The 56,436-nt window shown below is 67.4% G+C and carries 53 protein-coding genes, 1 tRNA gene and 1 pseudogene (2 of these 55 only partly in view); 39 read left to right on the forward strand and 16 right to left on the reverse strand.

The window, feature by feature from the left end:
- Window positions 1-275, reverse strand: partial view of a DEAD/DEAH box helicase gene (locus PVZ72_RS12280; RefSeq protein ID WP_133860657.1) — the 5' portion only. The gene continues 1,420 nt to the left of window position 1, outside the view; 275 of the gene's 1,695 nt are visible here — the first part of the coding sequence; it begins with the start codon at window positions 273-275; the stop codon falls past the left edge of the window.
- 281 nt (window positions 276-556) lie between these two features.
- Complete coding sequence (locus PVZ72_RS12285; protein WP_208691347.1) at window positions 557-1,306, reverse strand: spermidine synthase; 750 nt, start codon at window positions 1,304-1,306, stop codon at window positions 557-559.
- A gap of 112 nt (window positions 1,307-1,418) precedes the next feature.
- Between PVZ72_RS12285 and PVZ72_RS12290 the strand changes: the two genes are divergently transcribed.
- A complete protein-coding gene (locus tag PVZ72_RS12290) occupies window positions 1,419-2,765 on the forward strand; it encodes a class II 3-deoxy-7-phosphoheptulonate synthase (RefSeq protein WP_273862038.1) in 1,347 nt (448 codons plus the stop codon).
- A 19-nt stretch (window positions 2,766-2,784) separates the two neighbouring features.
- Here PVZ72_RS12290 and PVZ72_RS12295 read toward each other — a convergent pair whose 3' ends face one another.
- On the reverse strand, window positions 2,785-3,984 hold the full coding sequence (locus PVZ72_RS12295) for a winged helix-turn-helix domain-containing protein (protein WP_273862039.1): 1,200 nt from the start codon (window positions 3,982-3,984) through the stop codon (window positions 2,785-2,787).
- Window positions 3,985-4,018: 34 nt separating this feature from the next.
- Entirely contained in the window at window positions 4,019-4,270 is a 252-nt protein-coding gene (locus tag PVZ72_RS12300; RefSeq protein WP_187979382.1) for a DUF1127 domain-containing protein, read from the reverse strand.
- 101 nt (window positions 4,271-4,371) lie between these two features.
- Between PVZ72_RS12300 and PVZ72_RS12305 the strand changes: the two genes are divergently transcribed.
- Complete coding sequence (locus PVZ72_RS12305; protein WP_273862333.1) at window positions 4,372-5,223, forward strand: LysR substrate-binding domain-containing protein; 852 nt, start codon at window positions 4,372-4,374, stop codon at window positions 5,221-5,223.
- Here the strand turns inward: PVZ72_RS12305 and PVZ72_RS12310 are convergent, their stop codons facing one another.
- From PVZ72_RS12310 to earP, 3 genes and pseudogenes are all read right to left on the reverse strand, one after another.
- On the reverse strand, window positions 5,224-5,964 hold the full coding sequence (locus tag PVZ72_RS12310) for a sulfite exporter TauE/SafE family protein (protein ID WP_187981359.1): 741 nt from the start codon (window positions 5,962-5,964) through the stop codon (window positions 5,224-5,226).
- Window positions 5,965-6,085: 121 nt separating this feature from the next.
- Complete coding sequence (efp, locus tag PVZ72_RS12315; protein ID WP_166655901.1) at window positions 6,086-6,652, reverse strand: elongation factor P; 567 nt, start codon at window positions 6,650-6,652, stop codon at window positions 6,086-6,088.
- Window positions 6,653-6,700: 48 nt separating this feature from the next.
- Window positions 6,701-7,828: pseudogene (gene earP, locus PVZ72_RS12320) on the reverse strand (elongation factor P maturation arginine rhamnosyltransferase EarP); the annotation flags it as partial.
- Between the two features lie 138 nt (window positions 7,829-7,966).
- Between earP and PVZ72_RS12325 the strand changes: the two are divergent.
- On the forward strand, window positions 7,967-8,668 hold the full coding sequence (locus PVZ72_RS12325) for an endonuclease (RefSeq protein ID WP_133860664.1): 702 nt from the start codon (window positions 7,967-7,969) through the stop codon (window positions 8,666-8,668).
- 6 nt (window positions 8,669-8,674) lie between these two features.
- On the opposite strand, the gene PVZ72_RS12330 is transcribed toward PVZ72_RS12325, so the two are convergent.
- From PVZ72_RS12330 to PVZ72_RS12340, 3 genes are all read right to left on the reverse strand, one after another.
- Complete coding sequence (locus PVZ72_RS12330; protein ID WP_166655902.1) at window positions 8,675-9,286, reverse strand: tRNA-(ms[2]io[6]A)-hydroxylase; 612 nt, start codon at window positions 9,284-9,286, stop codon at window positions 8,675-8,677.
- Window positions 9,287-9,359: 73 nt separating this feature from the next.
- Window positions 9,360-9,836 carry a DUF1289 domain-containing protein gene (locus tag PVZ72_RS12335; protein WP_133860666.1) on the reverse strand — a complete coding sequence of 159 codons (477 nt, stop codon included), beginning with the start codon at window positions 9,834-9,836 and terminating at the stop codon, window positions 9,360-9,362.
- A 109-nt stretch (window positions 9,837-9,945) separates the two neighbouring features.
- Complete coding sequence (locus PVZ72_RS12340; protein ID WP_273862040.1) at window positions 9,946-11,391, reverse strand: NCS1 family nucleobase:cation symporter-1; 1,446 nt, start codon at window positions 11,389-11,391, stop codon at window positions 9,946-9,948.
- A gap of 298 nt (window positions 11,392-11,689) precedes the next feature.
- Here PVZ72_RS12340 and PVZ72_RS12345 point away from each other — a divergent pair, with 298 nt between their 5' ends.
- The 12 genes from PVZ72_RS12345 to PVZ72_RS12400 all read left to right on the forward strand — a co-directional run bounded on the left by PVZ72_RS12345 (window position 11,690) and on the right by PVZ72_RS12400 (window position 26,034).
- Window positions 11,690-12,394: a GntR family transcriptional regulator gene (locus tag PVZ72_RS12345; RefSeq protein WP_187979384.1), complete on the forward strand. Its 705-nt coding sequence runs from the start codon at window positions 11,690-11,692 to the stop codon at window positions 12,392-12,394.
- An 8-nt stretch (window positions 12,395-12,402) separates the two neighbouring features.
- Window positions 12,403-13,134 carry an aspartate/glutamate racemase family protein gene (locus PVZ72_RS12350; protein ID WP_187979385.1) on the forward strand — a complete coding sequence of 244 codons (732 nt, stop codon included), beginning with the start codon at window positions 12,403-12,405 and terminating at the stop codon, window positions 13,132-13,134.
- Between the two features lie 350 nt (window positions 13,135-13,484).
- Window positions 13,485-16,085, forward strand: a complete 2,601-nt coding sequence (gene acnB, locus PVZ72_RS12355; protein ID WP_187979386.1) for a bifunctional aconitate hydratase 2/2-methylisocitrate dehydratase — start codon at window positions 13,485-13,487, stop codon at window positions 16,083-16,085.
- A 220-nt stretch (window positions 16,086-16,305) separates the two neighbouring features.
- Window positions 16,306-16,518 carry a hypothetical protein gene (locus tag PVZ72_RS12360; protein ID WP_082900463.1) on the forward strand — a complete coding sequence of 71 codons (213 nt, stop codon included), beginning with the start codon at window positions 16,306-16,308 and terminating at the stop codon, window positions 16,516-16,518.
- Window positions 16,519-16,561: 43 nt separating this feature from the next.
- A complete protein-coding gene (locus PVZ72_RS12365) occupies window positions 16,562-17,629 on the forward strand; it encodes an endo-1,4-beta-xylanase (RefSeq protein WP_273862041.1) in 1,068 nt (355 codons plus the stop codon).
- A gap of 280 nt (window positions 17,630-17,909) precedes the next feature.
- Window positions 17,910-18,128: a hypothetical protein gene (locus tag PVZ72_RS12370; RefSeq protein WP_158897040.1), complete on the forward strand. Its 219-nt coding sequence runs from the start codon at window positions 17,910-17,912 to the stop codon at window positions 18,126-18,128.
- A gap of 142 nt (window positions 18,129-18,270) precedes the next feature.
- Window positions 18,271-18,360, forward strand: a complete 90-nt coding sequence (locus tag PVZ72_RS12375; RefSeq protein WP_017640468.1) for a potassium-transporting ATPase subunit F — start codon at window positions 18,271-18,273, stop codon at window positions 18,358-18,360.
- 9 nt (window positions 18,361-18,369) lie between these two features.
- Window positions 18,370-20,067, forward strand: a complete 1,698-nt coding sequence (gene kdpA / locus PVZ72_RS12380; protein ID WP_273862042.1) for a potassium-transporting ATPase subunit KdpA — start codon at window positions 18,370-18,372, stop codon at window positions 20,065-20,067.
- 1 nt (window position 20,068) lies between these two features.
- Entirely contained in the window at window positions 20,069-22,099 is a 2,031-nt protein-coding gene (gene kdpB / locus PVZ72_RS12385; RefSeq protein ID WP_273862043.1) for a potassium-transporting ATPase subunit KdpB, read from the forward strand.
- Between the two features lie 10 nt (window positions 22,100-22,109).
- Window positions 22,110-22,661, forward strand: coding sequence for a potassium-transporting ATPase subunit KdpC (gene kdpC, locus PVZ72_RS12390; RefSeq protein WP_273862044.1), 552 nt, complete (start codon window positions 22,110-22,112; stop codon window positions 22,659-22,661).
- Window positions 22,658-25,282: a sensor histidine kinase gene (locus tag PVZ72_RS12395; RefSeq protein WP_273862045.1), complete on the forward strand. Its 2,625-nt coding sequence runs from the start codon at window positions 22,658-22,660 to the stop codon at window positions 25,280-25,282. Before kdpC ends, PVZ72_RS12395 begins: the two co-directional genes overlap by 4 nt.
- Window positions 25,283-25,344: 62 nt before the next feature.
- The gene (locus PVZ72_RS12400) at window positions 25,345-26,034 is read left to right on the forward strand and encodes a response regulator (RefSeq protein WP_273862046.1); all 690 of its coding nucleotides are present in this window, start codon (window positions 25,345-25,347) and stop codon (window positions 26,032-26,034) included.
- 303 nt (window positions 26,035-26,337) lie between these two features.
- Here PVZ72_RS12400 and PVZ72_RS12405 read toward each other — a convergent pair whose 3' ends face one another.
- From PVZ72_RS12405 to PVZ72_RS12420, 4 genes are all read right to left on the reverse strand, one after another.
- A complete protein-coding gene (locus PVZ72_RS12405; protein WP_007158514.1) occupies window positions 26,338-26,712 on the reverse strand; it encodes a histone-like nucleoid-structuring protein, MvaT/MvaU family in 375 nt (124 codons plus the stop codon).
- Between the two features lie 350 nt (window positions 26,713-27,062).
- Window positions 27,063-27,638, reverse strand: a complete 576-nt coding sequence (locus PVZ72_RS12410; protein ID WP_273862047.1) for a hypothetical protein — start codon at window positions 27,636-27,638, stop codon at window positions 27,063-27,065.
- 155 nt (window positions 27,639-27,793) lie between these two features.
- Window positions 27,794-27,870: transfer RNA gene (locus PVZ72_RS12415), tRNA-Asp, on the reverse strand.
- Between the two features lie 164 nt (window positions 27,871-28,034).
- Window positions 28,035-28,982, reverse strand: coding sequence for a LysR family transcriptional regulator (locus PVZ72_RS12420; RefSeq protein ID WP_133860679.1), 948 nt, complete (start codon window positions 28,980-28,982; stop codon window positions 28,035-28,037).
- Between the two features lie 178 nt (window positions 28,983-29,160).
- Between PVZ72_RS12420 and PVZ72_RS12425 the strand changes: the two genes are divergently transcribed.
- From PVZ72_RS12425 to PVZ72_RS12450, 6 genes are all read left to right on the forward strand, one after another.
- On the forward strand, window positions 29,161-30,459 hold the full coding sequence (locus PVZ72_RS12425) for an MFS transporter (RefSeq protein WP_187979392.1): 1,299 nt from the start codon (window positions 29,161-29,163) through the stop codon (window positions 30,457-30,459).
- A gap of 12 nt (window positions 30,460-30,471) precedes the next feature.
- Complete coding sequence (gene rhmD, locus PVZ72_RS12430; protein WP_133860681.1) at window positions 30,472-31,656, forward strand: L-rhamnonate dehydratase; 1,185 nt, start codon at window positions 30,472-30,474, stop codon at window positions 31,654-31,656.
- A 21-nt stretch (window positions 31,657-31,677) separates the two neighbouring features.
- Window positions 31,678-33,012, forward strand: a complete 1,335-nt coding sequence (locus tag PVZ72_RS12435; RefSeq protein WP_187979394.1) for an MFS transporter — start codon at window positions 31,678-31,680, stop codon at window positions 33,010-33,012.
- A gap of 20 nt (window positions 33,013-33,032) precedes the next feature.
- Window positions 33,033-33,833: an HpcH/HpaI aldolase/citrate lyase family protein gene (locus PVZ72_RS12440; RefSeq protein ID WP_273862048.1), complete on the forward strand. Its 801-nt coding sequence runs from the start codon at window positions 33,033-33,035 to the stop codon at window positions 33,831-33,833.
- Between the two features lie 13 nt (window positions 33,834-33,846).
- Window positions 33,847-35,280 carry an aldehyde dehydrogenase gene (gene aldA / locus PVZ72_RS12445; protein ID WP_273862049.1) on the forward strand — a complete coding sequence of 478 codons (1,434 nt, stop codon included), beginning with the start codon at window positions 33,847-33,849 and terminating at the stop codon, window positions 35,278-35,280.
- Window positions 35,281-35,388: 108 nt separating this feature from the next.
- Complete coding sequence (locus PVZ72_RS12450) at window positions 35,389-35,613, forward strand: DUF2188 domain-containing protein (protein WP_273862050.1); 225 nt, start codon at window positions 35,389-35,391, stop codon at window positions 35,611-35,613.
- Between the two features lie 20 nt (window positions 35,614-35,633).
- On the opposite strand, the gene PVZ72_RS12455 is transcribed toward PVZ72_RS12450, so the two are convergent.
- Entirely contained in the window at window positions 35,634-36,542 is a 909-nt protein-coding gene (locus tag PVZ72_RS12455; protein WP_273862051.1) for a LysR family transcriptional regulator, read from the reverse strand.
- A gap of 367 nt (window positions 36,543-36,909) precedes the next feature.
- Here PVZ72_RS12455 and PVZ72_RS12460 point away from each other — a divergent pair, with 367 nt between their 5' ends.
- From PVZ72_RS12460 to madM, 18 genes are all read left to right on the forward strand, one after another.
- Complete coding sequence (locus PVZ72_RS12460) at window positions 36,910-38,073, forward strand: isovaleryl-CoA dehydrogenase (protein WP_187979419.1); 1,164 nt, start codon at window positions 36,910-36,912, stop codon at window positions 38,071-38,073.
- Window positions 38,074-38,083: 10 nt separating this feature from the next.
- Window positions 38,084-39,691: a carboxyl transferase domain-containing protein gene (locus PVZ72_RS12465; RefSeq protein ID WP_273862052.1), complete on the forward strand. Its 1,608-nt coding sequence runs from the start codon at window positions 38,084-38,086 to the stop codon at window positions 39,689-39,691.
- Window positions 39,692-39,694: 3 nt separating this feature from the next.
- Window positions 39,695-40,495, forward strand: a complete 801-nt coding sequence (locus PVZ72_RS12470) for an enoyl-CoA hydratase-related protein (RefSeq protein WP_187979421.1) — start codon at window positions 39,695-39,697, stop codon at window positions 40,493-40,495.
- Entirely contained in the window at window positions 40,492-42,426 is a 1,935-nt protein-coding gene (locus PVZ72_RS12475) for an acetyl-CoA carboxylase biotin carboxylase subunit (protein WP_273862053.1), read from the forward strand. The genes PVZ72_RS12470 and PVZ72_RS12475 overlap by 4 nt, the downstream gene beginning before the upstream one ends.
- Window positions 42,423-43,337 (forward strand): hydroxymethylglutaryl-CoA lyase, encoded by a 915-nt coding sequence (locus PVZ72_RS12480; RefSeq protein ID WP_187979423.1) that lies wholly within the window; start codon window positions 42,423-42,425, stop codon window positions 43,335-43,337. The genes PVZ72_RS12475 and PVZ72_RS12480 overlap by 4 nt, the downstream gene beginning before the upstream one ends.
- Window positions 43,338-43,416: 79 nt before the next feature.
- Complete coding sequence (locus PVZ72_RS12485; RefSeq protein WP_273862054.1) at window positions 43,417-44,451, forward strand: LacI family DNA-binding transcriptional regulator; 1,035 nt, start codon at window positions 43,417-43,419, stop codon at window positions 44,449-44,451.
- A gap of 148 nt (window positions 44,452-44,599) precedes the next feature.
- On the forward strand, window positions 44,600-45,955 hold the full coding sequence (locus PVZ72_RS12490; RefSeq protein ID WP_133860710.1) for an MFS transporter: 1,356 nt from the start codon (window positions 44,600-44,602) through the stop codon (window positions 45,953-45,955).
- Between the two features lie 18 nt (window positions 45,956-45,973).
- A complete protein-coding gene (gene gudD / locus PVZ72_RS12495; RefSeq protein WP_273862055.1) occupies window positions 45,974-47,332 on the forward strand; it encodes a glucarate dehydratase in 1,359 nt (452 codons plus the stop codon).
- Window positions 47,333-47,537: 205 nt separating this feature from the next.
- Complete coding sequence (locus PVZ72_RS12500) at window positions 47,538-48,248, forward strand: YfdX family protein (protein WP_273862056.1); 711 nt, start codon at window positions 47,538-47,540, stop codon at window positions 48,246-48,248.
- A gap of 129 nt (window positions 48,249-48,377) precedes the next feature.
- The gene (gene mdcA / locus PVZ72_RS12505) at window positions 48,378-50,054 is read left to right on the forward strand and encodes a malonate decarboxylase subunit alpha (protein ID WP_158896446.1); all 1,677 of its coding nucleotides are present in this window, start codon (window positions 48,378-48,380) and stop codon (window positions 50,052-50,054) included.
- Entirely contained in the window at window positions 50,054-50,911 is an 858-nt protein-coding gene (locus PVZ72_RS12510; RefSeq protein ID WP_273862057.1) for a triphosphoribosyl-dephospho-CoA synthase, read from the forward strand. The genes mdcA and PVZ72_RS12510 overlap by 1 nt, the downstream gene beginning before the upstream one ends.
- The gene (locus PVZ72_RS12515; RefSeq protein WP_133860715.1) at window positions 50,911-51,225 is read left to right on the forward strand and encodes a malonate decarboxylase subunit delta; all 315 of its coding nucleotides are present in this window, start codon (window positions 50,911-50,913) and stop codon (window positions 51,223-51,225) included. Before PVZ72_RS12510 ends, PVZ72_RS12515 begins: the two co-directional genes overlap by 1 nt.
- Complete coding sequence (locus PVZ72_RS12520; protein ID WP_273862058.1) at window positions 51,218-52,084, forward strand: biotin-independent malonate decarboxylase subunit beta; 867 nt, start codon at window positions 51,218-51,220, stop codon at window positions 52,082-52,084. Before PVZ72_RS12515 ends, PVZ72_RS12520 begins: the two co-directional genes overlap by 8 nt.
- Entirely contained in the window at window positions 52,081-52,896 is an 816-nt protein-coding gene (mdcE, locus tag PVZ72_RS12525; protein WP_273862059.1) for a biotin-independent malonate decarboxylase subunit gamma, read from the forward strand. The genes PVZ72_RS12520 and mdcE overlap by 4 nt, the downstream gene beginning before the upstream one ends.
- A 33-nt stretch (window positions 52,897-52,929) precedes the next feature.
- The gene (locus PVZ72_RS12530; protein WP_273862334.1) at window positions 52,930-53,577 is read left to right on the forward strand and encodes a malonate decarboxylase holo-ACP synthase; all 648 of its coding nucleotides are present in this window, start codon (window positions 52,930-52,932) and stop codon (window positions 53,575-53,577) included.
- Complete coding sequence (mdcH, locus tag PVZ72_RS12535; RefSeq protein WP_273862060.1) at window positions 53,574-54,509, forward strand: malonate decarboxylase subunit epsilon; 936 nt, start codon at window positions 53,574-53,576, stop codon at window positions 54,507-54,509. Before PVZ72_RS12530 ends, mdcH begins: the two co-directional genes overlap by 4 nt.
- Window positions 54,510-54,626: 117 nt before the next feature.
- The gene (madL, locus tag PVZ72_RS12540) at window positions 54,627-55,031 is read left to right on the forward strand and encodes a malonate transporter subunit MadL (RefSeq protein ID WP_187979432.1); all 405 of its coding nucleotides are present in this window, start codon (window positions 54,627-54,629) and stop codon (window positions 55,029-55,031) included.
- A gap of 8 nt (window positions 55,032-55,039) precedes the next feature.
- Window positions 55,040-55,807 (forward strand): malonate transporter subunit MadM, encoded by a 768-nt coding sequence (gene madM, locus PVZ72_RS12545; protein WP_187981361.1) that lies wholly within the window; start codon window positions 55,040-55,042, stop codon window positions 55,805-55,807.
- Window positions 55,808-55,816: 9 nt separating this feature from the next.
- Here madM and PVZ72_RS12550 read toward each other — a convergent pair whose 3' ends face one another.
- A protein-coding gene (locus PVZ72_RS12550) for a LysR family transcriptional regulator (protein WP_158891024.1) crosses the window boundary here: on the reverse strand, window positions 55,817-56,436 show its 3' portion. It continues 289 nt past the right edge of the window; the window shows 620 of its 909 coding nt (coding positions 290-909); its start codon lies off the right edge, out of view — the gene reads right to left on this strand; the stop codon is at window positions 55,817-55,819.

Raw genomic sequence — 56,436 nt, forward strand, 5'->3', positions numbered from 1 at the left:
GTTGCGACCTGCAGGGCCAGTTCACGGGTAGGAACCAGCACCAGAATCTGGGGTTCACGACGGGACGGGTCGAGCTGCGAGAGCAGCGGCAGAGCAAAGGCTGCGGTCTTGCCGGTACCGGTCTGCGCCTGGCCGATCATGTCGTGGCCGGCGAGGATCACCGGAATGGACTGCGACTGGATGGGCGACGGCTCTTCGTAACCGACGGCCTTGATGGCGGCGAGGATGGCGGGATTGAGATTGAGCGCAGCGAAATTGCTGATGTCCTGGGTCATTGTCTTGCCTCGTGTGCTTCGCAAAGACCCCAAAGCCAAGAGCTGCGCTTATCCGAATGACCGAAGTCGCCCAGGCAGCCAAGGTGTGAGCTTTTTGCGAAATAGCGGATGAAAGGGGGTGAAGCGTCTAGGATTGTTCGCCGTTGGGCGAACGCACGACCGGGGTGGCCATGGTGGCGGACCGGGAGAATGCAGTTCCTGAACGGAAGGTCAAAAAGACCGGGGCGAATAATACCCGAACCCTGGACATTTCTCCAGAGAACCTTGGTCTACTTTTGAGGTCAGGTTGCCGCACGCAAGTTGTCCAGATAGGACTCCAGATCGAAGCCGATGCGCAGGCTCAGTTCCCGAACGCGCTGCCGCGTAGCCGCCTCGTCCAGCTCCTGTTCCAGACTCGCCGGTACCAGCAGGATCACGTTGCCCTCCACCACCGGGCACTCCCAATAGTGATGACGGAACAGCCCGCGCAGCAGCGCGGCGCCCAGCGGCTTGCCGTCGGTGGCACTCCACTGGTTGATCATCAGCCAGCCGCCGGGATTGAGCTTGGCCTGGCAGTTTTCCAGAAAGCGCCAGGCCAGATGGGCGCTGGAGGGGCCGACGTCGGTGTAGAGATCGACAAAGATCAGATCGGCAGGCGCTGCGCTGTCGAGCAGGTCCAGGGCATCGCCGATGCGGATCGCCAGGCGTGGATCCTCGGCCAGGCCCAGATGCTGGCGGGCCAGGCGCGGCACTGCGGGGCGCAGCTCCAGCGCCTCCACCGCCTCCAGGGGCAACCACTTGAGGCAGGCCTGAGTCAGGGTACCGGCGCCCAGCCCGAGAAACAGCGCACGGCGTGGCTGCGGGTGGCAGAGTGCGCCCAGCAGCATGGCGCGGTTGTAGTCATATTCCAGCCAGGCCGGGTCCTGGGTGAAGACGCAGCTCTGCTCCACTTCCTCGCCGAACTCCAGAAAGCGATAAGGCCCCACCTCGACCACCCGGATCCGGCCATGGTCGTCGACGACCTCTTCCAGCAACACTTCCGTCTCGACCATCACTACCCTCCTCTATAGCCGCCCATGGTAGCCGCGATGGGCACTGTCTATCGAGCGTTGCGCCCGTCATCGGTTACCATGGACGGCTTCGTCGCACCACTCAGAGAAAATCATGTCCGCGCCCTGGAGCCCCACCAGCTGGAGAAGCCTGCCCATCCAGCAACAGCCCGAATACCCCGATCAAGCCCGCCTCGCCGATGTCGAGCGCACCCTGGCCGGCTATCCGCCCCTGGTGTTTGCTGGCGAAGCCCGTGAATTGCGCCGGCAGTTCGCCGAGGTGACCCAGGGTCGGGCCTTCCTGTTGCAGGGCGGTGATTGCGCGGAAAGCTTCTTCGAATTCTCCGCGGGCAAGATTCGCGACACCTTCAAGGTGCTCCTGCAGATGGCGGTGGTCATGACCTTCGCCGCGGGCTGCCCGGTGGTCAAGGTCGGCCGCATGGCCGGCCAGTTCGCCAAGCCGCGCTCCTCTGGCGACGAAATCCAGGACGGCGTCTCCCTGCCGGCCTACCGCGGCGACATCGTCAACGGCATCGACTTCACCGAAGGCAGCCGCATCCCGGACCCGCAGCGGCTGATCCAGGCCTACAACCAGTCCACCGCAACGCTCAACCTGCTGCGGGCCTTTGCCCAGGGCGGCTTCGCCGACCTGCACCAGGTGCATCGCTGGAACCTGGATTTCATCGCCAACTCGGCCCTGGCCGACCGCTACCACCAGTTGGCGGATCGCATCGACGAGACCCTGGCCTTCATGCGCGCCTGCGGCCTGGACACCGCGCCGCAGGTCAAGGAAACCAACTTCTTCACCGCCCATGAGGCGCTGCTGCTCAACTACGAAGAAGCCTTCGTCCGCCGCGACAGCCTGACCGGCGACTGGTACGACTGCTCCGCGCACATGCTCTGGATCGGCGATCGCACCCGCCAGCCCGACGGTGCCCACGTCGAATTCCTGCGCGGGGTGAACAACCCCATCGGCGTCAAGGTCGGTCCTTCCACCACCAGCGAAGACCTGATCCGCCTGATCGATACCCTTAACCCGGAGAACGATCCGGGGCGCCTCAATCTCATCGTGCGCATGGGCGTGGGCAAGGTCGCCGATCACCTGCCGCGCCTGATCCATACCGTGGAGCGCGAAGGCCGCCAGGTGCTGTGGAGTTCCGACCCCATGCACGGCAACACCATCAAGGCCTCCACCGGCTACAAGACCCGGGACTTCGCCAGCGTGCTGGGCGAGGTCAAGGAGTTCTTCGGCGTGCACCAGGCCGAGGGCACCTACGCGGGCGGCATCCATATCGAGATGACCGGCCAGAACGTCACCGAGTGCATCGGCGGCGCCCGCCCGGTCACCGAAGACGCCCTGTCCGACCGCTACCACACCCATTGCGACCCGCGTCTGAACGCCGACCAGTCCCTGGAACTGGCCTTCATGATCGCCGAGACGCTCAAGGGCATCCGCCGCTAGGCAGAGGGCGCGGCACGATCTAGTGCCGCGCAACAGCCTCACGCAAGACGTCCGCCGGCCCGTGCAACTGCAGGTCGGCGAGACCCAGCCAAGCAGCCAGGGAGCGTAACTGCGCCGCCAGGGCATCCAGTCCTTCGTCATCCAGGCCTGCCGCCTCCAGATGCACCGCATGCACTGCCAGGCGCGACTGCGCCCGCTCGGCGCGCAGATCCACCCGTGCCGCCAGCCGCTCCCGATAGAGAAAGGGCAATACGTAGTAGCCATAGACCCGTTTGGGCGCCGGGGTATAGATCTCCAGTCGATAGCGGAATCCGAACAGCTGCTCGGTGCGCTCGCGCTCCCAGACCAGGGAGTCGAAGGGCGACAGCAGCGCCGCCGCCTGCACCGGACGCCCGGGATTCGGCGCCTCGGCCACATAGGCCGGCTTCGACCAGCCCTGCACCTGAACGAGCTGCATACTGCCCTCCTCCTGCAATTCGGCGATGCCCTGCCGCGCTTCGGCGGGACTCAGGCGAAAGTAGTCGCGCAGCTGGACTTCGCTCGCCACGCCCAGGGCACGGGCACTGCGCAGCAGCAAGGCCCGGCGCGCGGCTTCCGGCGTAGGAGCAGGCGCCGCGAGGATCTCCGCCGGGAGCACCCGCTCGGGCAGGTCATAGAGGCGCTCGAAGCCGCGCCGTCCGGCCACCGTCACCTCACCCGCGGCGAACAGCCACTCCAGCGCCAGCTTGCCCGGACTCCAGTCCCACCAGGGACCGGCCTGCTCGACCCGCTTCGCCAGGCTGCCAGCGCCCAGGGCGCCCCGTTGCACCACCGCCTCCAGGGTCTGGGCAACGACCTGCGGCTGCTCGACGGCGAACCGCGCCAATTGCCGATAGATGCCAATGCCCTGGCGCGCCTGATCGCGTCGCCAGCGCAGTTCGGCCCAAACCTCGGCCGGCACCAGCGAGGCTTCATGGGCCCAGCATTCATAGAGCTGCCGCTTGCGCCCCTGACCCCAGGCCAGGGCATCGAAGTCGGCGAAGGCATAGCGGCCGAGACGACTGAACAGCGGTAGATAATGCGAGCGCACCAAGGCATTGACCGAATCGATCTGCAGCACATTCAGGCGTGCGGCCTGCCGATACAAAGCGGCCAGGCCCGCACCGCCCTTGGGTTGACTCCCGAAACCCTGGGCACGCAAGGCCAGGCGCCGGGCTTCGCGCAGGGAAAGGCTATCCATCCGAGCTCCTGACAGAGAGAGGTGATCTTCCACCCTAGCAGGATCGGCGGCGGCCCTCCTCTGCGGGTTGCCGCCAGAACGGCTTGTCGGCTTCCTGCCAGGCATCGGCGCGACTCAGGCCGAGGTCGTGCAGCGCGCCCTCATCCAGGCGATAGAGGGCCCGGCGTTGGCGAGATAGCTCGACCGCCCGGCGCAACCACGCCCAGACCTGCCGCAGACGGAAGATGACGCCCGGAACACCCGGGGTACGCGCAGACGAATCTTGGTGAGCGATGAGCTGAGCCATGGTGAATCTCCTGCTCCAGGGGGTATGGCTCAAGTCTGAAAGCTGGCATAACATCAATCCAACGAATCTTTCTGATGCGATCCATTCGCCTGGTTGATGCCATGAGTTATCCGAGCATAGAGACCGATCTGTTGCGCACCTTCGTCGCCATCGCCGATCAAGGCGGCTTTACCCGCGCGGCCGAGGTGGTCAATCGCACCCAGTCGGCGGTGAGCATGCAGATGCGCAAGCTCGAAGAGAACGTACTGCAGCGGCGGCTGTTCGAACGGGAGGGCCGCCAGGTGCGCCTGACGGCGGAGGGTCAGATCCTGCTGGGCTTCGCCCGGCGCATCCTCAAGCTGCATGGGGAGGTGATGACCACCCTGCGCGAACCGCACATGGTGGGTACGGTGCGTATCGGCACCCCCGATGATTACGTGATGAGGTTCATTCCCGGCATCCTGGCGGGCTTCGCCAAGGCCTATCCGCTGGTGCAGGTGGACGTCAATTGCGAGACCACCGCCGGCCTGCTGCAACGCCAGGACCTGGACCTGACCATCGTCACCCGTGAACCGGGCAACGAGATCGGCCTGCCCCTGCGTCGCGAGCGCTTCATCTGGGCGGAGGCGCCGGGTTTCGATATCCACCAGCGCGATCCGCTGCCGCTGGCGATGTTCAACACCTCGTGCTTTCTCAGCGAATGGGCGCGCCGGGCGCTGGACAATCGCGGCCGCGGCTATCGCCTGGCCTACAGCAGCCCGAGCCTTGCCGCCCTGCTCGGCATCGTCAAGGCCGGCCTCGCCGTCACCGCGCAGCTGGAAAGCCTGCTGCCGAGCGAGCTGCGCCGGCTGGGAGAGGCCGACGGCATGCCCGACCTGCCGGCCTGCTCCATCGAACTGCTGCGCAATCCGCGCAGCGCCTCGCCGATCATCGACACCCTCGCCGAGCACATCGCCGAGGGCTTTCGGCAGTAGTCAGCGCAGCGCCAGCAGCACCGCACACAGCAGCAGGAAACCGCAGAACAGCAGACGCAGCAGCCGCTCCGGCAACTGGTGCGCCAACTTCACGCCCCAGCTCACGCTGAGCAGTCCACCCAGGGCGAGCGGAATACCCACGCTCCAGTCGACTTCCCCATGCCAGGCATAGCTGGCCAGGGTGACCCCAGTGGTCGGCAGCGCCATGGCCAGGGACATGCCCTGGGCCGCCACCTGGGTCATGCCCATCACCCCGGCGAGAATGGGGGTGGCGATCACCGCGCCACCGACGCCGAACAGCCCGCCGACCAGCCCCGCCACCAGCCCCAGCACCCCGAGCCCCAGGCGACTCGGCGTCGTCAGCGGCGGCTGGCCACGGCGATAGAGTTGCCAGAGGTTGTAGAGCACCAGCACGAGCAGGAAGCCGACGAAGCCGTGGCGCATGGAGCGGGCGTCCAGGGACACCGCCAGCGCCGTACCCGCCAGGGCCGAGAGCATGCCGGCGGCGGCCAGCAGACCGGCGCGCTGCCAGTCGATGCGATTGCGCTGGTTGTACTTGTAGACCGACAGCAGCACGTTGGGCACCACCATCACCAGGGCGGTGCCCTGGGCCAGTTGCTGGTCGAGGCCGAACAGCAGGGCCAGCACCGGAATGGCGATCAAGCCACCGCCGATGCCGAACAACCCACCCACCACACCCAGCACCGCCCCGAGGGCGATATCGATCAAGAGCTGAGACAGCAATTCCACGGCGCACTACCCAGAAGCGAACAGATTCGGAAACCGTTGTCCGGCGCACCGCCAGCGGAGCGCCAGACAGCAAAAAGCCCGGCGAGCCGGGCTTTCTAGCGAGACGCCGGGTTTAGACCTTGGCGCGCGACTTGTACTCGTTGGTACGGGTGTCGATCTCGATGTGGTCACCGATGTCGCAGAACTCGGAGACCTTCAGCTCGTAGCCGTTGTTCAGGCGAGCGGTCTTCATGACCTTGCCCGAGGTGTCGCCGCGAACGGCCGGCTCGGTGTAGGAGATCTGGCGCACGATGGTGGTGGGCAGTTCGATGGAGATGACGCGGTCGTTGTAGAACACCGCTTCGCAGACGTCGGTCATGCCGTCTTCGATGAAGGCGATGGCATCGCCCAGGTCGTCTTTCTCGACTTCGTACTGGTTGTAGTCGTTGTCGACGAACACGTACAGGGGATCGGCAAAGTAGGAATAGGTCACTTCCTTGCGATCCAGAATCACCGGCTCGAGCTTGTCGTCGGCGCGGAAGACGGTCTCGGTCGCGCTGCCGGAGAGCAGGCTCTTCAGCTTCATCTTGACCACTGCAGCGTTACGGCCGGACTTGTTGTATTCAGCTTTCTGGATGACCCAGGGAGCGTTGTCGATCATGGCCACTTGGCCGGCACGGAACTCTTGTGCGGTTTTCATGCGGTTATCCGTATGGATGGAAGAACGGGATTTCGAGGCGCCATATGATAGCCAATCTGTATGGAAATGCACCAGGCTGGCGGCAAGATCGCTGTGAGAAGCCATCCGATCGCTCCAGTCACGCGCCAACAGACGCCATTCCCCGACCTGTGTGTCCAGCGCCGACCAGGCGGCTGCCAGGTCGCCGCGACCGTTCCAGGCCAGCCACAGGGCACTGACCGCGGAGCCCAGTTCAGGAGTGCCAGACGCAACATAGCGCGCCAGGAAGGCCTCGAGCTTGACGAAGTGGGCGTCCTCTTCCTGCGGGTAGATGTGCCAGACGAAGGGATGCGCCGCCCACTGCGCGCGGACGAAGGAGTCCTCCCCGCGGATGGCATTGAAGTCGCAGCACCACAGCAGCCGGTCGTACTCCTGCTGGGAGACGAAGGGCAGCACCTGCACCCGCAGGGCGCCGCGACGGTGGCCGTCGCCGGCCTTGAGCCAGTCCACGCCGAGCCAGGCGGCGACGTTCGCCAGCACCCGTCCTTCCGGCACCAGCAGGCAGGTAGGCTGGGCGCCGGCGCTGAGGGCGTCGAGCCAGTCGATCAACGCCGGGTTCTCGTAGGCGAACAGCGAGAACAGCCGCTCCCCGGGCTGGCGCCGCACGCCCAGCCCAGCGAGAAAGTCGTCCCGGACCGCGGCCGCCTGGAGGAAGCCGTCACGCTGATCGAGCAGATCGTGCTCACGCAGCAGCCCGCCCACCTTGGCGGTAAAGCCGGGAAAGAAGAAGTACTTGTTCAGCCCGGTGGGCTGCAGCGATGGCAGCGCGTGACAGCCTTCGATCCACTCCTCGGCGCTCAGGTATTCCAGGTTGAGCCAGAGCGGGCGCTCGGCGCGACGCGCCATGGCGGTGACGAAACCTTCCGGCAACTGACAGGCGAAGGCTTCCACCACCACGTCGCCGGGCTCGGCCGCCGTCCAGTCGGCGTGCCAAAGACGCACCTCGACGCCACGGTGCCATTGCTGCTCGGCCTTGCCATCGACGCCTGGCTGGATCCGCGCCAGGGGATAGAGGTCGTCGATCCAGAGGCGGACCTGCTGTCCATGCTCGGCGACCAACTGATGGGCCAGACGCCAGGTGATACCCGCGTCGCCATAGTTGTCCACCACCGTGCAAAAGATGTCCCAGGCTGCCATGCCATACCTCTAAGTCATTGATATCGAATCGTGTTCCGCCTGATTGGCGGGCGGACGCGGGACGGCTTCCAGTGAACCCAGTCACACCGCGACCAAGAGCGGGTCGGTAGTATCCGCGCTTTTTCGGACGGATTCTAAATGTCGTTGCGCCCTGCCCTGCTGTTCTGCCTGAGCCTGGCTTCCCTGAGCGCCCTGGCGACGCCCCAGCCGCCGCAGCCGCCGCGTACCTTCGGCGAAGCCAAGGTAGTGGCGGCCAAGGTCTATGCCAAGCAAGGCGTGGACTTCTATTGCGGCTGCCACTACAGCGGCAAGACCGTGGACCTCAAGAGCTGCGGCTACGTCCCGCGCAAGAGCGCCCAGCGCGCCAGCCGCATCGAGTGGGAACACATCGTCCCCGCCTGGGTGATCGGCCACCAGCGCCAGTGCTGGCAGAAAGGCGGTCGCCAGAACTGCACGGCCAACGACCCGGTGTACCAGAAGGCCGAGGCCGACCTCTTCAACCTGGTACCGGTGGTCGGCGAGGTCAATGGCGACCGCAGCAACTTCGCCTTCGGCTGGCTGCCGCAGAAGCCCAACCAGTATGGCGCCTGCCAGATGGTGGTGGACTTCAAGGCCAAGACCGCCATGCCCCGCCCGGAAATCCGCGGCATGGTCGCCCGTACCTACTTCTACATGAGCGATCGCTACGACCTGCGCCTATCCAAGCAGGATCGCCAGCTCTACACCGCCTGGACCAAGCAGTATCCGCCGGAGGCCTGGGAGCGTCAGCGCAACCAGCGCCTGGCCTGCATCATGGGGCGCGGCAATCCCTATGTCGGCGAGACCAAGGCCTGCAAATAATGCGCTTCAAGCAGCGGTTGGAATCCCGCTGTGGAATCTCAACTCGCGATCGCTGGAGGTGATCAATTCCACCTCCAGGGCGCGGACCTCGGCGATCTTGGCGTCGACGTCGTCGCGCTCGCCATAGAGATAGGCGAGCTTGAGATAGTCCTGGAAATGCCGGGCCTCGGAGGCCAGCAGACCGCTGTAGAACTTGCCCAGCTCCGCGTCCAGGTGGGGCGCCACCGCACCGAAGCGCTCGCAGGAGCGACATTCGATGAAGGCACCGATCACCAGGCTGTCGGTCAGCTTCAGCGGCTCATGGTTGCGGCAGAGCTTGCGCAGGGCGCCGGCATAGCGGGCCGAACTGACGTTGCGGTGCTCGATGCCGCGACGCTTCATGATCTGCAGCACCTGTTCGAAATGGCGCAGCTCTTCGCGGGCGATGCGCGACATCTTCCAGGACAGCTCGGCGCGATTGGAATAGGTGAACAGATAGTGGAAGGCGGCGCCGGCGGCCTTCTTCTCGTTGTTGGCGTGGTCCTGCAGCAGCGTCGGCAGGTCCTGCAGCGCGGCCTCGACCCAGGCATCCGGCGTGCGGCAACCGAGGAATTCGTTCATCTCGGGCAAGGACATCAGCGTGCTCCCGTGCAAAAGCCGCGCATTATAGAGAAAGGCAGGCGCCTGGGCAGCGCCGCCTGCCTGCTGGCGTTCAGACGCGGCTGTCGATGCCTTCGAGCAGGAAGCGCGGAGCGATGTAGCGGTCGTAGTGGGCTTCGGAGAGCAGGAAGAATTCCCGGTCGATGGCGTCGCGCAACTCGGCCAGGGGGCGATCGCGAAACTCCGGCAGCAGGCGCAGCCCATAGGCATCCAGTTGCTGGATGTGGCGCGCGCCCCGGGCCAGCAACTGATAGGCCCAGCAATACTCCGACTGATCGGGCCGGAAGCGGATGCTGCGTTGCTGCAACTGCTGGCGCAACAGTGCCGGATCGAAGACATCGACCTTGGCCGACACCACCTGCACCAGCAGCAGCTCCAGACGTGCCCACACGGCGCGCCGCTCCTCTTCGCTGTAGAGATTCCAGTTCACCACCTCGTGGTGGAATCTCTTGCAGCCACGACAGACGTGGTCGCCGAACATCGTCGAGCACAGGCCGACACAGGGCGTCTTGATGACAGGAGCGGGCATGGGCGGCAAGCCTTGGAGCAAAACGCCTAGTCTAGCCGGAAACGTCAACGACCGGCGCGGGTGGCCCGCGCCGGTCGTGCAGAATCCCATCCTGATCACAGGATGCGGATCACACCGCGGCGACACCCCGGCTCGCCAGCGGACTGGCGCTGCGGCGGCTCAACCCGTAGAAGAACAGTCCACCGAGGAAGCAGCCGGTGAACCAGGCGAAGTTGGCGATCGGCTTGAACCAGGGCACGAAGGTGAAGCACAACCCGATCAGCGCCGCGGCAACCAACGCCTGCACCGCCACCCAGTTGACGCCGCCGCTGTACCAGTAGGCGCCATTCGGGGTGTCGTCGAACAGCGCATCGACCTCGATCCGGCCTTTGCGCAGCAGGTAGTAGTCCACCAGCAGGATGCCGAACAGCGGGCCGATGCAGGCAGCCAGGACGTCCAGGGTGTAGTGGATCACCTCGGGGTTGTTGAACAGGTTCCAGGGGGTGAGGAAGATCGAGGCCACCGCGGCGATCATGCCGCCCGCGCGCCAGCTGATCTTGCTGGGCGCCACGTTGGCGAAGTCGAAGGCCGGCGAAACGAAGTTGGCGACGATGTTGATGCCGATGGTGGCGGTGACGAAGGTGAAGGCGCCGAGCAGCACCGCGGTGGTGTTGTCGATGCGGGCCACGGTGGCGATAGGATCGTGGATCATCTCGCCGAACACCGGGAGGGTGCCGGACACGATCACCACAGTGACCAGGGAAAACGCCAGGAAGTTGATCGGCAGGCCCCAGAAATTCCCGCGCCGCACATCCTGCATGGAGCGGCAGTAGCGGCTGAAGTCACCGAAGTTGAGCGTGGGCCCGGAGAAATAGGACACCACCAGGGCGATGGCGACGATCACCTGGCCAAAAGCGGCCCAGCCGGTCAGCTGCTTTTCCGCCAGGGTGAAGCTGATGTTGCTCCAGCCAGCGCGCCAGACGATCCAGGCGGCGAGCAGGAACATCACCGCATAGACGGCGGGACCGGCCCAGTCGATGAAGCGGCGGATGGATTCCATGCCGGCCCAGAACACGCAGCCCTGCAGCACCCAGAGGGTGAGGAAACCCATCCAGCCGAGAGAGGACAGGCCCAGGAAGCTGCTGTCGCCATAGACCGCCAGCGCGGGAAAGAAGCGCAGCACCACGATGACCAGGGCACTGGAGGCCAGATAGGTCTGGATGCCGTACCAGGCCACCGCGATCAGGCCGCGGATCACCGCCGGGATGTTTGCGCCGAAGACGCCGAAGGCCAGGCGACAGATCACCGGATAGGGCACGCCAGCCTGCTGGCTGGGCCGGGCGACCAGATTGGCGATCACCTGAACGATGCAGATCCCTACCAGCAGGGCGATCAGCACCTGCCAGCTGGCCAGGCCCAGGGCGAACAGGCTGGCGGCGAAGACATAGCCGCCGACGCTGTGCACGTCGCTCATCCAGAAGGCGAAGATGTTGTACCAATTCCATTTCTGCTCGACCGGGCCGAGGTCTTCGTTGTACAGACGTGGGCTGTAGCCCGGGGGAATCTGCTGGTTCATGGATCGCCTCCTCCGTGGTGGCGGGCACCTGCATACGGCGCCTGCCTTGTTTTGTATACAATCCCTCCAGGCAGAGTCCGTGCCAGGTGCTCCGAAATGGTCTTAACTCGCTGGCTCCATAGGAAATTTCCAGGAAAGGAGGCTCTAAGTCAGACGCCGGAGCGTTACCGGGGATGCACTCCCCTGGGGCGTTAGGTGGCAATGAGGCGCTACCTTGGCGCACAGATCCCGACGCATTCGCGCATCGTCAGCGCCCCAGACTTTGTATACAATTCAGGCAAATCGCCGGAGTCAGCCCATGAGTGCAGTACCCGCGTCACTCGCCGTTGCCGCCTCTCCCCGGGACGAGCGGATCTACCAGGACATCCTCGAGGCCATCGTCGAGCATCGCCTGGCGCCGGGTACCCGGCTGCCGGAAGACACCCTGGCGGAGACCTTCGGCATCAGCCGCACGGGCATCCGCAAGGTGCTGCAGCGACTGGCGCTGGAACGCCTGGTGACCCTGCGCGCCAATCGCGGCGCCCAGGTCGCCCAGCCCCGCGCCAAGGAAGCCCAGGACATCCTCGCCGCGCGCCAGCTGATCGAGCCGGCGCTGATGCCCCTGGTGGCCGCCCGGGTCGACAGCGCGCAGCTGGCGTCCCTGCGCCAGCTCTGCCTTGAGGAGCACGAGGCCCAGCACGGCGGGCGCCACAGCCTGGCGATCCAGCTGTCCGCGCGCTTTCACGTCGAACTCGCCGCGCTGGCCGACAATCAGGTGCTGACCGAACAGGTCGCCCAATTGGCCAGCCGCTCTTCGCTACTGATCGCCATCTACGGCTCGCGGCACAGCCTGGGCTGCGATTGCGGCCAGCACGAAGACCTGCTGGACCTGCTCGCCCGGGGCGAGGGTGCGGCCGCCAGCGACTGGATGGCGCGCCACCTGCGCCTGATCCGCGAATCCCTCCGGATCGACCGGCCCACGGCCGCCGAGCCCGATTTCCGCAGCATCTTCAAACGCAGTTGAGGCCCCTCATGCAGATCCAGGTCATCAATCCCAATACCAGTGCCAGCATGACCGCCAAGATCGGTCGCGCGGCCCAGGCCATCGCCCGTCCGGGCACCACCATCCTCGCCAGCAATCCCGAAGCCGGCCCCGTGTCCATCGAGAGTCACTACGACGAGGCCGTGGCCGCGGTCGGCGTGATCGAAGAGATGCGCAAGGGCGTCGAGGCGGGCTGCGCGGCCCATGTCATCGCCTGCTTTGGCGATCCGGGCCTGCTCGCCGCGCGGGAAATGGCCAGGGGGCCGGTGCTGGGCATCGCCGAGGCCGGCTTCCATCTGGCCAGTCTGCTGGCCACCCGTTTCGCCGTGGTGACCACCCTCACCCGCACCCGCATCATCGCCGAGCACCTGCTGCAGCGGTACGGCTTCGCCGAACTGTGCACCTCGGTACGCTGTATCGACCTGCCGGTACTGGCCCTGGAAGCCGCCGACGACAGCCTGATCGAACTGATCGCCGCCGAGGGTCGCCGTGCCCGCGACGAGGAAGGTGCCGGCGCCATCGTGCTCGGCTGCGGCGGCATGGCCGATCTGCGCGAGGCCCTGAGCGAAGCCATCGGCATCCCGGTGATCGAAGGCGTCAGCGCCGCGGTCAAGCTGGCCGAGTCCCTGGTGGACCTGGGGCTGGGCACCAGCAAGCATGGCGACCTGGCCTACCCCATCGCCAAGCCCTTCAGTGGACGCTTCGCCCATCTGGGCCGCTAGCCTGCCGCCGGGGTCCAACGACCGGGAGCAGATGCGACAACGCAGCGCTTAACTTCGCCCGAGGCTTGGCGTAGAATTAGGCAGCCTTATAGGCGCAATGTCCGATACGAAGCTGTTTTCAAAGCGTCACGAGCAAAGTATCCGGTGATCCGGCAGCGGCGGCCTCATCAACCGCCCTGCCGCCGATCAGCTCTTCAGCAGCCGGCGTAAAACTTTGAAAACAGCTTCCGGCGGAATGCGTCCGGCGCGACGGCGGTCCTGCCCGCAGCCTCCCCCGTCATACCCTGCCGGATACATTCCGGGGCGCCAGCCCCCGGACGCAATATTGGACCACTGATGAGGGTCAACCTGTGCTTGAAGCCTATCGTAACCACGTAGAAGAGCGTGCCGCCCAGGGCATCGTGCCCCAGCCGCTGAACGCCGAGCAAACGGCCGGTCTGGTCGAACTGCTGAAGAATCCCCCGGCCGGCGAAGAAGAATTTCTCGTCGACCTCATTACCAACCGCGTACCGCCGGGCGTCGACGAAGCCGCCTACGTGAAGGCCGGTTTCCTCTCCGCGGTCGCCAAGGGCGAAACCCAGTCCCCGCTGATCTCCCGCCAGCGCGCCACCGAATTGCTGGGCACCATGCAGGGCGGCTACAACATCGCCACCCTGGTCGAGCTGCTGGACGACGCCGAACTGGGCGCCGTGGCCGCCGAACAGCTCAAGCACACCCTGCTGATGTTCGATGCCTTCCACGACGTGGCCGAGAAAGCCAAGGGTGGCAACGCCCACGCCAAGGCCGTCCTGCAGTCCTGGGCCGAAGGCGAGTGGTACAAGAAGCGTCCGGAAATCGCCGAGAAGTACACCCTGACCGTGTTCAAGGTGCCGGGCGAAACCAACACCGACGACCTCTCTCCCGCCCCTGACGCCTGGTCGCGTCCGGACATCCCGCTGCACGCCCTGGCCATGCTGAAGATGGCGCGCGACGGCATCGTGCCCGAGCAGCAAGGCAGCATCGGTCCGCTGAAGCAGATCGAGGAAGTGCGCGCCAAGGGCTTCCCGGTCGCCTACGTCGGTGATGTGGTCGGTACTGGTTCTTCCCGCAAGTCCGCCACCAACTCGGTGCTGTGGTTCTTCGGCGACGACATCCCCTACGTGCCGAACAAGCGCGCTGGCGGTTTCTGCTTCGGCTCCAAGATCGCCCCGATCTTCTACAACACCATGGAAGACGCCGGCGCCCTGCCGATTGAATTCGACGTGTCGGAGCTGGAAATGGGCGACGTCATCGACGTCTATCCCAAGGCCGGCAAGGTCACCCGCCATGGCAGCGACGAGGTGCTCGCCACCTTCGAACTCAAGACCCCCGTGCTGCTGGACGAAGTCCGCGCCGGCGGCCGTATCCCGCTGATCGTCGGCCGCGGCCTGACCGAGAAGGCACGCGCCGAACTGGGCATGGGTCCGACCGACCTGTTCAACAAGCCGGACCAGCCGGCCGAGAGCAGCAAGGGCTACACCCTGGCGCAGAAGATGGTCGGCAAGGCCTGCGGCGTCGAGGGCGTACGCCCCGGCACCTACTGCGAGCCGAAGATGACCACCGTCGGCTCCCAGGACACCACCGGCCCGATGACCCGCGACGAGCTGAAGGACCTGGCCTGCCTGGGCTTCTCCGCCGACCTGGTGATGCAGTCCTTCTGCCACACCGCGGCCTATCCTAAGCCCATCGACGTCAAGACCCACCACACCCTGCCGGACTTCATCCGCACCCGTGGCGGTGTCTCCCTGCGTCCGGGCGACGGCATCATCCACAGCTGGCTGAACCGCATGCTGCTGCCCGACACCGTCGGCACCGGTGGCGATTCCCACACTCGCTTCCCGATCGGCATCTCCTTCCCGGCCGGTTCCGGCCTGGTGGCCTTCGCCGCTGCCACCGGCGTCATGCCGCTGGACATGCCGGAGTCGGTACTGGTGCGCTTCAAGGGCAAGATGCAGCCCGGGATCACCCTGCGTGACCTGGTGCATGCCATTCCCTACTACGCCATCCAGAAGGGCCTGCTGACCGTCGAGAAGAAGGGCAAGAAGAACATCTTCTCCGGCCGCATCCTCGAAATCGAAGGCCTGGAAGACCTGACCGTGGAGCAGGCGTTCGAGCTGTCCGATGCCTCCGCCGAGCGTTCCGCCGCCGGTTGCACCATCAAGCTGTCGCCCGAGTCCATCACCGAGTACCTGCAGTCCAACATCACCCTGCTGCGCTGGATGATCGAGGAAGGCTACGGTGATCCCCGCACCCTGGAGCGCCGTGCGCGCGCCATGGAAGCCTGGATCGCCAACCCGGAACTGCTCGCCGCCGATGCCGACGCCGAATACAGCGAAGTCATCGAGATCGACCTGGCCGAGGTCAACGAGCCGGTGCTGTGCGCCCCGAACGATCCGGACGACGCCCGCCTGCTGTCCCAGGTGGCCGGCGACAAGATCGATGAGGTGTTCATCGGTTCCTGCATGACCAACATCGGTCACTTCCGCGCCGCCGGCAAGCTGCTGGACAAGGTCAAGGGTTCGATCCCGACCCGTCTGTGGTTGTCGCCGCCGACCAAGATGGACCAGCACCAGTTGACCGAGGAAGGCTACTACGGCATCTACGGCAAGGCCGGCGCGCGCATGGAAATGCCGGGTTGCTCGCTGTGCATGGGCAACCAGGCCCGCGTGGCCGCCAACGCCACCGTGGTGTCCACCTCCACCCGTAACTTCCCCAACCGCCTGGGCGACGGTGCCAACGTCTACCTGGCGTCGGCGGAACTGGCCGCGGTGGCCTCGATCCTGGGCAAGCTGCCCAGCGTCGAGGAATACATGGAATACGCGAAGAGCATCGACAGCATGGCCGCGGACGTCTACCGCTACCTGAGCTTCGACCAGATCGCCGAATTCCGTGAAAGCGCCGAGAAAGCCCGTATCGCCGCCGTCGAAGTCTGACGCTAGCGTTCGGTACTGAAAAACCGCCCCTCGGGGCGGTTTTTTTATGGGGGGTTCGCCGTGGGGTGGACAAGGCGAAGCCTGTCCACGGAGCAAGCCGGGAACGGCCTTGGTGGCTGTCGGTAAAACAGGCTGCGCCGTTTTCCACGCTACGAAAGCCTTAAGCGGCACTTAACCCGGACGTTCTAGGCTCCGGGTTCCCTTATGCCGAGGTCTGCCCATGAAACGTCTTGCGGTCGTCATCCTGTCGGTCTCCCTGCTGGGCCTCAGCCAAGCGAGCCTGGCGGCGGGTTGCATCAAGGGTGCAGTGGTCGGCGGAATGGCCGGGCATGTCGCCGGTCACCATGCCATCGCCGGCGCCGTAGCCGGTTGTGCCATCGGCCACCACCTGGCGGCGAAGGCCAAGGAAGACGCGCAGCACGCTCACGGCTGATTGGCCGTCCGCCATCACGACCGACTGCTGGAGGATCATCCGGATGCCGCGTCCACTGCTTGCGCTGCTGTTGTCGCTGGGTCTCTGGAATGCCGCTGCCCTGGCCGCGGAGCCGACTGCCACGCGCGCCCTGGCCACGGCCTATGGCGCCCGGCTGAAAATCGGCGCGGCGGTCGAGCCCGAACAACTCGCGGACGCCGACGGGGTGCTGCTGGCCCGGCAATTCAGCAGTCTGGTGGCGGAAAATGCCATGAAGCCCCTGCGCATTCATCCCCAGGAAGACCGCTATGTCTTCGGACCGGCCGATGCCCTCGTCGCCTTCGCTAAACAGCACGGCTTGGCGGTGCGGGGTCATACCCTGCTCTGGGGCAGCCACACCCCGGACTGGTTCTGGCAGGCTGCCGATGGCCAGCCGGCCACGCGCGAGCAGGTGCTGCAGCGCCTGAAGCAGCATATCGCCACGGTAGTCGGCCATTACCGCGGGCGGGTCTATGCCTGGGATGTGGTCAACGAGGCCATAGACCCCAATCAGTCCAGTTGCCTGCGCGACGATCGCTGGATGCAGGTGGTCGGTCCTGACTATCTCGCCGTGGCCTTTCGCGCCGCCCATGCCGCCGATCCCAAGGCACGCCTGTTCATCAACGACTTCAACACCCAGGAACCGGCCAAGCGCGACTGCCTGGCGCGGGTGGTGAAGGGCCTGCTGGCCGAGGGCGTGCCGGTGCAGGGCATCGGCCACCAGACCCATATCAGTCTCTACTGGCCATCCCTGGCGGCCATCGACCAGTCGCTCACCACCTTCGCCCGCCTCGGACTGGAAAATCAGATCACCGAGCTGGACATGAGTCTCTACCAGCATCACGACTACCAGCCGCCGCAGCCACTGGCGCAGCGCCTGAACCTGCAGGCCGAGCGCTATCGCGACCTCATGGCCCTGGTGCTGGCCCATCCCGAGGTCACCGCGGTGACCTGGTGGGGCGTGGCCGATGATCACAGCTGGCTGAACCACCAGCCCGGGACGCCCGGGGACGATCAGCCGCTGCTGTTCGATCGCCAGCAGCGGCCAAAGCCGGCCTATTGGGCGGTGCTGCACCTGCGACCGCATCAGTGAGCACGCCTTGCCAACGGCTCTGACGCAGCCTCTCAACTCTCGCCCAGGCCGAGCCTTGTTGCGGCTGGCACCTGGATCGCGGCCTTGGACCGCTCCTACAGTCATACCTGAGGCGGTAGGAGCGGCCCATGGCCGCGATATCGATGGCCCTCTGACGCTGCCGGTGATTGGTGGCGCCCACGGCACGCTGGTGGCCGAGAGGGAGAGCCGGAGAACTGATACGGATCGGCCTGGTCAATTGTTACAGGACATTACTTCGCACCCACGAGAGGTCGCCACCATGAAGCTCCTGCCTACCCTTGCCCTGTCTGTTCTGCTGCTCGGCGCCAGCCAAGCCACCTTCGCCGCCGGTTGCGTCAAGGGCGCCGTGGTCGGCGGCGCCGCGGGCCACGTTGCCGGTGGTCATGGCGTTGCCGGTGCCGCAGCGGGCTGCGCCATCGGTCACCACGAGGCCAACAAGAAGGCCAAGGAAGAACAGCAGGCCGCGCCCAAGCAATAGTCGCAAGGCCCCGCCCGCACTGGCGGGCGGGGCCGATTTAACGCTTTCTTTACGCCCCGCCACCACTCCCCGCCTCGCTTCTTTACGCCCCTCCTCCCGACAATTTCTCTACGCGGCAACGGCCGTCTCTGGAGAACTCGTGATGACCCCCTGGAATCTTCTGGCCCTGCTCCTGGCACTGGGTCTGTTCGTCTATCTGCTGGCGGCGCTGCTACGCGCCGGCCGGTCCTAGGGAGGCGGCATGGACAGCCAAGCCGCGTTCCTGATCCTGGCCTTTCTGGCCCTGACCTTTCTTCCCGCGCCCTTCCTGGGGCGCTACTTCTACCGCGCGCTGGAAGGCGAGCGAACCTGGCTGACCTTTGTCGGCGGGCCCCTGGAGCGCCTGACCCTCAGGGTGGTGGGCACCGATGGCCGCGGCCAGGACTGGCGCACCTATGCCATCGCCCTGGTGCTGTTCAATGGGCTGGGCATCGGGCTGCTGTTCGCCATCCTCGTGCTGCAGGGCAGTCTGCCGTTGAACCCGCAGCATCTGCCCGGGCTGGAATGGACCCTGGCGCTGAACACCGCCATCAGTTTCGTCACCAACACCAACTGGCAGGCCTACAGCGGCGAAGCCTCGCTGAGCTATTTCAGCCAGATGGTCGGCCTGGGCGTGCAGAATTTCGTCAGCGCCGCAGTGGGCGTAGCCGTGCTCGCCGCCCTGGCCCGCGGCATCACCCGCCGCAGCGCCCAGGAGATCGGCAACTTCTGGGTCGACCTGTTCCGCGCCACCTTCTATGTGCTGCTGCCGCTGTGCGTGCCCCTGGCACTGCTGCTGATCTGGCAGGGCGTGCCCCAGACCTTCGCGAGCTATGTCGATGCCACCACCCTGCAGGGCGCGACCCAGACCCTGCCGCTGGGCCCGGCCGCCAGCCAGATCGCCATCAAGCAGCTGGGCACCAACGGGGGCGGCTTCTTTGGCGTCAACTCCGCGCATCCGTTCGAGAACCCCACGGCGCTGAGCGATCTGCTGGAGCTGTCGGCCATCCTCATGATTCCGGCGGCCCTGGTGTTCAGCTTCGGTTACTACGTCAAGGATCGGCGGCAGAGCTGGGCGATCTTCGCTGCCATGTTCGGCCTGCTGGTGGTTGGAGGCACTGTCGCCATCGTTGCCCAGAACCACGCCAACCCCGCCTTGGCCGGCCTGGCGATCACCCAGGGGGCGTCCCTGGAAGGCCTGGAGACGCGCTTCGGCGGTACTGCGTCAGCGCTCTGGGCGACGGTCACCACGGCCGCCTCGAACGGTTCGGTGAACTCCATGCATGACAGCCTGGCGCCGCTGACCGGCCTGATCGCGCTGTTCAACATGATGCTTGGCGAGGTGATCTTCGGCGGCGTCGGCGCCGGTCTCTACGGCATGCTGCTCAATGTGCTGATCGCCGTCTTCATCGCCGGCCTGATGGTGGGCCGCACCCCGGAATACCTGGGCAAGAAGCTGGAAGCCCCCGAGGTGCGGCTGCTGGTGGCGACTCTGCTGGTGATGCCGCTGGGCGTCCTGGTGCTGGGCGCCATCGCCGCCAGCGTCCCGGCCGGCGTCGCCGGGATCGCCGCCACGGGTCCCCATGGCTTCAGCCAGCTGCTCTATGCCTATACCTCGGCCACGGCCAACAACGGCTCGGCCTTTGGCGGCTTCGGTGCCAATACGCCCTTCCACAACCTGATGCTGAGCCTGGCCCTGCTGATCGGTCGCTTCGGCTACATCCTGCCGGTCCTGGCCATCGCCGGCAGCCTGGCGGCCAAGCGCCCCGTGCCGCTCGGCCCCAACAGCTTTCCCACCCACGGGCCGCTGTTCGTCACCCTGCTGGTGATCACCCTGCTGCTGGTGGGTGGCCTGACCTTCCTGCCGACGCTCGCCCTGGGGCCGATCGCCGACCATCTGCAACTGTTCGGAGTCCGTTGAAATGGATGCCCAGACCCACACCCTGCCCACTCCTACCCCTGGCACCCTGTGGCGCCAGGCGCTGCGGCAGGCCTTCGTCAAGCTCGACCCGCGCCAGCAGATCCGCTCGCCGGTGATGTTCGTGGTGGAGATCACCGCGCTGTTCTCCACCCTGCTGTGCCTGGCGCCCAACAATGGCGTGAGCACCGGGGTGGCGGTGCAGATCACCCTCTGGCTGTGGTTCACCCTGCTGTTCGCCAACTTCGCCGAAGCCCTCGCCGAGGGGCGTGGCAAGGCGCGCGCCGACAGCCTCAAGGGCATCGGCCAGAACCTCGCCGCGCGCCTGGAGGAAAACGGCGAGCAGCGCATGGTGCCGGCCAGCTCGTTGCGCAAGGGCCAGATCGTGCAGGTGGAAGCCGGCGAGCTGATCCCCGGTGACGGCGAGATCATCGAAGGCGTGGCCGCGGTCAACGAAGCGGCCATCACCGGGGAATCGGCCCCGGTGATCCGCGAATCCGGCGGCGATCGCTCGGCGGTCACCGGCAACACCCGGGTGGTGTCGGACTGGATCCGGGTGCGCATCACCGCCAACCCCGGCGAATCGACCCTGGACCGCATGATCGCCCTGGTGGAAGGCGCCAAGCGCCAGAAGACCCCCAACGAGGTCGCCCTGGACATCCTGCTGATCGGCCTGACGCTGATCTTCCTGCTGGTGGTGGTGACCCTGCAGCCCTTCGCCGCCCTGGCCGGTGGCGAGCTGCCGCTGCTGTTCCTGGTGGCGCTGCTGGTAACCCTGATCCCCACCACCATCGGCGGCCTGCTCTCGGCCATTGGCATCGCCGGCATGGATCGCCTGGTGCGGCTGAACGTGATCGCCACCTCGGGGCGCGCCGTGGAAGCCGCCGGTGACGTCCATACCCTGCTGCTGGACAAGACCGGGACCATCACCTTCGGCAACCGCCGCTGCAGCGCCCTGTACGCGGCCCAGGGCATTACCCCCAAGGCCCTGGCCGAGGGCGCCCTCTATGCCTCGCTGGCCGACGAGACCCCGGAAGGCCGTTCGGTGGTGGAATACCTGCGCAACCTGCACCCGCTGGAAGAGCCGCCGCGGGCCCAGGTCGCGGCCATTCCCTTCAGCGCCGAGACGCGCCTGTCAGGTATCGACTGGCAGGGCCGCGCGTATCGCAAGGGTGCGGTGGACGCCGTGCTGATGTTTCTCGGCCAGACCCGCGCCGACCTGCCGGAGGTGCTGGCCCGGGAGATCGAGACCATCGCCAAGAGCGGCGGCACCCCGCTGCTGGTCTGCGGCGAAGGCCGGCTGCTGGGCGCCATCCACCTCAAGGACGTGGTCAAGCCGGGCATCCGCGAGCGCTTCGCCGAGTTGCGCACCCTGGGCATCCGCACCGTGATGGTGACCGGCGACAATCCCCTGACCGCCACCGCCATCGCCGCCGAGGCCGGGGTGGACGATGTCATCGCCGAAGCCACCCCGGAGAAGAAGCTGGAGCGCATCCGCAGCGAACAGGCCGAGGGCAAGCTGGTGGCCATGTGCGGCGACGGCGCCAACGACGCCCCGGCCCTGGCCCAGGCCGATGTGGGCATGGCGATGAACGACGGCACCCAGGCCGCCCGCGAGGCCGCCAACTTGGTGGATCTGGATTCGGACCCCACCAAGCTGCTCGACGTGGTGCAGGTGGGCAAGGAACTGCTGGTGACCCGCGGCGCCCTGACCACCTTCTCGGTGGCCAACGACGTGGCCAAGTACTTCGCCATCCTGCCCGCGCTGTTCGCCGGCATCTATCCGCAGCTGAACGTGCTCAACGTGATGCACCTGGCCAGCCCGCAGAGCGCCATCCTCTCGGCCATCGTGTTCAACGCCTTGATCATCGTCGCGCTGATTCCCCTGGCGCTGCGCGGGGTGCGGGTCAAGGCCGCCAGCGCCGCCGCCCTGTTGCGCCGCAACCTGCTGATCTATGGCCTGGGCGGCATCGTCGTGCCCTTCGTCGGCATCAAAGCTATCGACCTGGCGCTCGGCGCCCTGGGTCTGGTCTGAGGAAACCGCCATGCTCATACAATTGCGTTCCGCCGTGTTGATGCTGCTGCTGCTCGGCGCCCTGACCGGGGGCGCCTACCCGCTGCTGGTGACGGTGCTCGGCCAGGCGCTGTTCGCCGACCAGGCGGGCGGCAGCCTGCTCCACCGCGCCAACGGCAGCGTGGTCGGCTCACGCCTGATCGCCCAGAAATTCACCGGCCCCGAGTGGTTCCAGCCGCGCCCCTCGGCAGGCGACTACGCCACCGTCTCCAGCAGCGCCAGCAACCTGGCCCAATCGGCGCCGGGGCTGCGCGAACGGATCGAGAAGGCGCTGCCCGACGTGCAGGTGGCCGACCAGGGCCCGGTGCCCCAGGAACTGGTGACCACCTCCGCCAGCGGCCTCGATCCGGACCTCACCCCGGCCGGCGCCCGCTATCAGATCGCCCGTATCGCCGCCGCGCGAGGTCTCCCACCGGAGCGGCTGGACGCCCTGGTGAGCGAGCAGACGCACACCTCGCGCTTCGGCCCGGCAACGGTTAATGTCCTGCTTCTCAATCTGGCCCTGGCGGAACTGGCTCCATGACCGACAGCACCGGGCGCGCCGAGGCGCTGCTCGCCGAACACCGCGAAGGCCGTGGACGCCTCAAGGTCTTCCTGGGGGCGGCGCCTGGCGTAGGCAAGACCTACGCCATGCTGCAGGCGGCACAGACCGCCCTGCGCCAGGGCCGCCGGGTGCGCGCCGGGATCGTCGAAACCCATGGGCGGAGGGAGACCGCTGCCCTCCTCGCCGGCTTGCCACAGCAGCCGTTGCGGCGGGTCGAGCACCGCGGCCTCAAGCTTACCGAACTGGATCTGGAAGGCCTGCTGGCCGACCCGCCGGAACTGGTGCTGGTCGACGAACTCGCCCACAGCAACGCCCCCGGCAGTCGCCATGCCAAGCGCTGGCAGGATGTCGAAGACCTGCTTGCCGCCGGCATCCACGTCTATACCACGGTCAACGTCCAGCACCTGGAAAGTCTCAACGACGAGGTACGCGACATCACCGGCGTCCAGGTGCGCGAGACGGTGCCCGACCAGGTGCTGCTCGACGCCGATGACCTGGTGCTCATCGACCTGCCACCCCGGGAGTTGCTGGAGCGGCTGCGCGAGGGCAAGGTCTATGTGCCCGAGCAGGCGCGCGCGGCCATCGATGCCTTTTTCAGCCAGACCAATCTGACCGCCCTGCGCGAACTGGCCATGCGCACCGCCGCGGCCCAGGTGGACTCGGCGCTCGCCCTGAGATACCGCCAGCAGGGCCAGGCCGCGCCACCACTGCTGGGGCGCCTCATCGTCGGCGCCGGCACCGCGCCTTCGGCGGAGCGCCTAGTGCGCCATGCCAGCCGCCTCGCCGACCAGCGCCACCTGCCCTGGACCCTGGTCCATGTCGATACCGGCCAGCCGCTGGACGATACCGCCCGCGCCAACCTCCAGGCCAGTCAACGCCTGGCCGAACGCCTGGGGGGTGAGGTGCTGACCCTGAGAGACAGCGATCCGGCCCGCGCCCTGGTCCGCCATGCCCGCGACCAGCGCGCCAGCGTGCTGCTGATCGGTCGCGGCCGCCCGCGCGGCTTCAGCCTGCGACGCCGTCTGGCCAGTCGCCTGCTGCGCCTGGCCCAGGGGCTGGAGATCGCCATCCTTGATCTGGATCGCGACGCGCCGCCCGCCGCCCGGCCACGCCGGGCGCTCAGGCCCGGTCCCTATGGCGCCGCCGTCCTGGCCACCGCCGTGGCCGCGGTCATCGCCGAGGGCCTGTCCGGGCTGCTGGAACTGCCCAATATCTCGCTGATCTTTCTTGCCGCCGTCCTGCTGGTGGCGGTACGCAGCAGCCGCGGTCCGGCGCTGTTCTGTGCCCTGCTGGGCTTTCTCGCCTACGATTTCCTGTTTATCCCGCCGGCCTTCTCGCTGACCATCAACCGCGAGCAGGACGTTCTCACCCTGGCCTTCTTCCTGCTGATGGCCCTGCTCACCGGTGACTTGGCCGCCCGCCAGCGGCGCCAGCTGCAGGCACTGCGCCGCACCCAGCGCGAGACCCTGGCGCTGCTGGACTTCACCCGCCAGCTGAGCGCCGCCAGCGATCGCCAGGCGGTGGTCAGCGTCACCCTCAAGCAATTAGGGGATGCGACGCGCCACATCTGCCTGCTGCTGCCGGAAAAGGCGGGGCAACTGGTGCCCCAACCGGGCGACCTGCTCCTGGCCGACCACGAACGCATCGCCGCCGAATGGGCCTGGAAGCAGGAAAAGCCGGCCGGCTGCGGCACCGACACCCTGCCCTCCGGTGGCTGGTGGTGGTGGCCGCTGCTCGGCGAGGGCGGCAGCCTGGCCGTATTGGGCGTACGGCGTGACGATGCCCAGCCCCTGGACCACGCCGAGCGGCGCCAGCTGGCCAGCCTGGCGCAGCCGCTGGCCCAGGCCCTGGCACGGGTGCGCCTCAGCGAGGATCTCGAAGCCGCGCGCCTGCATGGCGAGACCGAACAGCTGCGCAGCGCCCTGCTCGCCTCGGTGTCCCATGACCTGCGCACGCCGCTGACGGTGATGCGCGGCTCCATCGATGCCCTGGCGACCCTGGGCGACGCGATTCCGGCCAGCGATCGCCAGGAGTTGCTGGACGCCACCCGCCAGGAGGCCGAACGCCTCGATCGCTATATCCAGAATCTGCTCGACATGACCCGCCTGGGCCATGGCAGCCTGCAGCTGGCGCGGGACTGGGTCGACCCCGGCGACATCCTCGCCAGCGCCATGCAGCGCCTGCAGCCGCTGCTGAGCGGACTGCAGGTAGCCACCCGGATCGAGCCGGGCCTGCCGCTGCTCTGGGTTCATCCGGCGCTGATCGAACAGGCGCTGGTCAATGTGCTGGAGAACGCCATCCGCTTCTCCGTACCCGGCGGCCGGCTGGAAATCAGCGTGCTGCGCCAGGGCAATGAACTGCAGCTGGCCGTGGCCGACGAAGGCCCGGGCATTCCGCCCGAGGATCGCACGCGGATCTTCGACATGTTCTATACCGCCGCCCGCGGCGACCGGGGTGGGCAGGGAACCGGTCTGGGGCTGGCGATCTGCCAGGGCATGGTCGGCGCCCATGGCGGACGAGTCAGCGTGGAAGACGGCCTCGATGGTCGCGGCACCACGCTGCGCATGCACCTGCCACTGCCCGCTCCTCCGGCCGAATAAGGCCAGGCCACCCGGCAATCGCAGCGGCTATGATGACGCCTTCTCGTGTGGAACCCGCTCAGATGCCCGCTCACGTCCTCGTCATCGACGACGAACCCCAGATCCGCAAATTCCTGCGCATCAGCCTCGCGGCCCAGGGCTACCAGGTCAGCGAAGCCGCCACCGGCACCGAGGGCCTGGCCCAGGCGGCGCTGAGCCAGCCGGACCTGGTCATCCTCGACCTGGGCCTGCCCGATCGCGATGGCCAGGAGGTGCTGGTCGACCTGCGCGAATGGTCCGCGGTGCCGGTGCTGGTGCTGTCGGTGCGGGCGGACGAGCGCGAGAAGGTGCGCGCCCTGGATGCCGGCGCCAACGACTACGTGACCAAGCCCTTCGGTATCCAGGAATTCCTGGCCCGCAGTCGCGCCCTGCTGCGGCAGACCCCGACCACGGCGACCCAGCAGGTCGCGGCGCTGGAGGTGGGCGATCTGAAAGTTGATTTCGCCTATCGGCGGGTCGTTCTGGGTGGCAGCGAAGTGGCTTTGACGCGCAAGGAGTACGCCGTGCTGGCCGCCCTCGCCCACCATCCGGGACGGGTGGTGACCCAGCGGCAATTGCTGATCGATATCTGGGGCCCGACCCATGCGCAAGACAGTCATTATCTGCGCATCGTAATTGGCCATCTCCGGCAGAAGTTGGCGGATGATCCGCTGGCGCCGCGCTATATTGTCACGGAACCGGGCGTGGGTTATCGCCTGCGGGTCGCAGGTTAGCCGGCCTGGGCTGAATGCCGCTCGCCCAGTGCGGAAATAAGCCACCTCCCCCATCATTACCCGGTCCTTCACCGTCCGCATAAAGCGGCTTGCCTTGGCCTCGCTTGAAAATGCGCAGGGAATTAAAAGATATGATGAATGCAATGGTAGCTGCAGTTAGAGCTACACCAGGAAGACCATCGTCCCTGGTATGGGCTTGAACGTGGCGGAATTGCGGGACGCGCCGAGATTGCAGCGGCGGAAAAAGGATTCCGGTCGATAGGTCTGCCTTGCGCAGCTACCGACCGAAATCCAGGCAAGACGTTACTGTAGCCAGCCTTCCACGGTATCGGCGCCGTGTTCGGCTTTCCAGGCTTTGAGCAACTTGTGGTTGCCGCCCTTGGTTTCGATGATTTCGCCAGTCTTGGGATGCTGATAACGCTTGGTGCTGCGCGGACGACGCTTGCCAGCCGGCTTTTCCGGATGCGGCGTCTGCGCCTTGTGCTTGGGGGCAGCGTTGGGATCCAGAATGCCGATGATATCACCCAGATTCATGTGATATTCATCCATCAGCGCCTGGAGCTTACTTTCGAATTCGATTTCTTTCTGCAGGGAACTGTCTTGCTTGAGATCTTCGAGCAGTTGAAGTTGGGCACGAAGTTGCTCTTCGGCAGCACGGAATTCGGCGAGACGGGACATGGGCACTCCTGGCAACAATCTGAAAAAGGCTAATGGAAACTTCGCCCGCGAGCGAAAGTTGCAGGCGAAGATAAAGGATTGACGCCTCGGATGCCAGCGACACGTAATCCTTTTAAAAAAATAGCGGCCACTTCTTGCGACGGCAAGTTTGAATATTAAGAAAACCTTAAGCCAAGCCGGAGAATTGGCGCCAACAAGGTCTTGATAGGCATTTTCGCAAGTAATCTGGCAGTAACCGAATCCATCGAAGCGTTGCCAACTGAAAACAAACCCTCAGTTCAACTGCATAATCATCCAGAAGTTGGTGAAACTTGCAGGTTTTGACTTCGCAAAGCGCTCTGGCATGCCCCTCAGGCGGATGCATCCAGATCGGGTTGCGCCTCGATCATGGGCGGCCAGTTGAACGTCCGGGCTATTACTCGCCGGTATTCGGTGTCTATGGCTACCGGCGTCCGGCGGATATAGTCGCGCGCATGCGCCTGCCGCTCGTGGTCGAGTTTGCGCAGGTAGTCCAGCGCCTGCTCCACCGTGGGCATGCGCTGATTGAGGCCGCCGCTGCGCGGCGGCAAAGCGGTCCAGACCACGGCGTCGACACCCTGCCCCGCCGCCCAGGCGGCGATGCGCTGCTGGAACGGCGAGTGCGGGCCGCTTGGCCAGCTGCCGATACACTCGGGTTGCTCCCGCGGTACCCCTTCGCGCTCGCGCAAGGCGTCGCGTGCCTTATCCAGAGTGTCGACCGCCAGATAGGACCAGAGCACCTGGACCTCGGCCACGCCCTCGCAGATGACCGTGGCCAACTCGCCGCTGTCGCCCTCCCGGGCGAATTCGATGGGCAACCAGGGTCCGTCGGCGAACCAATCCGAGGCGACCGGCAACTCCGCCGCCTTCCAGATCAATGAACCCCAACCCAGACAGGCGATCTTCATGGCCACTCCCGCGCATCGATGATAGCCATTGGAGGCTACCGAAGCGTTGGGGTTTCCCGGCGGCAAGACGTGGCGACAAAAATGCAGGACGAAAAAAAGCGGCCTCGAGGGCCGCTTCTTTCGTTACCCGCGAGGCAGAGCTCGCGAGAGGTATGTGGCGCAGCGGACGGGACTCGAACCCGCGACCCCCGGCGTGACAGGCCGGTATTCTAACCGACTGAACTACCGCTGCGCATGGAAGCCTTGCGGCATCCCGCTGGTACCTAGCGAGAACCTGTTCAGCGGGGTTCTCTGCACCAGCGGCCGCTAAGATACTGATTTATCAGGGAAGAAACAACAGGGCCAGCGAAAATATTTCTCGCCATGCAAGGGCGGCGGCGCACGTCAGGGCGGCGCTCAGACAGGGGTGCCCGCGGCCTGGCGTCTGAGCAGGCCGAGAAAGCCCTCCAGCGCCGCGCTGGGTACCTGGCCGGTGCGCAACAGGATCCCGAAGGGTGTCAGGGGTTCGGTGATTTCCAGGTCGAGCGAGACCAGCAGTCCGGTACGCAGGTGATCGCGCACCACCGCCTCGGTCAGCACCAGGATGGCGTCGGTGATCTGTACCAGCTGCAGCATGGCGAACACCGAGCCGCATTCGATGACATCGGCCGGGGGTGGCAACTGGCGCCGGGCGAAGGCCGCCTCCAGCGCCACCCGGGCCGGACTGGCTTCGGGTTGCAGGATCCAGGGCCAGTCCGCCACCAGCTCGGCCAGATCGGGTGGCGCGCGATCGGTCAGGGGATGTCCGGTGCGCACCACCACCGCCAGGTGCTCGTTGCCCAGCGGCTCGAAGGTGAAGCGACCGAGGTCGGCCGGCTGGGTGAAACGGGCGATGGCCACATCGATCCGCTCCTGTTCGAGCAGTTCGGTGAGCTGGTCGCTGGTGTCGCCGAGGATACGCAACTGCAGGCCGGGTTGGCGCGCCTTGCTCGCGGCGATGGCGCGCACCACCAGATCGGGCAAGGCACCCATGATGGCCCCCACCGCCAGATGCCCATAACCGCCGGAGCGACGTGCATCGAGGTCTTCGGCGCAGCGATCCAGGCCATTGAGGGCGCGGCGGGCGAATTCGATGATCTCCACGCCCAGCGCCGTGGGCGTCAGGCCCCGCGCCTGACGCTCGAACAGCACGCAGCCAAAGGCCTCCTCCACGTCCTGCAGCATGCGCGTGGTGGCCGGCTGCGACATGTGCAGGGCTTCGGCAGCACGGTGCAGATTGCGGGTCCCGGCCAGGGTCACCAGCATCAGCAGGTGCTTGTAGCGCAGCCGGCCGAACAGCGCACGGGCATGGGGGGAAGCGTTCATCGGCAGCATCCTGGAGGCGCGAGCGGAGGCGTCCAGCCGGGCTCGACGGCTCTGGCCAGGCGGGTGAGGCATACCGATACCTTAAGGGTATCGGTCCTAAACAAAAAGCGATTATCCAGGCATTGCAACTGCGACTACCTTGAGCCGTGGCCGAATCACAACAACAAGAGAGATCGCCATGCACACCACCCTGTCACCGGGGCTGGTCGCCAAGGTCACCCGGCGCCTGCTGCCCTTCCTGCTGCTGATGTACGTCATGGCCTTTCTCGACCGGGCCAACGTGGGTTTCGCCAAGGTCGCCTTTCAGGCCGATACCGGCATCTCAGACGCGGCCTTCGCCTTTGGCGCCGGGGTCTTCTTCGTCGGCTACGCCTTTCTCGAGATTCCCAGCAATCTGATCATGCACCGCGTCGGTGCCCGGCTGTGGATGTGCCGGATCATGGTGAGCTGGGGCCTGATCTCCGCCGCCATGATGTTCGCCCACACGGCGACGGCCTTCTATGTGCTGCGCTTCCTGCTCGGGGTGGCCGAAGCCGGCTTCTTCCCCGGCGTCATCCTCTACCTCACCTACTGGTTCCCCTCGCGCTATCGCGCCCGGGCACTGGGCTTCTTCTACTTCGGCGCGCCCCTGGCCTTCATCTTCGGCAGTCCGCTATCGGGCCTGCTGCTGGAATTCGACGGGCTCGGTGGTCTGCGGGGCTGGCAGTGGATGTTCCTGGTCGAAGGGGTGCTGGCCAGCCTGGTCGGTGTCTGGGCCTGGTTCTACCTGGACAATCGGCCGCGCGATGCCCGCTGGCTGAGCGACGCGGAAAAGCAGGCGCTGCAACAGGCGCTGGACGCCGAGGACGCCGCCAAGCCGCATCAGGGCGGACTGCTGCGCCTGCTCGGTCAGCCGCGCATCCTCCTGCTGTGCAGCATCTACCTGCTGATCCAGGCCAGCGTCTATGGCGTGGTCTTCTACCTGCCGACCCAGGTGGCCGGGCTGCTCGGGCAGAAGGTCGGGCTGCTGGTCGGCCTAGTCTCGGCGATTCCCTGGGTCTGCGCCCTGCTCGCCGCCTGGCTAATCCCCAGCTGGTCGGATCGCACCGGCGAACGCCGTCGCACCGCCGCCGCCACCCTGGCCATTTCCGGCCTGGGCATCGCCGCCTCGGTGACCTTCTCGCCGCTCTATGCGCTGCTCGCCCTGTGCTTCGCCGCCGCCGGCTTCATCGCGGTGCAGCCGCTGTTCTGGACCTTTCCGTCCGACCAGTTGCGCGGCAGCGCCGCCGCGGGCGGCATCGCCCTGATCAATACCTGTGGCGCCATCGGCGGCTTCATCGCGCCCCTGGCCAAGCGCTGGGCCGAGGTGACCTTCGCCCATCCCGGCGCCGGCCTCTATCTGCTCGCCGGCACCACCCTGGTGGCCGCCGCCCTGATCCTCGGCCTGCGCCGCCGCGACCACGCCGATCCCCAACCCCAGCTCACGCCCAGTCATTAAGGGAGCTTCGCCATGACCCTACCCACCATCAAGCAGGTGCGCGCCTACACCCTTCGCGGCGGTGGCGCCGACTATCACGACCAGGGCGACGGCCACTGGATCGACGACCACATCGCCACGCCCATGGCCAAGTACCCGGAATACCGGCAGAGCCGCCGCAGCTTCGGCATCAATGTGCTGGGCACCCTGGTGGTGGAAGTCGAGGCCAGCGACGGCACCGTGGGCTTCGCCGTCACCACCGGTGGCGAGCTGGGTGCCTTCATCGTCGAGCGGCACCTGGCACGCTTCCTGGAGGGCGCCAAGGTCACCGACCTGGAAAAAATCTGGGACCAGATGTACCTCTCCACCCTCTATTACGGGCGCAAGGGCATCGTGCTCAACACCATCTCCGGGGTGGATCTCGCGCTCTGGGACCTGCTCGGCAAGCTGCGCCAGGAACCGGTGCACCAGTTGCTCGGCGGCGCCGTGCGCGACGAATTGCAGTTCTACGCCACCGGCGCCCGTCCGGATCTGGCCAAGGAGATGGGCTTCATCGGCGGCAAGCTGCCGCTGCAGCATGGCCCGGCCGAGGGCGAGGAAGGCCTGCGCAAGAATCTCGAGGCCCTGGCGACCATGCGCGAGCGGGTCGGCGACGACTTCTGGCTGATGCTCGACTGCTGGATGAGCCTGGACCTCAACTACGCCACCCGCCTGGCCCAGGGCGCCCAGCAGTACGGCCTCAAGTGGATCGAGGAGGCGCTGCCGCCGGATGACTACTGGGGCTATGCCGAACTCAGGCGCAACGTGCCGAAGGGCATGCTGGTCACCACCGGCGAGCACGAGGCCACCCGCTGGGGCTTCCGCCTGCTGCTGGAGATGGGTTGCTGCGACATCCTCCAGCCGGACGTCGGCTGGTGCGGCGGCCTCACCGAGCTGATCCGCATCTCGGCGCTGGCCGATGCCCACAACGCCCTGGTGGTGCCCCATGGCTCCTCCGTCTACAGCTACCACTTCGTCATCACCCGCACCAACAGTCCCTTCGCCGAGTTCCTGATGATGGCGCCCAAGGCCGACGAGGTGGTGCCCATGTTCCATCCGCAGTTGCTCGACGAACCGGTCCCGGTGCGGGGCCGCATGCGCGCCTCGGCGCTGGATCGGCCCGGCTTCGGCGTGCGCCTCAATCCGGAGTGCGCCCTGGAACGTCCCTATCGCCACTGAGGCGTTGCCCAGGAGGGCTGGATGAAAGCGACCCAAGACACCCTGGCGGCACCCGTGGCGGATGCACGTCCCGCGGCGACGCCGCTGCCACCCAAGAGCGCTCGTCTCAAGCGGATCCAGGTGATCGCCCTGGCGCTGCTGGTACTGGCCGGCTTCGTCAACTACCTCGACCGCAGCACCCTGGCCATCGCCAACCAGACCATCAGCGGCGAGCTGGGCTATACGCCGACCGAGATGGGCCTGCTGCTGTCGGCCTTCGCCTGGGCCTATGCCTTCGCCCAGTTGCCCATCGGCGGTCTGCTGGATCGCTTCGGTGCGCGCCTGACCCTGGGCCTGGGCATCTGCCTCTGGTCGCTCGCCCAGGGCGTGCTCGGGCTGCTCAGCAGCCTGCACCTGATGATCCTCGCCCGCATCGGCCTGGGCATCGGCGAGGCGCCGCAATTCCCGGCCGGCGCCAAGGTGGTCAGCGAGTGGTTCAACGTGCGCGAGCGCGGCCTGCCCTCCGGCATCTTCAACCTGTCGTCCTCGCTGGGGCCGGCGATCTCCCAGCCGATCCTCACTGCGCTACTGCTGTGGCTGGGCTGGCGGCAGATGTTCATCGCCATGGGGGTGCTCGGCGTTGCCGTCGCGGCGCTCTGGTACCTGAGCTATCGCGACCGGGTGCAGGTGGTGCTGGACGCCGCGGAGCGGGCGCACCTGGATGCCGGCCTGCCACCCCAGGACGCCGGCCAGCGGCTGACCTTCGCCGACTGGCTGGGGTTGTTCCGCCGCCGCCTGACCTGGGGCGTGGTGATCGGCTACGTCGGCATCATCTACATGCTGTCGCTGTTCCTGACCTGGCTGCCGGCCTACCTGGAGCGGGTTCACCACCTGTCCCTGTCCCAGGCCGGCTGGGTCGCCAGCCTGCCGTTCCTGGCCGGTGCCTGTGGCGTGATCGGTGGTGGCCTGCTGGTGGATCGCCTGACCCGCAGCGGGCGCAGCCTGGCCTTCAGCCGCAAGCTGCCGATCTGCGGCGGTCTGGCGGCGGCCGGATTATTCGCCCTGTGCAGCGCCGGGGTGACCGGCATCGGCAGCGTCATCCTCTGCTTCAGCCTGGCACTGTTCAGCCTCAACGTGGCGGTAGCCGGCACCTGGTCGCTGGTGAGCGTCGCGGTACCCTCGCACCAGGTGGCCTCGCTGGCCAGCATCCAGAACTTCGGTGGCTACTTCGGCGGCGCCTTCGCCCCGGTCATCACCGGCATGATCGTCCAGCAGACCGGCTCCTTCGGCCTCGCGCTCGGCATCGCCGCCGCGGTCGCGGTGGCCGGTGCCCTGAGCTATGGGCTGCTGGTGCGCCTGCCCGACACCCCTTCCTGATTCCCCTGGAGACGACCGTCATGGATCTGCCTCGCAATCCCTTCAAGGCCCGCCTCACGGGCAGCGACACCCTCTACGGCCTCTGGGCCGGCTTCGCCACCGGCTATGCCGCCGAGATCGCCGCCGGCACCGGCTACGACTGGCTGCTGATCGACGGCGAGCACGCCCCCAACACGGTGCCAAGCATCCTCGCCCAGTTGCAGGCGGTGGCGCCCTACCCCACGGCGCCGGTGGTGCGTTGCGTGACCGGCGATGCGGTGCTGATCAAGCAGTTGCTGGACATCGGCGTGCAGACGCTGATGGTGCCCATGGTGGAGACCGCCGACCAAGCCCGCGCCCTGGTGCGCGCCATGCGCTATCCCCCCCACGGCATCCGCGGCGTTGGCGGCGGGCTGGCCCGCGCCACCCGCTGGGACGCGGTACCCGACTACCTGCACACCGCCCATACCGAGTTGTGCCTGATCGTCCAGGTGGAATCGCGGCTGGGCAGCGACAACGTCGCCGAGATCGCCGCAGTGGAGGGCGTGGACGCCGTCTTCGTCGGCCCCGCCGACCTCTCCAGCGGCCTCGGCCATGCCGGCAATCCGGGCCATCCCGAGGTGCAGGCACGTATCCGCGCCGCCATCGATGCCACCCGCGCGGCCGGCAAGGTGGCCGGGATCCTGGCGCCCCAGGAAGACGATGCCCGGCGCTATCGCGACTGGGGTTGCCAGTTCGTCGCCGTCGGCATCGACATCAGCCTGTTCCGCCAGGCGGCGCTGGCCAACCTGGCCCGCTATCGCCCCCTCGAAGCGCCCCAGGCGCCCTCTCGCACCTATTGACCCGGAGTCCGCCATGGCCGATCTGCCTCTTTACCAGAACTACATCGATGGCCGCTTCCTGCCGGCCGCCGAGGACTTTCTCGTCCATAACCCGGCCACCGGCGAGGCCCTGGCCCGGGTACCGGCGTCCAGTCGCGAGGACGTCGACCAGGCCATCGCCGCCGCCCGCCGTGCCCAGAAGGCCTGGGCGCGCAAACCAGCCATCGAGCGCGCCGGCTACCTGCGGCGCATCGCGGCAAAGCTGCGTGAGCACGCACCGCGGCTGGCCCGGACCATTGTCGCCGAACAGGGCAAGGTCCATGGCCTGGCCGAGGTGGAGGTCAATTTTACCGCCGACTATCTCGACTACATGGCCGAGTGGGCAAGGCGCATCGAAGGCGAAATCATCACCAGCGACCGACCCGACGAGCAGATCTTTCTGCTGCGCAAGCCGCTGGGCGTGGTGGCCGGCATCCTGCCCTGGAACTTCCCCTTCTTCCTGATCGCGCGCAAGCTGGCGCCGGCGCTGCTCACCGGCAACACCATCGTCATCAAGCCCAGCGAAGAAACCCCGATCAATGCCCATGAATTCGCCCGCCTGGTGGCCGAGACCGACCTGCCGCCCGGGGTCTTCAACCTGGTCAGCGGTGCCGGCGCCGTGGGGGGCCAGCTTAGTGCCCATGCCGGCATCGACATGGTCAGCTTTACCGGCAGCGTCGGCACCGGCTCGCGGATCATGGCCGCTGCCTCGCCGAATCTGACCAAGCTCAACCTGGAGCTGGGCGGCAAGGCGCCGGCCATCGTCCTGGCCGATGCCGACCTGGACCTGGCGGTCCGGGCGATCCGTGACTCGCGCATCATCAACACCGGCCAGGTGTGCAACTGCGCCGAGCGGGTCTATGTGGAACGCGCGGTGGCCGAGGACTTCATCGAGCGCATCGGCCGCGCCATGGCCGCCACCCGCTATGGCGACCCCCAGGCCGACACCAGCGTGGAGATGGGACCGCTGATCAACGCCGCCGGCCTGGACAAGGTGGCGGCCAAGGTCGACGTCGCCCTCGGTCAGGGCGCCCGCCTGGTCACCGGTGGCAGTCGCGCCGACCTGGGTCGCGGCTTCCACTTCCAGCCCACGGTGCTGACGGACTGTCGCGCGGACATGCCGATCATGCGCGAAGAAATCTTCGGCCCGGTGCTGCCGATCCAGGTGGTGGACGATCTCGACGAGGCCATCGCCCTGGCCAACGACTGCGAATACGGCCTCACCTCCTCCGTCTATACCCGCAGCCTGGGCAAGGCCATGCACGCCATGCGCGAGATCGACTTCGGCGAGACCTACATCAACCGGGAAAACTTCGAGGCCATGCAGGGCTACCACGCCGGGGTGCGCAAGTCCGGCATCGGTGGCGCGGACGGCAAGCACGGGCTCTATGAGTACACCCATACCCAGGTGGTCTATCTGCAGGGCTGAGACTGGCTACCCGGTCCAACCGCTTCGCTCGAATGTTCTCGGGCGAACGCGGGTCGAAACAGGCGCAACCCAAGACCAGGCGCGGGCCAGCGGCCCCAGGGAGACCAGATGCAGAACTACCACATCCTACCCACCGACACCGGCTGGGAATTCAAAGAGGAACATGGCGATCGTGCCCTGCTCAAGGCGTCGACCAAGGACGCCCTCGTTCACCAGGCAGCGCAATACCTGGATGGCAAGACTGGCAGCGTCAAGATCCACACCGCGGATGGCCGCATCGAGGAAGAGCGCACCTATCCACGCAGTGCGGATCCGGCACGCTCCAAGGGCTGAGGCCGGCGCGCCTCGCCCCACTACCCCGCCGCCGACACCAGGAACTGGCGAAACGCCTGGGCACCGGCCCCAAGGCGGTCTTCGGGACTCCAGATCAGCCCCAGCTCCATGGGCGGGATGGCATCGGCCACCGGCCGGGCTTCCAGCTTGCGGCCTTCCAGCGACCAGCCGCGATAGAGCATGTCGGAGAGGATGGTCACGCCGAAGCCATGGGCGACCAGGCCGCGCAGGGACTCCATGGACGAAGTCTTGAACACCACGTTGGGCGCAAGACCCGCCGCGTGCCAGTAGCGCAGGGTCGAGGTCTCCCCTTCGTCCACCGTGGCGAGGATGTAGGGATAGAGAGCGATGTCGGCCAGGGTGACGCGCTCCGCTGCCAGCAGCGGATGGGCGCTGGGCAGCCAGAGCTGGCGCGGCGAGCGCATCAGCAGGTGGCGCTCGAAGGGCTGGGTGGCGTCGACGTTGGAGATGACGGTGAGGCCCAGCTCCAGGGTGCCATCGGTGATGCCGGCCTCGATGCTGGGCCGGTCCATGTCGCGCAGGTCGATGTCGATCTGCGGATAGCTGCGCTTGAAGCGCGCCAGCAGGGTCGGCAGGTAGTAGCCGAGCACCGCATAGGAGGCGCCGACGCGCGCCTGGCCGGTCAGGGCATGGCTCTGGAACAGCGGCTGGCTGACGGCGTCCTGCAGGGTATCGAGGATGTGCCGGGCATGGTGATAGAACTGATGCCCCTCGGCCGTGAGCTTGACGCCGTGGGGCAGGCGCTCGAATAGCCGCACGGCGAGCAGCGCCTCCAGCTGGCTGACCGCCGTGGTGACCGCCGACTGGCTGACGTTGACCGCGCTGGCGGCCAGGGAAAACTGGCTGTTCTCGGCGGCGGCGACGAAGTAGCGCAGCTGCCGCATCGAAATGTCCTTGAGCACTGCCATCTGATTTTCCAATACCTGGATTCTATTTTTATCGTTTCACGATAGCGCATTTCCTCTCCTAGACTCAGAGGCACAGGCGCGCCGCCTTCCTCTCGCGGTCGCCATGACAAGAATAATGAACAGGAGGACGGACCATGCGCGCCCTCGCGCCCACGTTCCGCAGCCGCGCTCCGTGCGCACCCTTGTCCTGCCGTCGGCCGCCCTGCCCGACGGTTTTCCAGCGTCCACCTGCGCGCCACGCCCGCGCCTGGCCATCAGCGCTGCCCCGTCCTGTTTCTTTCAGCTCCGCGCCGTACCGGGTGGCCGCCCCATGCGCGCCCGATCGGCCGACCGCTCTCACCCGACAATCCCAACAACAGGTGACCCCATGAGCTACCCGAGTCTCAACTTCGCCCTGGGCGAGACCCTCGATCTGCTGCGCGATCAGGTGCGCACCCTGGTCGCCCGCGAGGTAGCGCCTCGCGCGGGCGAGATCGATGCCAGCAACAGCTTTCCCATGGACCTGTGGCGCACCTTTGGTGACCTGGGCTTGCTCGGCATCACCGTGGGCGAGGAATACGGCGGCGCAGGGCTCGGCTATCTGGCCCATGCGGTGGCCATGGAGGAGATCAGCCGCGGCTCCGCCTCGGTCGCCCTGTCCTATGGCGCTCACTCCAATCTCTGTGTCAACCAGATCCACCGCAACGGCAGCGCCGAGCAGAAGGCGCGCTACCTGCCCCGGCTGGTCAGCGGCGAGCACATTGGCGCCCTGGCCATGAGCGAACCCAATGCCGGCTCGGACGTGGTCTCCATGAAGCTGCGCGCCGACCGCCGCGGCGATCGCTTCGTGCTCAACGGCAGCAAGACCTGGATCACCAACGGGCCCGATGCCCACACCTATGTCATCTATGCCAAGACCGAGCCGGAGAAGGCTGCCCATGGCATCACCGCCTTCATCGTCGAGCGTGACTGGACCGGTTTCAGCCGCGGCAGCAAGTTCGACAAGCTGGGCATGCGCGGCTCCAACACCTGCGAGCTGTTCTTCGACGACGTGGAGGTGCCGGAGGAAAACGTGCTGGGCCAGGTCAATGGCGGGGTCAGGGTGCTGATGAGCGGCCTGGACTACGAGCGCGTGGTCCTCGCCGGCGGCCCGGTGGGCATCATGCAGGCCTGCCTGGACGTGGTCCTGCCCTACGTCCATGACCGCAAGCAATTCGGCCAGAGCATCGGCGAATTCCAGCTGATCCAGGGCAAGGTGGCCGACCTCTACACCGGCCTCGCCGCCAGCCGCGCCTATCTCTATGCGGTGGCTCAGGCCTGCGACCGCGGCGAGACCACCCGCAAGGACGCTGCCGGGGTGATCCTCTATACCGCCGAGAAGGCTACCCAGATGGCGCTGGAAGCCATCCAGATCCTGGGTGGCAACGGCTATATCAACGAATACCCCACCGGCCGCCTGCTGCGCGACGCCAAGCTCTACGAGATCGGCGCCGGCACCAGCGAGATTCGCCGCATGCTGATCGGCCGCGAGCTGTTCAACGAAACCCGGTGAGGACGCCTTAATGACCGTGCTGACCTCCACGCTGAACCGGCGCACCCCGGACTACCAGCGCAACGCCGCCGCCATGGCCGCGCAGCTGGCCCGGCTCGACCAATTGCTGGCGCGCATCCGCGAAGGCGGCGGTGCCAAGGCCCAGGCGCGCCATACCGCGCGCGGCAAGCTGCTGCCCCGCCAGCGCATCGATCTCCTGCTGGACCCGGGCTCGCCCTTCCTGGAGATCGGCGCCCTGGCCGCCCTCGACGTCTACGAGGAAGAGGTACCGGCCGCCGGGGTGGTGGCCGGCATCGGCCGCATCGAGGGCGTCGAGTGCATGATCATCGCCAACGACGCCACCGTGAAAGGCGGCTCCTACTATCCGCTGACGGTGAAGAAGCACCTGCGCGCCCAGGCCATCGCCCTGCAGAATCGCCTGCCCTGCCTTTATCTGGTGGATTCCGGCGGCGCCAACCTGCCCCGCCAGGAAGACGTCTTCCCCGACCGGGAGCACTTCGGGCGGATCTTCTTCAACCAGGCGACCATGAGCGCCCAGGGTATCCCGCAGATCGCCGTGGTCATGGGCTCCTGCACCGCCGGCGGCGCCTATGTGCCGGCCATGAGCGACGAGACCATCATGGTGCGCCAGCAGGCCACCATCTTTCTCGCCGGCCCGCCACTGGTGAAGGCCGCCACCGGCGAGGTGGTCAGCGCCGAGGAACTGGGCGGCGCCGATGTCCACTGCCGTACCTCCGGCGTGGCCGATCACTACGCCGAGAACGACGGCCATGCCCTGGCCCTGGCGCGGCGCTGCATCGCCAACCTCAACTGGCGCAAGCTGGGCGAGCTGCAACTGAAGACGCCCAGCGCACCGCTGTATCCGGCCGAGGAGCTGCAAGGCCTGGTCCCGGTCGATCCCAAGCAGCCGCTGGAGGTGCGCGAGGTGATCGCGCGGCTGGTGGACGGCAGCGTCTTCGATGAATTCAAGGCGCAATTCGGTACCACCCTGGTCTGCGGCTTCGCTCATCTGCACGGCCATCCGGTGGCCATCCTCGGCAACAACGGCATCCTCTTCGCCGAATCGGCGCAGAAAGGCGCGCACTTCATCGAACTGGCCTGCCAGAGACGCATCCCGCTGCTGTTCCTGCAGAACATCACCGGCTTCATGGTCGGCAAGAAATATGAAGAAGGCGGCATCGCCAAGCACGGCGCCAAGCTGGTTACCGCGGTGGCCTGCGCCCGGGTGCCCAAGTTCACCGTGATCATCGGCGGCAGCTTTGGCGCCGGCAACTACGGCATGTGCGGTCGCGCCTACGATCCACGCTTCCTGTGGATGTGGCCCAACGCGCGTATCGGCGTGATGGGCGCCGAGCAGGCGGCCGGGGTGCTGGTGCAGGTCAAGCGCAAGCAGGCCGAACGTGCCGGCGAGGTCTTCGACGACGAAGAGGCGGCGCGCATCAAGGGCCCCATCGTCGAGCAGTACGAGCGCCAGGCCCATGCCCATTACTCCAGCGCGCGGTTGTGGGATGACGGGGTGATCGACCCGGCCCAGACCCGCGAGGTCCTCGCCCTGGCCCTGTCGGCCAGTCTCAACGCCCCGCTCGAGCCGACGACCTTCGGCATCTTCCGGATGTAGGCCATGACTGACTTCCACACCCTGGAACTGATCCGCGATCCGCGCGGCTTCGCCACCCTCTGGCTCGACCGTCCGGATCGCCACAATGCCCTGGATGCGCAGCTGATCGCCGAGCTGGGCACCGTGCTGGCCGAGATCGCCAGCGATCAGGAACTGCGCTTCCTGCTCCTGCGCGGCCGCGGGCGGCACTTCTGCGCCGGCGCCGACCTGGCCTGGATGCAGGCCTCGGCCAATCTGGACGCCGCCGCCAACCGCGCCGACAGCGAGCGGCTGGCCGAGGTGATGTATCGCCTGCAGGCCCTGCCGCTGCCCACCCTGGCGGTGGTCCAAGGCGCGGCCTTTGGCGGCGCCGTGGGCCTGGTCAGCTGCTGCGACCTGGCCCTGGCCGCCAGTGACGCTACCTTCTGCCTGTCGGAGGTGCGCATCGGCCTAGTGCCGGCGGTCATCGGCCCCTTCGTGATCCGCGCCCTGGGCGAGCGGGCAGCGCGGCGCTACATGCTCGGCGCCGAGCGCTTCTCCGGCGAACGCGCCGCCGAGCTGGGCCTGGTGGCCGAGACCGCCGCGGCCGCCGACCTGGAGGCACTGGTCGAGGCCTGGATCGCCCGGCTGCTGGACAACGGCCCCCAGGCATTGCGCGCCTGCAAGCGGCTGCTGGACGGCGCTGGCGAAGGCACACCCAGCGCCCAGGTGCGCTCGTTCACCGAGAGCCTGATCGCCGCCGTGCGCGTCACCCCCGAAGCCCAGGAAGGCCTGCAGGCCTTCCTGGAAAAACGTCGCCCCGCCTGGCAGGAGAACTCGCCATGACCTTCGACCGTCTGCTGGTCGCCAACCGCGGCGAGATCGCCTGTCGGGTGATGCGCACCGCCAAGGCCCTCGGCCTGGGCACCGTCGCCGTGCACAGCGCCATCGATGCTGGCGCCCGTCACGTGCGCCAGGCCGACCAGGCGGTGGACCTGGGCGGGACCAAGCCGGCCGACAGCTATCTGCTGGGCGAGCGCATCATCGCCGCTGCCCTGACCACCGGCGCCCAGGCGATCCATCCCGGCTACGGCTTTCTCTCCGAGAACGCCGCCTTCGCCGAGGCGGTGGCCGCGGCCGGGCTGGTCTTCGTCGGGCCACCCGCGGCAGCGATCCGCGCCATGGGCAGCAAGTCCGCGGCCAAGGCGCTGATGACCGACGCCGGAGTGCCCCTGGTGCCGGGGTATCACGGCGAGGACCAGTCCCTGGCCAGCTTTCGCGACGCCGCGGCGCGCATCGGCTATCCGGTGCTGCTCAAGGCCACCGCCGGCGGCGGCGGCAAGGGCATGAAGATCGTCGAGCGCGAAGCCGACCTGGCCGAAGGCCTCGCCTCGGCCCAGCGCGAAGCGCGCGCCGCCTTTGGCGATGCGCGGATGCTGGTGGAGAAATACGTGCTGCAACCGCGCCACGTGGAGATCCAGGTCTTCGCCGACGGGCACGGCCACTGCCTCTATCTCAACGAACGCGACTGTTCCATCCAGCGCCGTCACCAGAAGGTGATCGAGGAAGCCCCCGCGCCGGGTCTTACGCCCGCGTTGCGCCGGGCTATGGGCGAGGCGGCGGTGCAGGCGGCCCAGGCCATCGGCTACGTCGGCGCCGGCACCGTGGAATTCCTGCTCGACGCCCGCGGCGACTTCTTCTTCATGGAGATGAATACCCGGTTGCAGGTGGAGCACCCGGTCACCGAGGCCATCACCGGTCTGGACCTGGTGGCCTGGCAGCTGCGCGTGGCCGCTGGCGAGCCCCTGCCCCTCACCCAGGCCCAGGTGCCGCTGCACGGCCATGCCATCGAGGTACGGCTCTATGCCGAGGACACCGACCAGGGCTTCCTGCCGGCCTCGGGCACCCTGCAGCTCTATCGCGAGCCGGCGGCCGGTCCGGGGCGGCGGGTGGACAGCGGCGTGGAGGAAGGCGACGAGGTGTCGCCCTTCTACGATCCCATGCTGGCCAAGCTGATCGCCTGGGGCGACAACCGCGAACAGGCGCGCAAGCGCTTGCTGGCCATGCTCGACGACACCGCGGTGGGCGGTTTCGCCACCAACCTCGCCTTCCTGCAGCGCCTGCTCGCCCATCCGGCCTTTGCCGCGGCCGAGCTGGACACCGGCTTCATCGAGCGTCACCGGGATGCCTTGCTGCCCGCACCCGGAGAGCTGACCGACGCCTTCTGGACATTGGCGGCCCAGGCCTGGCTGGCAACGCTGCCGGCCCATGCCGATTCGACGTCACCCTGGGCTTCCCGCCAGGGCTGGCGCCTGGGTGGGCCATCACTTGTCTCGCTACGCCTGGCCTGTCGCGGAGAGGTGCGCGCCGTCGCCCTGCCCGGTTCGGCGGCGGTCGAGCTGAATGGTGATCGCCTCCACTGGCAGGCCGAGGGCATCCGTCAGAGCACACACCTCCATCGCCGTGGGCAAACGCTGTTTATGGAGTGGCAGAACCGCCTCGAAGCCGTCACCTGGGCCGATCCGCTGGCCGAGGTCAAGCGCCAGGCCGATGCAGGCGGACTCACGGCACCGATGAACGCCAGCGTGGTCGCCGTACCGGTGGCCGTCGGCGACACCGTGGAAGCCGGTACCCCGCTGGTGATACTGGAGGCGATGAAGATGGAGCACAGCATCCGCGCGCCCCGTGCGGGCGTCGTGGCCGCGCTGTTCTGCAGCCCTGGCGAACTGGTGGCCGAGGGCACTGCCCTGGTGGAACTGGAGGAGGCCGCACCATGAGCGAGGGCCTGCCGTCCCGGGTGCGGGTGGTCGAGGTCGGGCCACGCGATGGCCTGCAGAACGAACCCCAGGCGCTGGACGTCGCCGAGCGCATCCAGCTGTGCAAGGCGCTGATCGCTAGCGGCGTGCAGCATCTGGAGGTGGGCAGCTTCGTCTCGCCCCGCTGGGTGCCGCAGATGGCCGGGACCGCCGAGGTACTGGCGGGACTCGGGCGGCCGCCGGGCGTGGTCCGTTCGGTGCTGGTGCCCAATATGCAGGGTTTCGAGGCCGCCCTGGCGACGGGAGTGGATGAGATCGCCGTCTTCGCTGCTGCCTCGGAAGGCTTCTCCCAGCGCAACATCAATTGCTCCATCGCCGAGAGCCTGGCGCGCTTCGTGCCCGTGGTCGAGGGCGCGCGGGCGGCGGGCATCCGGGTCCGCGGCTATGTGTCCTGTGTGCTGGGCTGCCCCTACGACGGCGCGATCGCCCCGGACCAGGTGGCCAGCGTGACCCGCGAGCTGCTGGAGCTGGGCTGCGCCGAGGTCTCCCTGGGCGATACCATCGGCGTCGGCACCCCGGGCCGCACCCGGGCGCTCTGGCAGCGAGTCGGTCGGGAGGTGCCGCTCGGCCGCCTGGCCGGGCATTTCCACGACACCTATGGCCAGGCCCTGGCCAACGTCTACGCCAGCCTGCTCGAAGGCATCGCGGTGTTCGACAGCTCCGTCGCCGGGCTGGGCGGCTGTCCCTATGCCCGGGGCGCCAGCGGCAATGTCGCCAGCGAGGACCTGGTCTATCTGCTGGATGGCCTGGGCCTGGCGACCGGCGTCGACCTCGCCAGACTGGTCGAGGCCGGGCAGGACGTCTCCGCCCTGCTGGGTCGATCCAATCAGTCGCGGGTCGGCCGCGCCCGGGCGGCGCGAGCGGTCGACTAGCAGGGGCGCTGGCGAGCGCCCATGGCAACCGCCGGGGCTTGCTCCCATAATGGCGGCCTCTCTCACCCAAGGACCCGCTTTGGCCAGGAAGTCCCGACGCGAACTCGCCCAGCTCGATGGCACCACCGAGCTGCCCCTCACCGTGCGCGAGGTCGCCCTCGCCGCCGGGGTGTCGCCCATTACCGTGTCCCGGGCCCTGCACCGACCGAGCCTGGTGAGCGCCGCCACCCGCGAGCATGTCCTGGCCGTGGTCAAGGAGCTGGGCTACGTGCCCAATCTGCTGGCGGGCAGCCTCGCCTCCAGCAAGAGCCGGCTGGTGGCCATCCTCCTGCCCACCATCGCCAATTCCATCTACGCCACCGTGGTGCAGGCGATCATGGATCGCCTCACCGAGGCGGGCTACCAGGCGCTGATCGGTCCCACCGGCTATTCGCCGGAAAAGGAAGAGGAATTGCTGGAAGCCATCCTTGGCCGCCGCCCCGATGGCATCGTCCTCACCGGCACCCTGCACACCCCAGCCAGTCGCGCACGGCTGGCGGCGCTGAACATCCCGGTGGTGGAAGCCTGGGACCTGAGCGCCGAGGCCCTGGACATGCAGGTGGGCTTTTCCCACGAGCAGGTCGGCGTCGCCCTGGCGGAGCACTTCGTCGCCCGTGGCTATCGCCGCTTCGGGGTGATCTCGGTGGACGATCCCCGCGCCATGCGCCGCAACCTGGCCCTGCAGGCCCGCCTGGTGGCGCTGGGCATCCCCGAACTGCCCATGGAGGTGCTGCCGCTGCCCGCCACCTGGGAAGTCGGCCGGATCGGCCTGGCGCGCCTGCTGGAACGCCCCGAGCCGCCGGAGCTGGTGCTGTGCAGCTCCGACACCCTGGCCCTGGGCGTGGTCGCCGAGGCCAGCAGCCGCGGCCTGCGCATTCCCGCGCAACTGGCGGTGGTCGGCTTCGGCGACACCACCAATGGCCGCTTCGCTACCCCGGCGCTGTCCACGGTCAGCGTCAATGCCGACGCCATGGGCCAGCGGGTCGCCCAGGCGCTGCTCGACCGTCTCGCGGGCGAGCAGACCGCGGTGAGTCTCGATACCGGTTTCGCCCTGATCGAGCGGCAGAGCTCCTAGCGGATTTTTTGCACGCGGCCACAGATTTAGCGGTTGAATGATAACGTTATCTGTTTAATGATAGCGCTATCGTTGTCAGACGACTTACAACATAAGCCCGCTACACGATGTCAGCCCGCACACAAAAACAAACCAGTGGGAGCTCTCCATGCACGAAACCAAGCAGACGCGCGTCCGCTATCTGATCCTGTTCATGCTGTTCGTCGTGACCACGATCAACTACGCCGACCGCGCCACCATTTCCATCGCCGGCTCCGCCCTGCAAAAAGACCTCGGCATCAGTGCCGTCTCTCTCGGCTTCATCTTCTCCGCCTTCGGTTGGGCCTATGTGCTCGGCCAGATCCCCGGCGGCTGGCTGCTCGATCGCTTCGGTTCGAAGAAGGTCTATGCGGCGAGCATCTTCACCTGGTCGGTGTTCACCATGCTGCAAGGCTACATCGGTGAATTCGGCATCGGCACCGCGGTATTCCTGCTGTTCGCCCTGAGATTCATGGTCGGCCTGGCCGAAGCACCCTCCTTCCCCGGCAACGCCCGCATCGTCGCCGCCTGGTTCCCCACCAAGGAGCGCGGCACCGCCTCGGCGATCTTCAACTCGGCGCAGTACTTCGCCACCGTGCTGTTCGCGCCGCTGATGGGCTGGATCGTCTACCACTTCGGCTGGCAGCACGTCTTCGTGGTGATGGGCGCCCTGGGTATCGCCTTCTCGGCGGTCTGGCTGGCGGTGATCTACAGCCCCCGCGAACATCCCCGCGCCAATGCCGCCGAGATCGACTACATCGCCAGCAACGGCGGCCTGGTCGACCTGGACACTCCCGGCAAGAAGAGCGAAGGCCCGAAGTGGAGCTACATCGGCCAGCTGCTGACCAATCGCATGATGGCCGGCATCTACCTGGGCCAGTTCTGCATCAACGCCCTCACCTACTTCTTCCTCACCTGGTTCCCCGTCTACCTGGTGCAGGAACGCGGCATGACCATCCTCAAGGCCGGCATCATCGCCTCCCTGCCGGCCATCTGCGGCTTCATCGGCGGCGTGCTCGGCGGGGTCATCTCCGACTACCTGCTGCGCCGCGGCAGCAGCCTGAGCGTGGCGCGCAAGACCCCCATCGTCGCCGGCATGCTGCTGTCGATGAGCATGATCCTCTGCAACTACGTCGACGCCGACTGGATGGTGGTGGGCTTCATGGCCATGGCCTTCTTCGGCAAGGGCATCGGCGCCCTGGGCTGGGCGGTGGTTTCCGACACCTCGCCCAAGCAGATCGCCGGCCTCTCCGGTGGCCTGTTCAACACCATCGGCAACCTGTCCTCCATCACCACCCCGATCATCATCGGCTACATCATCGCCGCCACCGGCTCGTTCAAGATGGCCCTGGTGTTCGTCGGTGCCAACGCCCTGGTGGCGGCCATCAGTTACCTGTTCGTCGTCGGCGAGATCAAGCGTGTCGAGTTGCGCGGTGTGCCCACGCCGCCCGCCGAAGCCCCGCTCGCCGCTGAAACCCCTCGCTGATCACCAAGGAGCCCGACCATGACGCAATTCAACGCCACGCCTGCCCTGCACACCGGCACCCCGGTGGTCACCTCGCTGGAAGTCTTGCCCGTCGCCGGCCAGGACAGCATGCTGCTCAACCTCAGCGGCGCCCACGGTCCCTACTTCACCCGCAACGTGCTGATCCTCAAGGACAACGCCGGTCGCACCGGCGTCGGCGAGGTGCCCGGCGGCGAGACCATCCGCCAGACGCTGGAAGACGCCCGCCAGTTCCTGATCGGCCAGCCACTGGGCCAGTACCAGCGCATCCTCGGCCAGGTCCGCCAGGCCTTCGCCGGGCGTGATGCCAGCGGTCGTGGCCTGCAGACCTTCGACCTGCGCGTCACCATCCATGCGGTGACCGCCATCGAAGCCGCCCTGCTCGACCTGCTCGGTCAGCACCTGGAGGTTCCGGTAGCCGCCCTGCTCGGCGAAGGCCAGCAGCGCGATGCCGTGGAGATGCTTGGCTACCTGTTCTATGTCGGCGACCGCAACAAGACCACGCTGGACTACCGCAGCGAAGCCGACAGCGACGACGCCTGGTTCCGCGTGCGCAACGAAGAGGCCCTGAGCCCGGAGACCGTGGTGCGCCTGGCCGAGGCCGCCTATGACCGCTACGGCTTCAAGGACTTCAAGCTCAAGGGTGGCGTGCTCAGTGGCGATGCCGAGATCGAGGCGGTCACCGCCCTGGCCGAGCGCTTCCCGGAGGCGCGCGTGACCCTGGACCCCAATGGCGCCTGGTCGCTCAAGGAAGCCATCCGCCTGTGCCGCGACCAGCACCAGGTGCTGGCCTACGCCGAGGACCCCTGTGGCGCCGAGAACGGCTATTCCGGACGCGAGGTGATGGCCGAATTCCGCCGCGCCACCGGCCTGCCCACCGCCACCAACATGATCGCCACCGACTGGCGCCAGATGGGTCACGCCATCCAGCTGCAATCGGTGGACATCCCCCTGGCCGATCCGCACTTCTGGACCATGCAGGGCTCGGTGCGGGTGGCGCAGATGTGCAACGACTGGGGCCTGACCTGGGGTTCGCATTCCAACAACCACTTCGACATCTCCCTGGCCATGTTCACCCATGTCGCCGCCGCGGCGCCGGGCAAGATCACCGCCATCGACACCCACTGGATCTGGCAGGATGGTCAACGCCTCACCCGCCAGCCGCTGGAGATCAAGGGCGGCCTGGTCGCGGTGCCGCAGCAGGGTGGCCTTGGCGTGGAGCTGGATCTGGACGCCCTCGCCCGCGCCCACGAGCTGTACAAGACCAAGGGCCTGGGCGCGCGGGACGACGCCATGGCCATGCAATTCCTCTCGCCCAACTGGACCTTCGATAACAAGAAGCCCTGCCTGGTTCGCTGAGACGCCCCAGCCCGCCAGCAGCGCCCGCTCCGGAATCTCCGGGGCGGGCGCTGCTTCCGTTTCAGCGTCCGACACATCGGATTACACCTACCGATAGCCTGCTAAGCGATCGTTAAGCTCACCGGATCGACACTAACCCCAAGGTATCTCGCAGCCCCGCCCGATACCCCGCGGTTCCAGTCACTTTCGTATCCGGGAGAAGCACATGAACCTCAATCGTCGTATCGCCAAGAGCCTTCTCGTCCTGACCATCGCCTCGGTGTTTTCCACCGCCGCCCTGGCCGACACCCGACCCGATGTCGCCACCCAGCAGGTCGCCACCCTGCCGGCGATATCCCAGCAGGGCCAATCGGCCTTCAGGGACGTGATCGCCGCGCGCCAGGATCTCTTCGAAGGTCACGTCGATCAGGCCAAGCAGCAGCTGGGTGCCGCCGAGAGCGCCCTGCAAACGGCCCAGACCGACAAGACCGCCTATCTCAAGTCGGCCAAGGACCTGCGGGGTCAGGACGGCAAACTCATGCAGGTCTCCGCGCAGGACGCCAAGGCCACGTCCTGGCTGCCGATCTGGAGCGGTATGGCGCTGCGTGACGACTATGTCGCCACCCCGGCCAAGAATCAGGCCGTGGCCCAGGCCAACGAGAAGATCCAGCAGGGTGACACCCAGGGCGCTGGCGCGATCCTCAAGGTGGCCGGCGTCGACGTCGACTACTCCACCGCGGTACTGCCGGCCCAGGAAACCCTGGACTTGGTGCATCGGGCCAACCAGGAGCTGGGCCACGAGCAATACTGGCAGGCGAACCTCACGCTCAAGCAGGTGCAGAACAGCCTGAGATTCGACAACGCCAATGTCGACGTGACTCCCACCAGCTGGTTCTCCAGGACCACCACGGTCTTCACCCCGGTCGACAAAACCTGAGCCTGGCGCAGGCTCCTGAGGCCCACGGAATCGTTAACTTCAGCGTAACGATTCCGTCCTCAGGTTGATTGAACGCCCGGCAGTCGAGGTCTAGGGTGACTCCACGACAGGTGATTCGTGGAGACCCCAATGACAACGACATCCTCCCCACCGGCTCGGATCGCCAGGCGCCGCAGCGACAAGCAGCAGCGCCTGGACCGGGTGGCCACGCTGGCCGATGGCAAGGTGCTGCCCACCGCCTCCATCGTCGCGGCCCTGGAACAGCTGCTGGCCCCCGGCGACCGGGTGGTGCTGGAAGGCAACAACCAGAAGCAGGCCGACTTCCTCTCCCGCAGCCTCGCCCAGGTCGATCCGGCCCGGCTGCACGACCTGCACATGATCATGCCCAGCGTCGGTCGCGCCGAGCACCTGGACCTGTTCGAGCGCGGCATCGCCCGCAAGCTGGACTTCTCCTTTGCCGGCACCCAGAGCCTGAGGATCAGCCAGCTGCTGGAGGACGGGCTGCTCGAAGTCGGCGCCATCCACACCTACATCGAACTCTATGCCCGGCTGCTGGTGGACCTAATTCCCAAGGTGGTACTCAGCGCCGGCTTCATGGCCGATCGCGCCGGCAACATCTACACCGGCCCCAGCACCGAGGACAGCCCGGCGCTGATTGAGCCGGCGGCCTTCAGCGACGGCATCGTCATCGTCCAGGTCAACCAGCTGGTGGACGACGTGTCCGAACTGCCGCGAGTCGACATTCCGGCGGACTGGGTGGATTTCGTGGTGGTGGCCGATCGGCCCTTCTATATCGAGCCGCTGTTCACCCGCGATCCGCGCCACATCAAGCCGGTGCACGTGCTGATGGCGATGATGGCGATCCGCGGCATCTATGAACGCCACCAGGTGCAGTCGCTCAACCATGGCATCGGCTTCAACACCGCGGCCATCGAGCTGATCCTGCCCACCTACGGCGAGCGCCTGGGCCTCAAGGGCAAGATCTGCCGGCACTGGACGCTCAATCCCCACCCCACGCTGATCCCGGCCATCGAGAGCGGCTGGGTGGAAAGCGTGCACTGCTTCGGCACCGAACTGGGCATGGAGGGCTATATCGCCCAGCGCCCGGACGTCTTCTTCACCGGTCGCGATGGCTCGCTCCGCTCCAACCGGCTGCTCTGCCAGCTGGCCGGTCAGTACGCCGTGGACCTGTTCATCGGCGCCACCCTGCAGGTGGATGGCGACGGCCATTCCTCCACCGTGACGCGGGGGCGCCTAGCCGGCTTCGGTGGCGCGCCGAACATGGGCCATGATCCGCACGGTCGGCGTCACCCCACCCCGGCCTGGCTGGACATGCGGCAGCAGACCGGCGACGGCGCACCGGCCCTGCTCGAACGCGGCAGGAAGCTGGTGGTGCAGATGGTCGAGACCTTCCAGGAAGGCGGCAAGCCCACCTTCGTCGACACCCTGGACGCCGTGGAGGTGGCGCGCAAGAGCGGCATGCCGCTGGCGCCCATCATGGTCTATGGCGACGACGTCACCCACCTGCTCACCGAGGAAGGCATCGCCTATCTCTACCGCGCCCGCTCCCTGGAAGAGCGCCGGGCGATGATCGCCGCCGTGGCCGGGGTCACCGCCATCGGCCTGCGCAGCGATCCGGCCGAGGCCCGCCGCCTGCGCCAGGAAGGCCTGGTGGCCCTGCCCGAGGACCTCGGCATCCGCCGCACCGATGCCAGTCGCGAGCTGCTCGCCGCCAAGAGCATCGGCGAGCTGGTGGAATGGTCCGGCGGCCTCTATCAACCCCCGGCCAAGTTCAGGAGCTGGTGATGCGCGCCCTCGCCCGCCGTACCTCATCGCCCGCCGAGCGCCTGGCCGAGTGGGCCGTATCCGCCCTGGTGGACGAAGCCGAACTCTCGCCCAAGCCGGCCCTGGTGGATCGCCGCGGCCAGGGCGCCCACGGTGATCTCAGCCTTGGCCTGATGCTGACCTCGGCCCAGGCCCTGCAGCCCTGCTTCCAGGCCATGGCCGAAGCCGCAGAGCGAGGGCTGCCCGCCGCCGAACTGCGCCGCCTGATCGGCCAACTGGGGCGTGACGGCGAAGCCGCCATGCTGCAGGTCACCCACGGGGTCAACACTCACCGCGGCGCCATCTGGGCGCTGGGGCTGCTGGTGACGGCGACCGTGCATGAACGTCCGACTTCCACCCAGGCGCTGTGCCTGGCGGCCGGGCGCCTGGCCAGCCTGCCCGATCCGGACGTGCCCCAGGCAGCGCCCAGCCATGGCCAGCGCGTCGCCCAGCGCTATGGCGTCGGCGGCGCCCGGGCCGAGGCCGCCGCGGGCTTTCCTGCCATCCACCAGCGCGGTCTGCCGCAGTTGCGCGCCAGCCGCCAGGCCGGTGCGGGCGAACAGAACGCTCGCCTGGATGCGCTCCTGGCCATCATGACCGCGCTGGACGATACCTGCGTGCTGCACCGGGGCGGCCCGGCGGCCCTCACCACCATGCAGCAGGGCGCCCGCGCCGTGCTGCAGGCCGGGGGCAGCGCCAGTCTCGCCGGGCGGCGCCAGCTGCTGACCCTGGATCGCCAGTTGCTGGCCGCCAACGCCTCTCCCGGCGGCGCCGCCGATCTCTTGGCCGCTACCCTTCTCGTCGATCGCCTGGAGCCATGGCTCCCTGGAGACCTCTGATGGAACACTTCACCTGCCGCTATCCGGCCAGCCAGCGCCGCCAGGGCCGTGCCCTGGTGGGCTGCGTCGGCTCGGGGGACCTGGAAGTCCTCCTCGAACCCGCCAACGCCGACTTCACCCTCAAGGTGACCACCTCGGTCAACGGCAGCGAACCGCGCTGGCGTGCCCTCTTCGACCGGCTGTTCGCCACCCGTGAGGACCTGCCGGCCCTGACCCTCGACATCCATGACTTCGGCGCCACCCCGGGCGTGGTGCGCCTGCGCCTGGAGCAGGGTCTGGAAACCCTCGACCTGGAGGACAGCACCCATGGCTGAAGCCACCCTTCCCGATGTCCAGGAGCTGCTGCACAGCCGCAGCTTCGTCGAACTCGGCGCCCGCGAGCGGGCCCGTGTGGTACTCGATGCCGGCAGCTTTCGCGAGCTGGTCGGTCCCTTCGAACGGCTGATGTCGCCGTGGCTGCCCAAGCAGGGCATCGTCTGCCAGGCCGATGACGGCGTGTTGGTGGCCAAGGGGCTGATCGACGGCCAGCCCGCGGTGGTCTGCGCCATCGAGGGCGCCTTCCAGGGTGGCAGCATGGGCGAAGTGGGCGGCGCCAAGATCGCCGGTGCCCTGGAGCTGGCGCTGGAAGACAATCTCGCTGGCACCCCGACCCGCGCCGTGCTGCTGCTGGAAACCGGCGGCGTGCGCCTGCAGGAAGCCAATCTGGGGCTGGCCGCCATCGCCGAGATCCAGGCGGGCATCGTCGCCTTGCGCGCGCACCAGCCGGTCATTGGCGTCATCGCTGGCAGCGTCGGCTGCTTTGGGGGCATGTCCATCGCCGCGGGTCTGTGCAGTCAGCTGATCGTCACCCGCGAGGCCCGCCTGGGACTCAATGGGCCCCAGGTGATCGAACAGGAAGCCGGCATCGAGGAATACGATTCCCGCGACCGCCCCTTCATCTGGAGTCTGACCGGCGGCGAACAGCGGGTCGCCACGGGCCTGGCCGATATCTTCGTCGCCGACGACAGCGCCGCCGTGACTGCCGCCATCCGCCAGAGCTTTACCCAGGGCGCTGCCGACGCCTACCGCAGCCAGCAAGCCGAACACTACCTGACGCGCCTCGAGGATCTCGACACCCGTCCCCAGGCGGACGCCGCCGCGGTCCGCCACCTCTATGCCGGAGACCAGCCATGAGCACCCAGCCTTCGCAACGCGGCCTGACCTGGTTCCAGGCCCTGGCCGGCCAGGGTGAGGCCGTCGCCGGCCTACCCGCCTCCCTGCGCGTCGCCGACCTCGAACTGGCCGGACGCCCCGCGCGCTGGCTGGCGGTGGTAGCGGATGCCGAGAATCCCTTTCCCCGGGCCCGCCAGGGCGAGGTCGGTCTGCTGGAGGGTTGGGGCCTGGCCCGAGCCATTCAGCAGGCCATCGCCGAGGATGCTGGCGCCCAGGTGAAACGCACCCTGATCGCCCTGGTGGACGTGCCCAGCCAGGCCTACGGTCGTCGCGAGGAAGCCTATGGCATCCACCAGGCCCTGGCCGGGGCCGCCGGGGCCTACGCCGAGGCGCGCCTGGCCGGCCACCCGGTACTGGGCCTGCTGGTGGGCAAGGCCATGTCCGGCGGCTTTCTCGCCCATGGCTACCAGGCCAATCGCCTGCTGGCCCTGCGCGATCCCCAGGTGCAGGTGCATGCCATGGGCAAGGCCTCGGCCGCGCGGGTCACCCTGCGCAGTGTCGAGGAGCTGGAACGCCTGGCGGCGGACATCCCCCCCATGGCCTACGACCTGGACAGCTATGCCTCCCTGGGCCTGCTCTGGCGGCAGCTGGAAGTGGCCCAGCCCGACCAGCCCTCGACCGCAGATCTGCAGCAGGTACGCCAGGCCCTGGCCGAGGCCCAGGCCGATGTGCTCGCCAGCGGTACCACCGATCTCAAACTCCGGCTGGACGGCGCCAACCGCGCGGCCTCTCGCGCAGTACGTGAACGCCTGCGGGCGGGATGGAGCGCGTGATGGGCGGGCGGATGGCGGGATCGTTGGGCTTCGCTGCGCTCAACCCAACCTGCGAGGCTCAGGNAAGCCCAACACCGGCCCCACGACCTCCTCTGGGGCCTCACCCCGGACGCCCTGCCCGCGCGCGCCCCCAGTTGGGCCCACCAGGTCGCCCAAACCGGCCTGCCCGTCGTCGTCCGCCGCGCGACACCTGAGCCCGGCCGCATCCCGGTCGGCCTGCGCGGCACCACCCGCGCCGAGCGGCTGGCGGCCTGGCTGGAGCCTGCTGTCGTGCTGCAGCGGCGGTCTCCCGAGGCGCTGCGGATCACGAACGGCTGCCGCGATCTGCCCGTCTTCGACACCCTTGGCCGCTTACAAACCCGGCTGGATGACCTGGGCCTGCCCTGGGGCCCCACCGGCGCCGCGGGCTACGAACTGGCCTCTGGCTGGCCAGCCCTGCATGCGGGGAGCGATCTGGATCTGCTGATCCGTTGCGCAGCCCCGCTGCCACGCGAGCAGGCGCGGGCCCTGCTGGCGTCCCTGCAAACACAGGCGCTCTGTCGCCTGGACATCCTGCTGGAGACCCCGCTCGGCGGCGTGGCCCTGGCGGATTGGGCGGCGAACGCGCCCAGGGTGCTGCTCAAGACCGCTGCCGGTCCCCAGCTGGTAGGCGATCCCTGGCCAGAGGCACGCGCCGCATGAGTACCCTCTTCCAGTTTCCCGGCCAGGGTGCCCAGCGTTCCGGCATGCTGCATGCCCTGCCCGACGACGCCGAGGTCCGGCGGACGTTGGCGGAAGCCGCCGCGGTGCTGGACCTCGATCCCTTGAACCTGGACTCCGTCCAGGCCCTGGAACATACCCGCGCCGTGCAGCTCTGCCTGCTGATCGCCGGCGTCGCCACGGCGCGCCTGCTGCTGAGCCGCGGACCGGCGCCACAGCTGGTGGCGGGCTTGTCCATCGGAGCCTATGCCGCCGCGGTGGTGGCCGAGGCCCTGGACTTCGCCGATGCGCTGCGCCTGGTGGCCCGTCGCGGCGAATTGATGCAGGCGGCCTACCCGTCCGGCTACGGCATGCTGGCGATCCTGGGCCTGGGGCGTGGCGCGGTGGAGAGCCTGGTCGCTGACCACCATCGCCCTGCCGCGCCGCTGTACCTGGCCAATGCCAATGCCGAGCAGCAATACGTGGTCGCGGGCAGCGATGCCGGCCTGGCCGCGCTGGCCGAAGCCGCGCGCGCCCAGGGTGCCGCAGCGGCCAAGCGCCTGGCCATGAGCGTGCCGTCCCACTGCCCGCTCCTCGCCGAAGCCGCCCAGACTCTGAATAAGGCCTTTGCCGAGGTCGAGCTACGCGCGCCCCGGCTGGCCTATCTGAGCGGTACCTCGGCAAGACGGCTGGTGCGTGCCGAGCAGTTGCGCGACGACCTGGCCTTCAACATGGCGCGGACCATCGAATGGCACGCCACCCTGGAAGCCGCCCGCGAGCGCGGCGTGCGCCTGGCCATCGAGCTGGCGCCGGGCAGCGTGCTCAGCCAACTGGCCAGGCGCGTACTGCCCGCCAGCGGCGTACTGGCCTGGCAGGATACCCACCCCGAAACCCTGGACGCGCTGCGGCGCGAGGAGGCGGCGCGACCGGACTGAACATTCCCCATACGGCGGCTGCCCTCACCCCCGCCCTCTCCCCGCGGGAGAGGGGGTAAAAGCGCGAGCAGCGGCCAGGCTTCACCCCACCCCCAAGCACAACCGAGGACAACAACAATGATCATCTACGGTGTCGCTTTACTTTCCCTCTGCACCCTGGCCGGCATCTTCGCCGGCGAAGTCCTGGGCCGGCTCATCGGCGTGCCCGCCAACGTCGGCGGTGTCGGCATCGCCATGTTGCTGCTGATCTTCTTCAGCAGCTGGATCAGCAATCGCGGCACCGGCCTCAAGCCCAAGACCGAACAGGGCGTGGAGTTCTGGAGTGCCATCTACATCCCCATCGTGGTCGCCATGGCGGCGCAGCAGAACGTGGTGGGAGCCCTGCACAGCGGCCCCATGGCCATCCTCGCCGGCCTGACGGCAGTGGGTATCGCCTTCGCCCTGGTGCCGGTGCTCGATCGCCTGGGTCGCAAGAAGCCGGCCACTGCCACCCCCGCTTCCCTTAGCCAGACCGCACGGTGACCGCCATGCTGATCGAAGCCCTGAGCAAGACCACCCAGTCCTACGGTTTGATCGCCTCCTTCGCCGTGATCGGCGTCATCATGTGGGTTTCCTACTGGCTCTCCGACAAACTCACCCGCGGTCGCCTGCACGGCTCGGCCATCGCCATCTTTCTCGGCCTGCTGCTCGCCTATGTCGGCGGGGTCGTCAGCGGTGGCCAGAAGGGCCTGGTCGACCTGCCGCTGCTGGGCGGCCTGGGCCTGCTCGGCGGCGCCATGCTGCGCGACTTCGCCATCGCCGCGACGGCCTTTGGCGTCAACATGCGCGAGCTGCGCGAAGCGGGCATCGCCGGAGTCATCGCCCTGCTGATGGGGGTGTTCTCTTCCTTCATCGCTGGCGTCGCCATCGCCCTGGCCTTTGGCTACACCGACGCCGTGAGCCTCACCACCATCGGCGCGGGCGCGGTGACCTACATCGTCGGTCCGGTCACCGGCGCGGCCATCGGCGCCAGCTCCGACGTCATGGCGCTGTCCATCGCCGCCGGCCTGGTGAAGTCCATCGTGGTGATGATCGCCACGCCCTTCCTGGCGCCCTACATCGGCCTTAACAATCCGCGCACGGCGGTGATCTTTGGCGGCCTGATGGGCACCTCCAGCGGCGTGGCCGGAGGCCTCGCCGCCACCGATCCGCGCCTGGTGCCCTATGGTTGCCTGACGGCGGCCTTCTACACGGCCCTGGGATGTCTGCTCGGCCCTTCGCTGCTGTTCCTGGCGACCCGCGCCGTCGTCGGCGGTTGAGACGCGGAGTCAGCCGCGCGCGTACATCCGGCATTCGGCGACGAAGGCCAGCAGATTGGGATCGCGCTCGCGGCTGCGCAGGAACACCGCGCCGATGCGCTGCTGCAGCCGGTAGCGCGGCGCCAGGGGCAGCAGCTTGAGGCGACTCTGGTAGACCGCCTCGACCCGCCCGGGCAACAGCGCGTAGCCCACCCCGGAGCTGACCATGCTCATCAGCGAGAAGATGTCGTTGACCTGCATGATCACCTCCGGCTCGAACCCGGCCTGGGCGAACACCTGGCGGCCGTCGCGAAAGGTGGCGAAGCCCTGGGTCAGGGTCACGAAGGGCACCCCCGCGAGGTCGCGCAGGTCCACCTCGGCCTGGTCGGCGAAGGGCGAGTCGCTGGGCGCGGCGAGAAAGATGTCGTCACTGAACAGCTCGACGCTCTCGCAGTCAGCATCCACCACGGCGTCGTCCAGGGCCACCAGCATGGCGTCCAGCTTGAAGTCGTGCAGCTGCACGGCGAGGTCGGCGTTGGAGCCCAGCACCAGGTCAATGTTGAGTTCGCTGCGCCTGAGCTTGAGGCCCATGATCAGCTGGGGCACGGTCTTGACCGTCAGCGAATAGAGCGCGCCCAGGCGGAAGCGAT

The sequence above is a fragment of the Pseudomonas sp. LA5 genome (assembly GCF_028640825.1).
GTDB classification, from domain to species: domain Bacteria; phylum Pseudomonadota; class Gammaproteobacteria; order Pseudomonadales; family Pseudomonadaceae; genus Chryseomonas; species Chryseomonas aestiva.

Bases quoted from the DNA above. Each gene is read 5' to 3' on its own strand.
- PVZ72_RS12285 (WP_208691347.1), bottom strand. From the start codon at position 1,306: ATGGTCGAGACGGAAGTGTTGCTGGAAGAGGTCGTCGACGACCATGGC.
- PVZ72_RS12290 (WP_273862038.1), top strand. From the start codon at position 1,419: ATGTCCGCGCCCTGGAGCCCCACCAGCTGGAGAAGCCTGCCCATCCAG.
- PVZ72_RS12295 (WP_273862039.1), bottom strand. From the start codon at position 3,984: ATGGATAGCCTTTCCCTGCGCGAAGCCCGGCGCCTGGCCTTGCGTGCC.
- PVZ72_RS12300 (WP_187979382.1), bottom strand. From the start codon at position 4,270: ATGGCTCAGCTCATCGCTCACCAAGATTCGTCTGCGCGTACCCCGGGT.
- PVZ72_RS12305 (WP_273862333.1), top strand. From the start codon at position 4,372: ATGAGTTATCCGAGCATAGAGACCGATCTGTTGCGCACCTTCGTCGCC.
- efp (WP_166655901.1), bottom strand. From the start codon at position 6,652: ATGAAAACCGCACAAGAGTTCCGTGCCGGCCAAGTGGCCATGATCGAC.
- PVZ72_RS12325 (WP_133860664.1), top strand. From the start codon at position 7,967: ATGTCGTTGCGCCCTGCCCTGCTGTTCTGCCTGAGCCTGGCTTCCCTG.
- PVZ72_RS12335 (WP_133860666.1), bottom strand. From the start codon at position 9,836: ATGCCCGCTCCTGTCATCAAGACGCCCTGTGTCGGCCTGTGCTCGACG.
- PVZ72_RS12340 (WP_273862040.1), bottom strand. From the start codon at position 11,391: ATGAACCAGCAGATTCCCCCGGGCTACAGCCCACGTCTGTACAACGAA.
- PVZ72_RS12345 (WP_187979384.1), top strand. From the start codon at position 11,690: ATGAGTGCAGTACCCGCGTCACTCGCCGTTGCCGCCTCTCCCCGGGAC.
- PVZ72_RS12350 (WP_187979385.1), top strand. From the start codon at position 12,403: ATGCAGATCCAGGTCATCAATCCCAATACCAGTGCCAGCATGACCGCC.
- PVZ72_RS12360 (WP_082900463.1), top strand. From the start codon at position 16,306: ATGAAACGTCTTGCGGTCGTCATCCTGTCGGTCTCCCTGCTGGGCCTC.
- PVZ72_RS12365 (WP_273862041.1), top strand. From the start codon at position 16,562: ATGCCGCGTCCACTGCTTGCGCTGCTGTTGTCGCTGGGTCTCTGGAAT.
- PVZ72_RS12370 (WP_158897040.1), top strand. From the start codon at position 17,910: ATGAAGCTCCTGCCTACCCTTGCCCTGTCTGTTCTGCTGCTCGGCGCC.
- PVZ72_RS12375 (WP_017640468.1), top strand. From the start codon at position 18,271: ATGACCCCCTGGAATCTTCTGGCCCTGCTCCTGGCACTGGGTCTGTTC.
- kdpA (WP_273862042.1), top strand. From the start codon at position 18,370: ATGGACAGCCAAGCCGCGTTCCTGATCCTGGCCTTTCTGGCCCTGACC.
- kdpB (WP_273862043.1), top strand. From the start codon at position 20,069: ATGGATGCCCAGACCCACACCCTGCCCACTCCTACCCCTGGCACCCTG.
- kdpC (WP_273862044.1), top strand. From the start codon at position 22,110: ATGCTCATACAATTGCGTTCCGCCGTGTTGATGCTGCTGCTGCTCGGC.
- PVZ72_RS12395 (WP_273862045.1), top strand. From the start codon at position 22,658: ATGACCGACAGCACCGGGCGCGCCGAGGCGCTGCTCGCCGAACACCGC.
- PVZ72_RS12400 (WP_273862046.1), top strand. From the start codon at position 25,345: ATGCCCGCTCACGTCCTCGTCATCGACGACGAACCCCAGATCCGCAAA.
- PVZ72_RS12405 (WP_007158514.1), bottom strand. From the start codon at position 26,712: ATGTCCCGTCTCGCCGAATTCCGTGCTGCCGAAGAGCAACTTCGTGCC.
- PVZ72_RS12410 (WP_273862047.1), bottom strand. From the start codon at position 27,638: ATGAAGATCGCCTGTCTGGGTTGGGGTTCATTGATCTGGAAGGCGGCG.
- PVZ72_RS12420 (WP_133860679.1), bottom strand. From the start codon at position 28,982: ATGAACGCTTCCCCCCATGCCCGTGCGCTGTTCGGCCGGCTGCGCTAC.
- PVZ72_RS12425 (WP_187979392.1), top strand. From the start codon at position 29,161: ATGCACACCACCCTGTCACCGGGGCTGGTCGCCAAGGTCACCCGGCGC.
- rhmD (WP_133860681.1), top strand. From the start codon at position 30,472: ATGACCCTACCCACCATCAAGCAGGTGCGCGCCTACACCCTTCGCGGC.
- PVZ72_RS12435 (WP_187979394.1), top strand. From the start codon at position 31,678: ATGAAAGCGACCCAAGACACCCTGGCGGCACCCGTGGCGGATGCACGT.
- PVZ72_RS12440 (WP_273862048.1), top strand. From the start codon at position 33,033: ATGGATCTGCCTCGCAATCCCTTCAAGGCCCGCCTCACGGGCAGCGAC.
- aldA (WP_273862049.1), top strand. From the start codon at position 33,847: ATGGCCGATCTGCCTCTTTACCAGAACTACATCGATGGCCGCTTCCTG.
- PVZ72_RS12450 (WP_273862050.1), top strand. From the start codon at position 35,389: ATGCAGAACTACCACATCCTACCCACCGACACCGGCTGGGAATTCAAA.
- PVZ72_RS12455 (WP_273862051.1), bottom strand. From the start codon at position 36,542: ATGGCAGTGCTCAAGGACATTTCGATGCGGCAGCTGCGCTACTTCGTC.
- PVZ72_RS12460 (WP_187979419.1), top strand. From the start codon at position 36,910: ATGAGCTACCCGAGTCTCAACTTCGCCCTGGGCGAGACCCTCGATCTG.
- PVZ72_RS12465 (WP_273862052.1), top strand. From the start codon at position 38,084: ATGACCGTGCTGACCTCCACGCTGAACCGGCGCACCCCGGACTACCAG.
- PVZ72_RS12470 (WP_187979421.1), top strand. From the start codon at position 39,695: ATGACTGACTTCCACACCCTGGAACTGATCCGCGATCCGCGCGGCTTC.
- PVZ72_RS12475 (WP_273862053.1), top strand. From the start codon at position 40,492: ATGACCTTCGACCGTCTGCTGGTCGCCAACCGCGGCGAGATCGCCTGT.
- PVZ72_RS12480 (WP_187979423.1), top strand. From the start codon at position 42,423: ATGAGCGAGGGCCTGCCGTCCCGGGTGCGGGTGGTCGAGGTCGGGCCA.
- PVZ72_RS12490 (WP_133860710.1), top strand. From the start codon at position 44,600: ATGCACGAAACCAAGCAGACGCGCGTCCGCTATCTGATCCTGTTCATG.
- gudD (WP_273862055.1), top strand. From the start codon at position 45,974: ATGACGCAATTCAACGCCACGCCTGCCCTGCACACCGGCACCCCGGTG.
- PVZ72_RS12500 (WP_273862056.1), top strand. From the start codon at position 47,538: ATGAACCTCAATCGTCGTATCGCCAAGAGCCTTCTCGTCCTGACCATC.
- mdcA (WP_158896446.1), top strand. From the start codon at position 48,378: ATGACAACGACATCCTCCCCACCGGCTCGGATCGCCAGGCGCCGCAGC.
- PVZ72_RS12510 (WP_273862057.1), top strand. From the start codon at position 50,054: ATGCGCGCCCTCGCCCGCCGTACCTCATCGCCCGCCGAGCGCCTGGCC.
- PVZ72_RS12515 (WP_133860715.1), top strand. From the start codon at position 50,911: ATGGAACACTTCACCTGCCGCTATCCGGCCAGCCAGCGCCGCCAGGGC.
- PVZ72_RS12520 (WP_273862058.1), top strand. From the start codon at position 51,218: ATGGCTGAAGCCACCCTTCCCGATGTCCAGGAGCTGCTGCACAGCCGC.
- mdcE (WP_273862059.1), top strand. From the start codon at position 52,081: ATGAGCACCCAGCCTTCGCAACGCGGCCTGACCTGGTTCCAGGCCCTG.
- mdcH (WP_273862060.1), top strand. From the start codon at position 53,574: ATGAGTACCCTCTTCCAGTTTCCCGGCCAGGGTGCCCAGCGTTCCGGC.
- madL (WP_187979432.1), top strand. From the start codon at position 54,627: ATGATCATCTACGGTGTCGCTTTACTTTCCCTCTGCACCCTGGCCGGC.